Consider the following 48865-nt stretch of genomic DNA (forward strand, 5'->3'; position numbering starts at 1 on the left):
ATTGTCTAAATTATTCGCCTAAACCAGTTGCTCCCCAGAAAATGGATGTGACCCCTAAACTCCTTTGTAATTTGTAGTATGTATACACAATTAAATGTTAAAACTTCAAATACTCCTTCCTCTGAAAGCTTTTGAAATGCATTTAATTGTTTCGTATACAGTAAGGCAATGGTAAAAATATCACCTACGTCTATGTTCTTAGATTCAGATAATACAATGGTGTTTTTTCCATATTCATGATAATAATTCTCTGGCAAATTAGAATCTGTGTACACATACGATTCTACTTCATTATTTATTTGATGGAAAATTTTTTCTTGATTCGCATTTTCAGAATAATACCAGTCACGTGTATGTCTTCTTTGTTTTAGATGTTCTTCTTCCCACTCAATGGATAGCAAACCAAAGGCTTGAATTAAAATAAAAATGGTTGTTCCACCTGCATGTGTCAAGTGCATCTTAAGCTTTTGATTGCTGCAATGTGAACTAATTTTCAAATACTCTTTTTTTGCATGCAACAAGGTAATCAATACTTTAAATTGATCGTGCATCTCTACTTCATGAACATCCTTCTTTTATCTAAAAAAAATATTTTTCAGAGAAAATAAAAAAACAGTTGCTCCCGACAGGATTAATAAAATAGTAACCATAAAATATTTTTGTACGCTACTATTGAATTACTTAGAACGGCGCTGGTATATTTTTCTTTAATTTAACAAAGGTTTGATTCAAATAAGGGAATACTGCAACTAATAAAATGGTAAACACAATCATCCAGCTAATCATCTCATAATAATCCATTGCAAAACGTATATGACTTTGCGATTGAATTGCTTTTACAATAAATCGATTAGGTAGTTTTGCTGCTTGTAATGATGATGCACCATGATGTATAACCGCATTGGCTTGTTTGGCAATAACCTGCTTCACAACCGGGTTAAAAGAAGTGAGTTGTTGTTGAAACGTATTGTAGTGTTTGCTTTTAGAAAACAAATCAAAGTAGTTAATGAGTGCAATACTCAAATAGAAGCCCAAACATCGAAACAGTAAACAGACTCCTGCTGCAGTTGGGCTCACTTCTTCTTTTACAGAAACTATTACATATATGATTGTTGGCGACATTAACAAACCAACTCCCATTCCATGTAATGCCAAAGGGATATAAAAATGATTCTCATTGGCTTGACTATTAAATAGAAAAAACATCCAAGAATGATACACCAAAAGAAATAAAAATCCAAATATCCACAATATACGAATAGGCCTATCTTGAAGTACGTATGCACAAGACAATACGACACCAACAACAATTCCAGCAATATTAAACAATGTTAAATATCCAACGTGAATGGGATCTAATTTAAGAACAGTTTGAAAATAGGTTGTAGCAATTCCTAACGTAAAACGACACAAATAAAATACAAGAATAATGACAAGACCAATTACAAAGTTTGGCGATTTAAAAACTGATAAATTAAAATAAGGAGTCAACATGTTTTTCTGTCTCAAAACAAAAACCAAACCAATAAAGAAAATGGCTATTACAGAGAGATAAATACGTGGATCTTCAAGCCAATAATATTCTTGCCCATACACACATATATAACCTATTAACACTAGAGCAGTTGCATACAATACAAAACTAGCCCAATCCAAATCTTCCAAATGAAATTTATCTGTAAGCCTATTGTTATTCATACTTACAGACAAAATTAACAGACTCGGAGCATATGAAAACATCGCCCACTTATACAACAAATTAAAATCAAAGGAATCAATAAGTTCTGCGGTAGCGAAATTATTAAAGGGAATCATACAAATAAGCATACCAAAAAAAATGGAATATCCGATTGTACGTGCTCTATTGGAATGTAGTCTATTAAATATTAAAGATAAGGATAAATTCACAGTCATGGTAAAAGCCATTCCTTGCATAAATCGACAAATAAATAAAATAGCTACTTCTTGTGTTTGATAACAGACATATGAGGTTGCAATTTGAATCAATGTTATTATTATAAAATATTCTTTGGCTGCTAGAAAACTATAAAATCTTCTTTCTAGAGAAAAGAAACTTGTATACCCCGCATAAAAAAGAACAACGCAAAAATACACATCATACGTTTCTATCCCAAGATTACCTGCGGCAGCATTTACATTTGCTAAAGGAAGAAAAAACAATACCAAGCTAGGTAGTAAAACAATAAATAAAATTATTTTTATCAACCATTCCGGTACCCATCGCTTAAATAATAATCGTCTTTTGCTCATAAACAATTATTGATTTTTTGCGATACTAACATTTACATTCATCCCAGCTTTCAATAAATCAATTTCTTCCTTTGTTCCCGTTACACGTATTCGCACCGGAATACGTTGTACAATTTTGACGTAGTTACCCGTTGAGTTATCGGGTGGTAATAAGGAGAAACTAGAACCTGTAGCTGGAGAAAATGAAATGATTACACCTGAGAATACTTTATTGGAATAGGCATCCGCTGTAAAATGAGCGGTGTCACCTAATTTCATATGTTCAATTTGAGTTTCTTTGTAATTCGCTACAACCCATTTATCGGTTTCTTCATTTACGATATAGGCTAATATTTCGCCCGCATCGATCATTTGTCCGATCTCAATTACTCTTCTACCCATGATGCCGTCATACGAAGCCGTTACGGCCGTATACGTCACATCTAATTTGTGCCTATCTAACAAGGCATCTAAACGCTTTACTTCCGCTCTTAAAACTGCCTCTTGAGCTTTCGCATCGTCCACAGCAGATAAAGAAGCGTCGTAATTATCTTGAGCAGATTGATATCGTGCTTTCGAAATATTAAAAGATGCTTCCACGTTTTCTAATTGTTGTTGTGTGGCAGATTCAACCTTAACTAATTTCTTATACCGTTCAAACTCCAAATCTTGTTTCCACAATTCTGCCTTGGTTACTTCAATTTGAGATTTATTAACTTGTGCACTTTTTTTAAGTGTCGTTATTCTGCTTCCCAATACCAATAATTGTGCTTTAGCATTCATCAAGGCAGCTTCCGTTTGTTCTTGTTGAATCACATATTCACGATTATCAATAAGTAATAACGTATCTCCTTTTTTTACGCGCTGATTTTCTTCAAACTTCATTGCAACAATAAAGCCGCCAGCACGTGATATTACAGGGTTAATGTATTCTTGAACTTGAGCATCATTTGTAAATTCATTTTTATAAATATGCCATAGTGAAATAATTCCCCATACCGTTAAAACAAGTAAAATAATACCTGCAACCCAAGCTGTTATTATGGTTATACGTCTATCAGTAGTGGTGTATGTTTGTATTGTTTTCATTTTACAGAATTCCTATTATGTGTTGTAAGTGATAGTACGTTAATTGTGCCTGAATTTTGGCAGACTCGTAGTCAAATTGCGATTGAATCAATTGAATATTTGCATCCAATAAATCTGTAATCAATGAAGTCTGATTAAAATAATTATTATCAACGATGCGTGCATTTTCTGCTGCTTGCTCTACATTCACTTTAGTTACTTCAATGCGTATGAGTGCTTCTTTAAATCGCAAAAAGCTTTCGTACACTTTTTTTCGTATTTCATCTTCTGTATGATGGTGTTCCAATTCTTCCTTCTCGTAATGCATTAATGCTATTTTACTTTTAGGCCTATTCATATAAAGCTCTGATAACGGCATAGACGCACGAAGTCCAAAAATACCTAAGGTATAATTACTTGGAGAATATGGAAAAAGAAAGATTTGTGGGTTTGCTAAATAATAATCTCCGTACAAGCCAACTTTTGGTCGCACTTTTGCTCGTACATATTTCAATTGCACTTTTTTCAATTCAACCGATTTCTCTGAAATGTTATAATTGTATGCATGCTCCATAGCTTCTTCTATGTATTGATCATACGTTTTCAATTGAAGCATTCCTGGATTCAACGATTCAACTGGATTTGTGCGCAGTGTGTCGGGATAGCCAATGATAATATTTAATTTTTGTGTGGCAATAGCAATATCATTATCAATAGTTACCAATAACATTTTTTGATTCGATAATTTTAATTGCACACGCAATTCATCGCTTTTTAATACAACTCCATTTTTTAATAATTCTTGTATTTCTCTTAATTGCTTTTCTTGATTCGCAATATCTTTTATCATCAACTCTTTGTATATCAAACTGCGTTGCAAACTCAAATAATAAGTAGAAGCCTGCAGTTTAATTTCAGAGGTTGTTAAATCTTTTTGTTCTTTTGCAATCTCATGCAAAATTTTACTTTTATCGATCGTTAAATTTACTTTATTACCATCGTACAAATTTAAATAGGCATCTGTACCAACTCGATACAATACATGGATAATTTCGTGTTGGGTAGGTTTTTCAAGCAAACCATGTTCATACATGGCCATATTAGAAGCATGCTCTATGTTTCCTTTAAAATTCCACTCAGGAAGTCTTTCAAACTGAGCCTCTCGTATTTCTACTTCGCTAATATCTGTTTCATAAGCACTTAATTGTATTTTTTTACTATAAATAAGTGCTCGTTCCCATACATCATCCATCCGTAAGGGAATCAATCCGCCTACATTAATAGAATCAACTTGCTGAGAATAAGTGAATAAAGAATTTAATCCGATAAAGGAAATAAGAATTCCTTTGATAAAATAACGCGTCATCAATTTATATTATTTGATGTAGTAAAATTATTCTTTATTAAATGCTTTTACTTTATTCTAAATAGACTGATATTTGACTAAACCAGCCAAAGTAAATTTAATAAATTTAATAAAAATGAGTTTAATCGCGTCTTTACCTGAAATAAATGAATTGCCAGACTCTGTTTATGTCATGCACGAACGTTCTGAAAAATTTATTCCATACCACAATCATTTAAAAGGTCAATTATCTTATGTGGAAGGTGGGCTGGCATACATTCAAATTGAAGACAAGTATTATGTCATTCCAGCAAAACATTATTTTTGGGTACCACAACAATTAATGCACGTGCTGCGCATTGGGCATTCGGGTACTGTATTACGTTCGTTATTTTTTTATACGTATGATGATGATAAACATCCCTTCTATTCACAAGTAGGTATTTATCCTATCAATAATTTGCTCAATGAAATGATTAAACATACAGAAGGTTGGGATGGTCATATAAAAAATACAGATAAAAGGTTTTCATTTCTATCGGCACTCAAAGATTTATTACCCGAGATTAGTACAAAAAAAGTACCTATTGCATTGCCGTTTACGGAAAACGAACGTATGAAACCAATCTTAGATTATATTGATAAAAATATTTCAGAAGAACATTCCCTACAAAGTATCAGCAAGCAATTTGGATTTAGTGAACGATCCTTATCTCGTTTATTTCAATCCACATTAAATATGTCGTTTTTGCAATACTTAAAGTTATTGCGCATCATTCGTGCGTTTGAGTTGATGTTGATGACAAATAAATCGTTGAGTGAAATCGCTTATTCAATCGGCTACCAAAGCCTATCCTCATTTAGCGCAACCTTCTATAATCTTACTAACTTCAGACCATCCGAATTCAATAGAACAGTTTAATTGAAACAAAAAATTGATTAAAAGAATTTCGATCCTAAAATTTAATAGTACGTGCCCTAAACGCACTAAAATTAAATTCATGAAGAAATAATTATTCCTTCATGAATTTAATTTGCTCTATACCCTTATCTGTTTGCACAGAAATAATATACATGCCTTTTTGCAAACTTGAACCAACCATGCAGCTATTCGTTGCAATACCTGTCTCCATTAATGCACCAGATATAGTAGAAATAGAGTAGGTAAAATCTCCTTGCGATTCGATAGTCATTTGATCCTTTGACGGATTAGGAAATGACTTAACAATAGCACGCAAGGATGCTTTATTATACACTGCTGTAGTCGTCGTGGTTGTACAAGGAAAACTAGATGCTACTGTAGGGTCAATCTCTCGAATGCTCACCATTTTATACTCTGCTCCATCTCCAGCAATATCACTATCGGTGCGTAACAAAAAAGTTCCATGACCAACTAAAATAATTGTCTTTTGATCTGTATAGCTACATCCTGTTATGGCGGATGAAGCAGCTGACCAATTTCCTGCATCAATCACTTCACCTACTTTTACCCAATTGCCCCCATTTGTTGGGTTACCATTGGACGTAGAATCAATATATACTTCCAATTTCACCTTTGTATTGTTTTCAATATTTGTAACAATATACTTCATTCCAATCCATTTATTCTCTGGCAGCGTATTGCCATTCCACAAAGGGTCTTGTTTGTGAAATCCAGAACCCGACCAATAATCGCTCGTTGGGTGTTTTAATTCTTTTTCAAAATCCCACGTACCATCCAATCTAAAACGAGAGTAGTAAGTAGTGGCATCACAATTATCTCCACCTCCAGATGCATGACCTAGCGGACCACTACGTGCACCCACAATCATACCTCCAAAATCTTTTCCAGTAGGTCCAATTCTGCGGTAGTATGCAGTAAATTCTGTATTCAAAAATAGTTGTGCAGAAACTTTTGATGTACGTGTTGAATTGATATGAAATCGAGGGCTAGACCCAGACATATTCATCACTCCTGCACCATCAATATGAAAGCCATTTGTTCCACCACTATGATCTTCTGTCCAATCAGTAGGATCCGATGCATCCGATTGATATTTTATGGTACGATCAATTCCATTATTCCAGTGGACTGAATTCCATTCACGCGTACCTGTTGCAGATGGATAAAATTGAGCAATACCAAAAACATCTGTAGCGCATTGTGCGTGGATTTTTTCTAACGAAATTAGAATACTAAAGATAAAAATAATGAGTACTTTCTTTCTCATACAAAACCAACATTTAAAATTAAACAATATTGAACGTAATTATACATCTATTAAAATACGTATGTGCATTTACAAAGTTATTCGGTATTATGAATTACGAAGAAGAAAAATAACCATTACAACTAATCACAAGCAATACATTTAAAGGTTTCGCTCTGTGTTGAAAAATAATATATATTCGTTCTTTATCATTTGAGAAGAATACATTAATAATGTACAAATGAAAAACCGCTCATTAAAATCTATTTTTAATGAGCGTTTTTTATGGTAGTAGTAGTAGTAGTAGTAGTAGTATCCCTAGAAACTAGTCTTTATCGTGTTTAACCCAAATAAGGTTTTCAATATTGTAACCCAATGATACTGCTTTAGTCAAAAAAGATGTTTTAACATCCTCTGGTATTGTTTTCTCTCTAGACAAGATCCATAGATAGTCTGTATCCTTCCCAACCACTAAAGCATAGGTATAATCATGACTTAACTCTACCACATTATATGCAGCATAAAAAGGTCCGAAAAATGAAACTTCTAACTTACCTTCAGTCGTATCACTTACAGTCCTAGCCTTCCCGATACTTTCTTGCCATTTTCCTTTTTTGAAATTATACCCTTTATTATCAACTTTAATCTTCCCGTCTTCTCTTAGAGAATATGTAGCAGTAACATTATCTAGGTTCTTTTCCCAAACATAATCGAGTCGAGCAATTTCAAACCATTTTCCCAAATACTTCTTCTTGTCAAATGGCTTTACAGCGTCTACAACAATATTCTTATTTGTAAAGGATCCAAAGGCAATTAAAGCGGCAGATGCTGCAATAAGAGACAATACAATTGTTTTATTTTTCATGAATAATTATTTTATAAATCTAATTTTTTTATGAAATATAGATTTTGTAAAACTGATTATACATCTTGAGTTATTGCATTTCTGTATTGTTTCTCAAGAGGTAAAACTCCGTTTTCTACATACTGTTTAAAATTCACAATATCTCTTCGTATCATTTTTTCGAATGTAGAATTGAACAATGAAGCCACTTTTTCTCCAGCCATTCCTAAAGGTGCTCGATAATGAATTTTGACATTTATACATGTTCCTAAAACGCCTAAATCATGAAAGGTTACATAACCACCATTTTGAATAGTGCTATCATCGAGCGATTCCCATGCAATCAGTTCACTTGGTATTTCACTCGTAACGATTGCTTCCCAATGAATGGTGCCAAAGCCACCAGGTATGTAAGCTTCCCAATCTGACTTTCCATTTCCTTTTTGATCAACACTTTTTAAATGCGTCATAAACAAAGGGAGGTTTTCTAATCTTCTCCAGAAAGAATATACCGTATCAACAGGTCTATTAACTATTACAGATGTTTCAATATCAATATTGGGGGTTGAGTCTACTAATGTATTCTTTCCTGTAGCTTCATACGCAGGACAGTGACCTGAAATACCTCTGTATAAAAGCAATCCTGCAGAAGCCATTGCAGCTAAATTTTTCGGATTACGTTTAAAAGTTCGGTACATAAAATAAGATCCTGCCAAAACCGATGCGATACGTTCAGCATTGGATACATTTACCTTGGTGTTACTTTTCATAGCTGTATGTTTTAGGTTTCTTTAATATCTGAATTTAAGAGTACTATTATAGATTTTCAAATTATTGTGGCAATCATATAACGAATACTAAAACACATGTAAAATCTATACATAGTGGTACAAAATCTGTTATTTTATGAAGCACAAACAGAATGATTTTACTGAAAAAATTTTTAACTATTTTCAGTATCTTTATACATAAAATTAGAAGAGAGAAATGCTGAAGTCATACTATTGCGTAACGTACAATTTCAAAACACTGGATGATGGCAGATTGATATTTTTGAGATTAATCCTTCATGTTGAACATTCCAATATTCATACATGCAATTCAAAAATCATAATAGCAATTATGAAAAGTTATTCATTTATTAATTACGACATGCATTATTTATCTTCAGCACACCTTGATAGTTGTAGTGCAGAAGATAAAGTAAATAGATATGGTTATAATTATTCGTTAAAAAGCAATACAATAACTATCCCCCTACAACACGCATTACTAGAATCAAAAACAGAACATCCATACTTTGAATTCATTACTGATACGTTCAATACAATAGAAGAGAATGAAATTGTGAGTAATTTAAATGACGTTCAAATTACTGAATTTAAAGCAATTGAAATCACTCAAAACTTTGCGCCAACCCGTACAATTTTCCCATTAATTGAGTTAACAAATTGCTAAAATATATTTCATCTAAACTTTAGACAAAAGCTCTCTAGCAACTATTTCATCGGTCTCCAATACCTTCAATTGAACCCCTGCTGATGGATTTAATCCCATTATGTTCTCATTTTCGACAAATGATTCTATTCCTTGAAGTGAAAGGACATTCTTAATAATAGTTGCTTCTGCTATATTATTAAATGTTTTTATATTGACCATGTTATTTTTATTCATAGTTGCAGTATTTAAATACTAAATTTATTCTTTAGCAAAATATAATTTTTCTTGCTCTATTTTTTCAAAGGTTGAGGATTCATTCTAAGATTTTGTTCGGCTTGTTCTTCGTATTGTTTTGGATTTCTATCGTTCTTTTCAAATTCTTTTTCTGAATCTTTTCCTTTCAGTTTTCTTTTTAAATCCGACTCTTTCTGACTCATTTTTTTTTCATCACTCATACTACTATTCTGTTATACGTGATACGTTAATCGGATAATCCTGAAATAGGCATTGGAAATATAAAGCTAAGCAAAGTGTTTCTATGTGCCTTGGAAACATGCTCTTTAAACGTCTGCATACTAACGATTAGTGCTTCCGAGTACTTCTCATCTAATTTTAAAAGCACATTGGATAAATACTCTAACTCTTTTTTTATTACTGTATCTCTAATTGTTCTTTCCTTAGGTAATTTGGCATCCATTTCTAATAATCTATATTCAAATTCATCTTCTTCTAACGAATAATAATCTTCTAGAAGAGGATTTGAAACGTTGATTTTAGTTTTATACAATTCTATAGCTGCTTTTTTTTCAACTTCATCCAACTCCCCATCTTTGTTAGCAGCTAACAAGGATATATAAATAGGATAATCTAGCAATAATTTTTTTTCGTATTCTGAAAGGTTTTGAAAGATGCTCATATTGTTAATAAGATAATGGTTGATTTAATACTACATATCTAATTTCGCAAATTTGAATAGACTTTACTTACACAATTATTTGAATTTGTTATATGTTTTGGATAAAATAACATAAAAATTAGTGTCTAAGCCAAAAAGTCACTTTAATGTTATTTATATAACATTAAAGTGACTCGCACTACCCAAATAGGGAGACAATGCTTTAAATAGCAACTTGCAATTTAAACATACAACAAACAACTGGTTACTAACACAATACAAAAATACCCAAATATAAATAAACACCCTAATATTATAATATCCAAAAATCAAATCAATTTGACTCCTAACTGACTTTAAATCATTTTACTTTAAGTATATTCTTTTCTTATTAATTTACATTACCTTTATAGTTATTTAATGATGCAATAATGTCATCATATAGACATATAGAACAATCAGCTATGCATACGAATTTGACATGTTATTCAAATAACATTTTACAGTGTACAAAAATTCTTAATTTGTAATTCCTGTTCTGAAACATGTTACGAAATACTAAAAATAATTTAAGGTTAATAACTCTAAAAACACGTTCTGTTTTTACCGCTTACGGTAGAAATAAAAAAGGTGCATTTTCTTTTTGGTTTTTTTTACGTTTTTGTTTTTCACAAATTGGTTTCCGACTTTTCTTGAAATATATACTTCAAGCATTTTCAATTTTATTTGGTTTTAATTTAACTTTTCTAAAAAGACTTATCGACCCAAATATTCAACATTTAGGTATAAAATTATTTCCAATAAGCTATGATACAAACAAACCACTACCCCCACTTTCAATAATAAAGGTTGATGAACCACTTGTATCCATTATCGTTGCCGTATATAATAATTTTGGTTACACGTATAATTGTATACGAGCAATTATAGAGCATACAAGCACGGACATTAAATTTGAAATAATTATTATAAATGATTGCTCAACAGATAACACACTGGCTTATTACAGTAATATACCCAACCTTAATATAGTTTCTAATGAAAAAAACTTGGGTTTTGTATTATCTTGTAACAAAGGTGCCGCAATTTCCAAAGGCAAATATATTTGTTTCTTAAATAATGATACTATCGTTCAAGAAGGTTGGTTAAAGCCAATGCTTGAACTAATAGAAAATGACAACAGGGTTGGAATAGTAGGCTCCAAACTAATTTTTGGCGATGGAGATCTACAAGAAGCTGGAGGTATTGTTTGGCAAGATGGACAGACATTTCATTATGGAAGAAGAGGGTCCATTAAAAAGAAAAAATACAACTATTTAAGAGAAGTAGATTATTGTTCTGGCGCATGTTTGCTGATTTCCAAATCCGATTTCAACATTCTAAATGGCTTTGACGAAATATACACTCCTGGCTATTATGAGGATACCGACTTATGTTTTAGTGTAAAATACAAGTTGAATAAAAAAGTTGTTTATCAGCCTGCTTCAATTGTGGTTCATTTCGAAGGAGTAACTTCTGGTACAAACTTCAATACTGGAATGCGTAAATTTCAACGTATAAATGCATTAAAATTTAAAACGAAATGGGAAAAAGAATTAAAATCACACTTTCCAAATTCTTTTATGAATATAAATGAAACAATAGTGCATTATGAAAGACCAAGTAGAAAATAATTTTTCTAAGTGTTTAATTATTGTTGGAATGCATCGTTCTGGAACTTCTTTTACAGCCTCTTTACTTCAAAAGGCTGGCCTAAATATTGGAAGTGACTTACTTGGCACAGGCGTTGGAAATGAATTAGGCCATTTCGAAAATGAAGATTTTCTTACGTTTCACAAAAACGTTCTTTTAACTAAAAATCAAAATCCCGATGGTTGGTCTCAAAATAAAATTGAACATTTAAATGATCAAGAACAGACAGACTTACTAAAAATTATCCAATCAAATACTACTTCTCAGTGGGGATGGAAAGAACCTCGAACAACTCTATTCCTAGATATTTATAAAAAAATAATTCCAAATGCCTACTATTTGTTTGTTTATAGAAATCCATGGGAGGTTGTTGATTCCTTATTTAGAAGAAGTACGGACAATGAATTATTAAAATCTCCTTTATCAACTATTAATAATTGGGAGTTTTATAATAAAATTGTGCTGGACTTTTATAAAAATAATATTGAAAATTCACTACTCGTTGATATTGAAACGGTAATGCAAAAATGCAATACTGTTATTGAGTTAATTAATTCTAAATTCAATTTTGAATTAATCGAAATTGCTGACACACTATTTGAAAAGGAGAAATTCAAAAATGAATCAACTAGTATTCAACAATTTTATTGCGAATACGCATTCCCTACTAGTATAGATCTATACAAATTACTCCAAACGCATTCTTCTATAAGTCCATTTAAATTATATTCACCATCTAATTTAAATAAAGAGTCTTTGATTCAATGGTGGAGGGCATCATCCTATTTGAACAAAAGCAATATAGATCAACCTTCTGAAGATATTATTACAAAAATAATTACAGATATAATCGAACCATTAAATAATGTAAATGAAAGATTAACAAAGGAAAATACGTATTTAAAAGAAGATTTAAATTGGATAACAAATAGCAAATGGTGGAAAATAAGGTCATTTTTAAAAAAATTTTTTAGTAATAGTTGAAGTAATAATATCCTTAAAAAGAGCACTTCTATTATACATCATAACTAAATTCCTTTAAAATATTCATTTCAATATAAAACACATTCCATAAAATTTAGCGTATCTATTCGAAAATGCGCACTAAACCATCTCTTAAAAAATTATAAAAATGCGCAGGGCTATTTCGCTACTAAATAGGATAAAAAATAAATTTCATTCAAAGTTTTCAAACCATAAAGGTGAATTAAATATAGGCTTAATCTTTTTGTATATTTTTTCTAAAGACATTTTAAATATCCCTATTCGCATTAAAGGAAAAGTATTTTCATTATTCAAACAAAACAACGTTAAAAGCTCAGCTGGAAATGTTGTCGGTTTATCTTTGCCGCTCCTAAATAAAAAAAAGTATACGTTTATAAATCATAAAACACCTACAGTCTCAATAATAATTCCTATATACAATCAAATAAACTACACAATTGATTGCTTGATTGGTTTACATAAAAACATAAGTAAAAAGTACTCTTTTGAAATTATTATTATAAACGATCAATCAACCGATAATAGTGTAGATGTTTTATATGAAAGATTTTCAGGAATAACAATTATAACAAATGAAAAAAACTTAGGCTTTGTTTTATCTTGTAATAAAGGAGCTTCTGTTGCAGTGGGAAATTATCTTTGCTTTTTAAATAATGATACATTTATACAACCTAATTGGTTAGAAACATTGGTTGACAAAATAGAAAGCGATCATTCAATAGGCTTAGTCGGTTCCATGCTAATTTACCCTAATGGAGCATTACAAGAAGCAGGAAATATTATTTGGAGCAATGGTGAAGGTTGGAATTTTGGAAGAAATGGAAATAGATTTTCCCCGAAATACAATTACTGCCGCCAAGTTGATTACATATCGGGAGCTAGTATACTGCTAAGTAAGGAAGACTTTAATGTATTAAATGGATTCGATACACTATTTGTACCCGCATATTATGAGGACACAGATTTATGTATGCGCATCAGACATACGCTCGGCAAGAAAGTTGTTTATTGTCCTAATTCAAAAATCATACATTTTGAAGGAATTACTTCCGGAAAAGATTTAAATTCAGGCGTAAAAAAACACCAGCTAATTAATAAAGAGGCATTTTTAGATAAATGGAAATCGATATTAAATGAATTCTATTTTACAAATACCCCAGAAAATGTTCTTAAATCAATCCAAAAATATAATCCCAAACATATTTTAATAATAGACTCGTACGTTCCTTGTTACAACAGAGAATCTGGATCAAATAGATTGTTTCAAATTATTAAAATTTTAAAATCATTAGGCTATAAAATTTCTTTTATTCCTGACAATGAAAATGCAGAGCAACCATACACAAATGAATTACAAGAGATGGGTGTACAGGTATTATATAGGCAAAAGTACTACTATCAGAATTTTAACAATCAACTATCTGAACTCACACCTTTTATTGATGTTGCATGGATTTGTAGACCTGAACTCTTTGAAAAGTACTTCCCGAAATTAACTAAAAATAAAAAAATAAAATTTATTTACGACACAATAGATTTACATTTCCTAAGATTGAAGAGAGAGAGCGAACTTTTTTCAAATAAAAAAAATAATTGGGAGGCAATTAAGAATATGGAAATCACATCCGCATCCATTGCCGATGTAACCCTTGCAATTACACCTGTCGACAAAAATATTTTAAAAGATTTGGGTATTGATAACGTTGAAGTTATTCCTAACATTCATTCAATAAAGTATGTGTCCGCTAATTCTGATGATGAATTCAGCAATCGTTCAGGATTATTATTTATAGGTAGCTATACGCATACACCAAACGTCGATGCGGTTATCTGGTTGGTAGAAGAAATAATGCCATTGGTGTGGAACGAAATACCAAACCTTACCCTTACATTATTGGGAAGCAACCCAAAAATTGAAGTATTAAAATATCAATCTGATAAAATTATAATTCCTGGATTTATTGATGATGTATCTTCTTATTTCAATTCAAATAAAGTTTTTGTTGCTCCTCTTCGTTATGGTGCTGGAATGAAAGGGAAAATTGGACAGAGTCTTGAATATGGTTTACCTATTGTATCAACAAGCATTGGAGTAGAAGGTATGAATATGGCACATGAAAAAAATGTGCTTGTAGGCGATTCAGAAATTGAATTTGCTACTCATATTATACGATTATATCAAGACAAAGCACTTTGGAATACGTTAAGAAAAGGTGGAGAAAATGTAATTCACCCATACACATCTGAGTCCATCCAAAATAAAATAAAACATTTAATAGAATGTCTTTAGGAAGTTTTAGATATGTGCTTGCAATATTTGTTCTTACCTCCCATCTTTGGGCAGGAATGCCTCAAGGTTTTGCCGCATATGCTGTGTGGGGATTTTTTTTACTTTCTGGTTTTTTAATGACCCTCGTATTAAATGAAAAGTACACGTTTTCTACTACAGGCATAAAAAAATATTTTTATAATCGTGCACTCCGTATTTATCCCATGTATTGGATTGCAATGATACTGGGTTCCGGAACGATGCTATATTTAAATACGTTACAATATGATTTCAAACAATTAAACCATGAATTTGGCTTTCCGGATACCCTTGTAAATTGGGTTTCAAATATAGTATTACTGCCCACTTATTTTTTGGAGAATCCAGTTCCCGTTGCTAATGCCTTAAGAATTGAGGTCTTTTATTATTTTATAATTATCCTCTTGGCAATTGATAAAAGAATTGCCTGGCTAGGCTTCTTTGTTGGTTTAGTATGGAATATATATTTATTGTTTATCTCCTATTCAGAAAAGGTAGATACATTCGGTTTGAGATATGCCACTTTAGGACCTTGTTCAATAGCTTTTGCAGGTGGAGCCATTCTCTATCATTATAAAAGTTTTTTTGGGAGATTTTCAAATAAAAATTTAAGCTTAATAACGTGGATGTTAAATGGGCTCATTTGGTTTAAATTGCCACAATATCCATGGGGAATCGGCATATATATATCGTTGGCACTTTCCGCTTGGGTGGTAATTTCTCTTTACAAAGAAAAAGCTAATAAAATGGATCTAATATTAGGAGATTTATCTTATCCAGTTTATTTACTCCACTCTACCTTGGGCCTTATTTTAATGCCTTATTTTAAAGAATTCAGATCAATTGAATTTATGTTTTGGGGTTTCATCTTAACAAATGTTATAAGTTTTATCAGTATACAACTTGTTGATCAACCCATCAAGAAATTAAAAATCTAATTCACACCAGATAAAAATATTAATCCAATTTAATTTATTTATAATAATCTTGAATTGTACCAATATCACCTATATGCTTGATTCTACCCTGGTCTAAAATCATTCCTCTTTTACAAATCTTTTGCAACTCCTTAGGGTCTTGAGAAACAAAGAGTATGGTTGCACCCGTTTCAATAATTTCATTAATTCTTTTATAACATTTTTCTCTAAAGAATAAATCGCCAACTGATAATGCTTCATCTATAATGAAAATTTCAGGATCATATGAAACGGCAATTGAAAATCCCAACCTACTAATCATTCCTGAAGAGTAGCGTTTTACTTGCATGTCTAATTGCTCATGCGTTAATTCACTAAATTCTCTTATGGCGTCTATTGTGTTTTTAATCCTTTCTGCAGGGATTCGCATCAACGAACTACATAATTTTATATTTTCATAACCACTTAGTTCTTGCTCTAATCCTACTCCCAATGCCAATAAAGGAGCAACTGAACCATCTACCGTTAATGATCCTGAATCGGGTTTAATAATACCCGAAAGCATCCTAAGAAATGTACTTTTACCTGAGCCATTTCTACCTAGAATACCAAAACATTCTCCACGTTTAATTTGCAGATTTATATCAAACAATACTTGTTTGCGTACAAAAGGTTTTTTTGTTCCCAAGGACAATAAAAACTCTTTAAAGGAACCCATTCCGTGGCCTTGTATATAAAAAGACACATTTAGATCTTTACACTCAATTATATTTTCCTTTTTATTCATATTATAGATTAGAAACAAAGCCTTTTTCTAACTTTTTATATATACTACTACCTACAAATATCGAAACCAATGCCCAAGCCGAAAGTATCGCTAATTCCGTCCAAGTCAACCACAAACCATTATATATAACATGATGTACTGCCTCTAAAAATTGAACCAATGGATTGAGTTTATATAGAAAAAGCCATTTTTCTGGTACAATATCTATAACATATGCTACAGGTGTTGCATAAAAAATAGCAGGACTAAATGATAACCAAATCATATTTACATCTCTATAAAAAACATTTAAAGAAGCTAGCATGAGACCAAAACCGTATGTAAAAATTGAAAACAATAGTATTATTGGTAAGACACAGATTAAACTAAATTGAAATTTTGCGCCTAAAAAAAACATCAAAAATATAAATGGGATTAATGAAAGTAGAAAATTAATTAAAGCACTTATTAATAAGGATAATGTAAAAAAATAACCCGGAATATAAATGGATTTCAAAATACTAGCTCCACTTACAATTGAGCTTGTCATTTGACTTGTACCCGTACTAAAGAACGTCCAAAATAAAATGCCAGAAATGATGTATAAGGCATAATTTTCAACCGAAGGGAATGCGTTGCTAAAGACAACATAAAAAATAGCAATATAAATCACAGGGTGTAGTAATGACCAAAAATACCCTAAAATAGAATTTTTATATTTCAATTTTAAATCCTTAGTTACTAAAGATTTAATTATAATAAAATGATCTTCTTTGAAAAACTTCATCGGGTATTGATGCTATTATTGCTATTATAAGAATTGATGTATTCAATCTTGGTAAAAATAATATAAAAATTTGGGTATACCTTGAAATTTGAACACTATTGATATCTTTCAGTCTATTAAAACTGCTTTTATTATAAAAAACCTTATAAAACAATGCTCATAAATTGTGTGATTTTAGCGCCTAGGGAAAAGCGAAAACGTTTTTTAGGGACTATACGTGTTATCTAATAAATCATTTTAATAAACTAAAAGATTGTATCCTCTATTCTTAAAGAGGATACAATCTTAACTATTACAAGAACATCTGTAAAATAGTCATTACCTCCTCTTGTGTCTTAATTGAAAATTTAGCGTAACTATTTTTAACGCCTACTTTAATTGTTAGTGCATTATCAGGAAGCGCCTTAAACATATCTTCATCTGTTCGGTCATCGCCTATCGATAAAATAAAATCAGGTTGATACAAATCACAAATTTTCTTAGCGGCAATACCTTTGTCCGCATCTGAAGGTTTCATCTCTACAACTTTATCTCCATCAATGATTGTTAAGTTAGACTTAGCACCTATTTTATTTTCTAACTCTTCTATAAATTCTCTGGATCGTATGTGAGCATATTCTTTTTCGGTGTTTCTATAATGCCATGCTAAAGAAGTAGATTTGTTTTCAATGAAAGAACCTGCACAGCGATCTGTGAATTTTTGAAAAATTGGCAATACACTTTTTTTCCATTGATCATCATACTCATACTGCAATTCCCACTCTTGGCCAGGGATCCGCAAAAATGCGCCATGTTCAGCAGATAAAATTGTATTGGGGTCGAAAATATAATTCAAAAACTGTTTATCTCTTCCACTGATAATAGCAACATTTACATTAAAATCACTACTCAATTTTTTAAGTAAATCTACAATACCTACACTCGGTTTTGATTTTGATGGGTCTGCAATTATCGGCGACAAGGTCCCATCGTAATCTAGTAAGAATAACCTTCTGTTAGATTCGTTAAACAATTGTTTAAAATTATCTAACACATTTTTATTAATTATTTTTTGTTCTACTTTCAATTGTTTCGTTTTTATAATGTCTAATTGATCCATATAATCTTCCGTCCATTTAAATATATCATACATACGAATGCGATCTTGCATCATTTGCATACGCTGTGCTTGCTCTTGTTCGTCCATTGTGAGAGCTTGAATAATAGCAGCTGAAAGAGTCCTTTGGTCTGTAGGGTTAATTAAAATTGCACCACTTAATTCAAGTGAAGCTCCAGCCATTTCACTCAATATTAACACCCCTTTTTTATCTGTACGCGTAGCTACAAATTCTTTTGCTACCAAATTCATTCCATCTCTAATAGGTGTAATCAATGCTACATCTGCAAGTGTATACAAAGCGCCTAATTCATCAAAACTTAAAGATCGATATAAGTATACAACAGGACGCCAGCCAAGTGTACCATACTTTCCATTTATCCTTCCAACAGCTTCTTCTAGCTCGTTCTTCATCTCTGCATACTTTAATATAGTTTCACGTGAAGGCACTACAATCATTGTAAAAACTACTCTTCCATGCCATTCTGGATGTTCATCTAAAAAATATTCAAAGCCATTCAATCGATGAATTAATCCCTTAGAATAATCTAATCGATCAACCGAAAATATATTTTTTTCTGCATGCAAATCTTTTAAGAATTCATTTCGTTTTTCAATAACATCTACATTATCGTACAAACTTCTGAATTTTTCATAATCAATACTTATAGGAAATGTATCAACACGAACCATCCTATTCTGAACACTTATATCACGTACTGATGTATCGTATCCCAAAATCCGTTGTACACTTCTTAAAAAATATTGACTGTAATCATTTGTATGAAACCCGATCAAATCTGCACCAACCAATCCCTTTAGCAATTCTGCTTGCCACAAGCGCGGCAATAATCTAAATATTTCGAAAGTAGGAAATGGTATATGATGAAAATATCCAATAGATGCTTCTGGATGAGCTTCTCGTATCATTGCAGGCAACAACATAAGCTGATAATCCTGCACCCAAACAACATCCCCCGGACGAATAAATGCATTTATTTTATCTGCGAATATTTTATTAGCAAGTACATAGGCATCGTAATCTTCTTCTTTAAACGTTGTTAGATATGGGTAATAATGAGAGATAGGCCAAATGGTACTATTGCAAAACCCTTCATAGTACGACTCGTTCATAGCATCGTCCAAAAGAATTGGATGTACAATGAAATTATCATTCTCTACTTGCGCCTCTCCTTCTTGCAATATATCAGGGGTTGAATAACCAAACCAATGAATTTTTTTATTTGAATTTAATGCGTCCTCTTTCTCTGCCAGAGATAATATTGCAGAAACTAAACCGCCTGAATTTTGTTGTAAAGTGCGATTCCCCTCTTCATCAAACGTAGCTTTAAAAGGTATTCTATATGCGACTATAATTAATCTCTTTTCTTCATTCATCTTTCTGTTACTTAAATTAAACGTAAGCTGGTTTATCTAATTTTTTTGCTATTCTGTAAGCAGAATTCATTAAACCAACATGGCTGTATGTTTGAGGAAAATTGCCCCATTGACTACCATCCAAACCAACATCTTCACTCAATAAACCCAAATGATTTGTATACTTAATTAAAGACTCAAATGCTTTAACAGCATCTGCAACTCTACCAACAGATGCTAGTGCATCCACATACCAAAAAGCACAAACCAGAAAGGTTACTTCTGGCTTACCAAAATCGTCTTCGTGTTTGTAACGAAAAAGTAACCCATCTTTCACCATTAAATCTTCTTCGATTGCTTTCAAGTGCAATCGAGCGCGCTCCGAAGCAGGATCTAAATAATGCATACTAATTAATTGTATGCAACTAGCATCTAAATATTTTGAACCTACCGCCTGTGTATAAACCTTACGTTCGGGATCATAACATTTTTCAATCATTTCAGCAGCCTTAATAATTGTTGCCTTCGATTTTTCAATCAATGTTGTATCACTATATAATTCTCCGATTTTCAAAGCTGATTTTGCCCCAACCCAATGAAATAAAAACGTATAACAATGATGCTGCTTCAAATGTCTGAACTCCCATAAGCCCGCATCCTTTTCATCCATTGTCTTATCTATAAAAGCCAATAATTTATAAACAATATCTGTTGATAATTTATTGGCATGAATCAATCGACTATCCGTAAACAATGGTGTTATGCTTGCTAAAATCTGCCCGTACACATCGTTTTGAATATGTGTGTAGGCATCATTTCCAACGCGTACAGGTTTGTTTCCTAGGTACCCTTCTAAATCCAATTCAATCTCTGTAACTGTCTTTGAACAATCAATACCGTAAAGAGGCTGTATTCGATCCACCTCATTTTGAACAATATTTTCGATGTAATGAAAATACTTTTCAGATTCTTCAAAGTGACCAATGTTATTAAATGCTTGAAGTGTATAATAGGTGTCACGCATCCAACAATATCGATAATCCCAATTACGTGTAGAACCATCACTCTCAGGTAAACTCATAGTGCCTGATGCTATAATGCCCCCTGTATCTTCATATTGATGTAATTTTAATGCTAAGGCAGAACGAATGATATGCTCTTGATAAAAACTTGCGATATAGGTTGCTTTCACCCAATTATTCCAATATTGACGCGTTTTTTGTAAAAACTCTTCCGCTGTATAATCAATGGCTGCTTCCAAGGGTGGGCCATAGGTAAAGAACATATACTTCGTTTCTGTCAAAGAAAATTCCTTTTCTTCAATTACATAGGTTATAGGAATATTGGTACTTAAACGTACATCGGCATCTAAATGCAAAAATCGAATGTGATTACTTCCGTAAGAAGTTGCAATTTCATTGTTACCTCTCATACTGCCTGGCTTACATCGAACCTTAACACGAGGCTTCCCCTCTACCACTTCAATTTTACGAACCAACATAAGTGGCATAAAATGTCGATTGTATTGTTGAAAACGTGGGGCAAAATCAGTAACTCTATATGTACCGGTTGGTGTAATACAAGTCGTCACTAAAATATTTGTATTCTCTAAATAATTTTGTTCAAAACATGCACTATCCATATCAGCCGGCTTAATGGAAAATTCTCCACCTTTTTCTTTGTCGAGTAATGCTCCAAACATAAAATCAGAATCGAACCTAGGCAAACACATCCAATCGATATTTGTGTTTTTATTTACATATGCTATAAATGAACAGTTTCCTACGACACCCATGTCGTATTTGTGAGGGGCTTTCATAACGTATTTTTTAGTGATAAAATAATATTTAAAAAAATCAATAATTATAATATACAAAAAAATAATGGCTTATAAAAATTAAAAATATTTAATACGTTATTTATAGTTGTCGAAATAAATAACGTATTAAAATATTAATACTGCATACATATCTACACATCGACTGTAAATAAAGGGCTGTATGATATTATAACAATTTAAATAAATTATTATAATAGTGTGCTTATTTAAATACTACGCTTGCAGTAAAAAAATGGATTGATGCAACAATAAATTATTTTCTTGTAATAATCCCAACAGATAAATCACTTACATACTTATGCTAAAAACAATATTTCTGGTAATTTATACTCGTACATTATAAAAATTATGTAGCTTTATAAATGAATTACTTAATTCTAAGCCACTTAATACCTATTAATGCGCTATTTAACAAATAAATCAATGTCGACAATAATTCGTTTTCTGCCCATTTTATTAATCCAATTTTTATCCCTCTTTTCATTTGCTCAAACAGATAGCATCGCATTAAAAAACGATTCGCTAAATACTTCGTTGTTGAATGCATTCAATAAAAAAATAAAACTGATTGAAATAAATAGAATTGAAGATTCCATAAAAAAAGAAAAACTTGAAAATCAATTAAACTCTTTACAAACTACCGATAATTTAAAAAAAGAAGAACTGCAAAAACAACTAGCAGAACTTAAAGAAAAAGATACGCAACGTTTAAAAGAAAAGATAAATCGAATAGATTCGTTACGAAATACAGCAAAAAAATATCCTGTTTTTGGTTTTTTCAATGATACATTATTTAATGTGTATACAAAATCAGGAAGTTTTTCAGCCGAAATGCGCGCATCAACTATATCAGAAAGAATCAAACAGCTTGAGGCAGGATTCATACCAAATAAAGATTCTATCTTCCTTATACCTTTTGAATCTAGTATTGATATCATGCACGATGAGGTTATTATCATGAGCATAACAGATAATGATGCGATATGGAATAATACAACACCCATTGAACTTGCAAACACATATAAAGTACTCATTACAAATACCCTTTTAGATTATAAAAAACAAACAAGCATCCTAAATCTTTTAAAAGAAGTAGGGTTAGCGCTTTTAGTAATTCTACTATTCGCTCTTTTAATTCATTATTTAAAAAGATTGTTCACTTGGTCGGCTAAGAAAATAATAAGTTATGAAAATACACTTTTATCGGGCTTCAAAATTAAAAACTATGTATTACTTGATTCCAAAAGCCAAGTAAATGGATTGCTAACTATCAATACATTTATTAAATGGATCTTAATATTAATAAGTATTTATATTGCCCTTCCTATATTATTTGGCATTTTCCCTTGGACAAAAGATTTCGCTGGTGAATTATTTGGATACATTTTAACGCCCATAAAAAAAATAGCTTTAGGTCTATGGCATTATCTTCCCAATCTTATTACTATAATCGTTATCATAACTGTTTTTAGATATGTATTAAAAGGGATAAATTATTTAAGATTAGAAATAGCTTCTGGAAAACTCAGTATACCTGGTTTCTTTCCGGACTGGGCAAACCCTACGTATCAGATCGTTCGGGTGTTGCTTGTAGCATTCTTAATCGTGGTGATATTTCCGTATTTACCTGGAAGCGATTCTCCCGTATTTAGAGGTGTTTCCGTATTTCTTGGTTTCTTATTTACGTTTGGTTCGGCTGGTTCTTTATCAAATGTTGTCGCTGGACTAGTACTCACTTACATGCGATTATTTAAAATTGGAGATCGAGTAAAGATTGGAGAAGTTGTTGGCGATGTGATTGAAAAATCACTGTTAGTAACCCGACTACGTACAATTAAAAATGAAATCATTTCTATACCCAATTCTACAATCATGAATAATCATACAGTAAATTATAGTAGTGATGCGCCCACCCATGGGTTAATAATTCATACGACTGTTACTATTGGTTATGATGTACCTTGGAGAGATATGCATCAAGCACTAATTGATGCAGCCTTAAAAACTAAGCTTATTTTACAGGAACCAACCCCTTTTGTATTGCAGACAGGTTTAGAGGATTTTTATGTTGCGTATCAAATAAATGCCTACACCCATGATTCAAACGTACAACAAATAATTTATTCAGATTTACACCAAAACATACAGGATGTATGCTTTGAGCGCGGAATAGAAATACTTTCTCCCCATTACAGAGCTGCTAGAGATGGAAACAGCACAACCATACCTGCAAGTTATTTGCCAAAAGATTATAAAGCTCCAAATTTCAATATCAATATTACCAAACCAAATCCTGAAGAAAATAACTAATGAAGAATATCGTTCACAAAAAAATTAAATGAATTACAATCAACTGCAATCTGTGGAAACGATATTAGCTCTTCTTGCTTGTACGTTTCAGCACTAACAATTATGTATGCGGGCCAATTTGCATGGATATCCTTGTTAATTGTTGGATTGGTATTGTTTCTATTTAGAAAAATCTACGGTGAAGTTGTTGGTGCAATTCCCTTAAATGGTGGAGCATACAATGTACTATTAAATACATCTACCAAAAGATTGGCTTCTTTAGCTGCAGCTCTTACTATATTGTCTTACATGGCTACTGCAGTTATTTCTGCATCAGAAGCAATGCATTATTTAGCTAGTATTTATAAAGCGCTACCAGTAGATTATTCTACCACTGTTGTCTTGTTATGTTTTACAGGCTTAGCAATCCTTGGCATAGGCGAATCTGCAATCGTTGCTGTGATAATCTTCATCATTCATTTATCTACATTATCTATACTCGTGGTTACTTCAGCATGGTTTATAATGATGCATGGCTTAGAAATATTTCATTTAAATTGGAGTCTCCCTATTCAATCAGGCAATTTTACGACAGCTTTGTTTTTAGGGTTTGCCACAGCCATGCTCGGCATATCCGGATTTGAGAGTTCCGCCAATTTTGTAGAAGAACAAGAGCATGGCGTTTTCCCTAAAACATTACGGAATATGTGGGCCGTTGTAAGTTTCTTCAATCCAGTAATTGCACTCATACTTATTTGTGTCATTCCATTAGCTCTTGTAGGTGAACATCAAGAATCATTATTGGCATTCCTAGGACACACAACAGGAGGTAAATGGCTGGCATATTTAGTTTCAATAGATGCAGTTCTTGTTTTATGTGGTGCGGTTTTGACTTCTTTTGTTGGCGTTTCAGGCTTACTAGAACGCATCACATTGGATCGCATTCTCCCTAATTATTTTTTAAAGAAAAATAAAAGAGGTTCAAATTACAGAATTGTCATTGCCTTCTTTATTTTATGTGTCTCTGTGCTTGTTGTTACTAAAGGACACGTTGCTGCTCTAGCTGGTGTTTATACGTTTTCTTTCTTAGCAGTAATGGCTTTGTTTGGCTTTGGTAATTTATTGTTGAAATTCAAAAGAAGTAGATTGCCTCGGCCAGAAAGAGCAAATGGATTGATTGTCCTAATTGCAATTGCACTAATTATAGTTGCATTTATTGGGAATATAATTTTACACTTGGATTATTTTTATACTTTTTTAAATTATTTAATACCAACGCTTTTATTTATTGCCATTATGCTTAACAGAGCATTTATAGTAAAAATGTGTATTGAACTTCTTGAATATATATCTAAACCCTTTCAAAAGATTGTCATCAAAAGCAATAAATATTTGCAAAAATTGCACACTAAAATCAATGCACAAGAATTCGTTTTCTTTACAAAAGGTGACAATGTTGCTGTACTAAACTTGGTGATGCAATATGTGCAGTCAAATGAAACGACAAAAAAATTAAAGATTGTAAATATTAAATCAGAAAATCATTCGAATGAATTACTGCGCAAGGATTTGGAAGTATTAGATAGAGCATATCCAGAAATAGATATTGACTTCATTGAAATACCTGGAGTATTTGGACCAGATATCATCGATGAATTGTCTAAGAAATGGAGTATTCCAAAAAACTTTATGTTTATCGGTGCGCCAGGAAATAAATTCCCCTATAGAGTTTCTGAATTAGGTGGTGTACGTTTGATTATGTAATAGGATCTCGTTTACGTATCATTCTCTTTCTATATATATAATGGAACTGTTTCATCTATTTTCGATTCTAATCGTATTGTCTGCACTCTTCGCATATATTAATTTTAAATTCTTAAAATTACCAAATGCGATTGGACTCATGTTGGTATCCCTATTATTTTCGGTAGCCATTATTTTAACCAGTAATTTTGTTCCAAACTTTAAAATTGCCATCATTGGTATTTTAAAAGGTTTAGATTTTAGTGAGTTGTTATTAGAAGTAATGCTTAGCTTCATGCTCTTTGCTGGTGCAATCCATATTAAATACAAAGATTTAAAAAATGAAAAATTAGCTATTTTATTATTCTCAACAATTAGTGTCATTATAAGTACGATTCTTATTGGATTAATAACGTACTATATATTAAATGTATTTGGAATACAAGTTGCACTCATTCATGCTTTTTTGTTTGGGGCATTAATTTCTCCGACAGATCCTATTGCAGTATTAAGCATTTTAAAAAGTGCAGGGATTCCAAAATCGTTAGAAACCAAAATTGCTGGAGAATCACTATTCAATGATGGTGTAGCCGTTGTTATTTTTATAACCATACTTCAACTTGCTAAACCATCTATAGAATTAAGTATTGGTGATATAGTATTGTTATTTGGACAAGAAGCTATTGGCGGTATTGTACTTGGTATAACCATTGGATATTTTGGATACAAACTCATCTCTAGTATTGATAATTATAAAGTTGAAGTACTCATAACGTTAGCTATTGTAATGGGTGGGTATACCCTCGCGCATTACACCCATGTTTCTGGCCCTTTAGCAATGGTAGCCGCAGGACTTATAACAGGGAATAGAAGTAAAGAATATGGCATGTCTGATTTGACAGCTCAATACGTAGATAAATTTTGGGAATTGTTAGATGATATACTAAATGCCGTTTTATTTGTGTTGATTGGCTTGGAATTATTGCTTGTTGAAACGAGCAACTTAGTTGTATTTATTTCTTTTATTCTCATTTTTTTCATTCTCATAATTCGATACATTTCCGTATTCATCCCTTCAATGTTGATTCGTTTAAAGGAAGAAGTAAATCAAAAAACACTTGTTATTTTAACTTGGGGAGGACTACGTGGAGGAATATCCATTGCATTGGCACTATCTATACAACTAGAAAATCACCGGGATATTTGGGTGACGATTACCTATGTCATTGTATGCTTTTCTATTTTAATTCAAGGATTGACAATTGGAAAACTCGCAACAAAACTAAACTAAATAACTATGAATAGTATACTAATCTTCTATGGCTTATTCTTAATAAGCTGTGGTCTCGTTTCTCTCATTTTCATTGGCAAGACAGCTAAGACAGCTTTGCTATCCGGAGGATCAACAGGAGTAATAAGTTTAATTGTTGGCTATAATTATTCACTAAACAATATCCCCCTTGTTATCATTGCGATTGTTATTCCTCTTTTTTTATTTTTCATTTTTGCTTGGAGAACGTCAAAAACACTATTCAAACTTATTGAACTCATCACTATTAATAGCGCAGAAACAAAACCCAAAGCGATTGCATTCTTAATTATTAGTTTAATGGCTATTGTTTCTATTTTCACCTTTGCAATTCAGATAATAGCTTATATTAAAATAGTTTATAGCAATGAAGATTTTTTTTAAATCACTAAACATTTTAAACGAAGAGGAATTAAACCAAGTGGAGAACTTGTGTTCAATTCGTTTTGTTAAAAAAGGAGGATACTTGATAAAAGAGGGTTCAATTTCAAAAGAAATTTTCCTCATCAAGAAAGGTGCATTAAGACTATTTTATACTAATTCCGCTGGCAATGAAATTACTAGCTGTTTAGCATTTGACAATGAAATGATTTCAGCATACGCCAGCTTTATAACTGAATCACAAACAGAAGAAAATATTCAAGCGGTAAGTGACAGTGAAATTGTTTTGTTAAAAAAACATGATTTAGATTTTTTATATAAGCAAGGTACTGTTTGGCAAAAAGTAGGGCGAATCATTGCAGAAATGCATTATATAGAACTGACAAAAAAAATCGTATCCTTTCAAAAGGATACAGCAAAGGAAAGATACAATCAACTTCTACAAAAACATCCTGAATACATTCAAGTAATTCCACAACACCAATTAGCTTCATTGTTAGGAATTACACCTAGACACCTCAGTAGATTAAAAAAAGAGGTTTGTAAATAGACAAATGTCCTAGCCCCTATTCTTTTAAATTATTTATTTTTGGTTTACATTAATATTGCTAAACATGAAAAAGATACTTATTATCAATGGGCATCCAAATAAAAACAGCTTCAACTCCTCTATTGCAAATGCATATAAGAAAGGCGCAATTCAATCGACCGATTATTTACAAGAAATTGAAATTTCAGATTTGAATTTCAACCTAAATTTAGAATTTGGCTATACAAAAAGAATAGAACTTGAACCTGATTTGCAAGAAGCTTGGGGAAAGATTATTTGGGCAGACCACATTATATGGATCCACCCCGTATGGTGGGGCGGACTACCAGCCAAATTAAAAGGATTTATTGACAGAGTATTCTTACCAGGAAGAGCATTCGCATACAAAGAAAATTCTGTTTGGTGGGATAAATTACTTAAGGGGAAGTCTGCGCATATAATCACAACACTAGATCAACCTAGTTGGTATTATAAGTTAATGTTTGGAAACCCAAGTGTAAATCAATTGAAGAAATCAACATTGCAATTTTGTGGAATCAATCCTGTCAAAGTAACCTATATTGGTATTGTTAAAAATGCTACAGTCGATAAACGTAATAAATGGCTTAAACAAATTGAAAAGCTCGGAAAAAAATTACGATAATCGAATTTGCTATTGCTTGTATTTATTGCGATATTTTATACCCCCGATACTTATCTATAATTCTTTTTCTTAAGAAGAATATGACCAGACCAGATACCATCACAATGGTTGCACCAGCTTGCAAAGCAAAGGAAGTTCCAAAATATTCAGACACCCAACCAATCTGCAAATTACCAAATGGCGTTAATCCAATAAACATCAGCACATAAATACTCATCACTCTTCCTCTAAATTCACTTTTTACAAGCATTTGAATCGTAGTATTGGCTTGAGATGCAAAAGATAATAATCCAAATCCGCTGAAAAATAACAATATAGATGCTGTATGAATATTATCCGTAAAACTAAATAAGAAGATACTTATTGAAAAAATTAGCGTTCCGCCAACAATAAAATAAAGAGGTGAAAATTTCTTAGAATACAATGCAATTGTTATTGTAGCTAACAACGAACCTAATCCTGATGCTGCATATAAATACCCCAAGCCAGCGGCATCTACATGGAAAACTTTTTTTGCTATTACAGGCAAGACAGTAGTATAAGACCAACCAAAGATTGAAACAATTCCAATTACTAAAAACAAGGTTCGAATGATGGGATGTTTAAAAGAATAATCCAAACCTTCTTTAATTGCAACAATGGGATTTGGTAAATGTGTTTTAATGACAGAATCGATTTTTATCTTTTTCAATGCAAATAATACAGCTATATAACTTAAGGCGTTTAAAATAAAAGCACCGCCCGTACCAATAATTGCAATCATAATACCAGCAACCGTAGGTCCGATTACTCGAGCGCTATTAAACACGCCAGAATTTAATGCAATTGCAGAAGCAAGTTGTTCTTTATTTACTAACTCAGAAACAAACGCTTGCCTAGCTGGCGCATCAATTGCATTTACAGTGCCTAACAAAAATGAGATTGTACAAATTTCCCAAATAGTGATCCAACCAAATATAGTTAATACCCCCAATAAAAAAGCCAATATCATGGACGCAATTTGAGTTGCAAATAAAATATCTTTTTTAGGAAATCGATCAACAATAACGCCTCCAAATAAAGTAAAAAGTAATGTGGGCAAAGTGGACAATGCCATTACTAGGCCAATTAAAAATACAGAGTCTGTTAATTGCAATACCAGCCAACTTTGAGCAACGATTTGCATCCAAGTACCAATCATTGAAATTAGTTGTCCTAAAAAATATTTCTTATAATTTTCACTTTGGAATGCAGGGAACCCATTGTAAATTTTATTAACCCAATAGGAGTTTTGTCCAATGGGCACCTCGGGATTGGGGTTTACAATAAATTTCTCTTCGGAATCGTCCTTAACACGCATAATAAATTAGACACATCAATCTACTATTAAAGATAGAGATTGCAACAAACAAATCATCTAAATGCATCCGTTTATTAACACGTTGAATCTAAAATAATTATTTTAGCAAATCCTTCCATTTCTAATTAAACATAGCCAATATTAAAAATCAAGATAAATTTCATCGGCATTTTATTTATCAACACTCAAATTATTTGCCCATTACTTGATAATACGTAATTAAATATCAATATTTATAGTCGACACATGAAGTCTTTATTTAAAATATGAATAAATTCTACAGCAATGAGTTATTTCGTAGAGAGAATCGCATTGAAAAATATATTTTTATAACTGTTATTATTACCTTATTGGGATTGATTCCAGATGCAGCTTTTAAAATGTATTCTGCGATGATTTATATTGCGATCGTTTCTCCAATTCTAATAGCCGCATATTATTTTAATAGAAAACAAACCGATATTGCAGGTACATTATTATTATTGTTTATTACGGAAGCCATTTTTGTTTCTAATTTGTATTATGGGGCAAAGTCTAATAACAGTTACTTTTATATTGCAGAATATATCACCATGCTTCTTGTTATCGATACACGGAATAAATTTTATTTAATCCTAAACCATTTACACATAGGTATTTCTATTGTAACTACCCAATTTTTATTTTTTTACAATTATAAAGTCACTCCCATTGAAGCAAATTCATACTTAATCATGGGAAATGTCAATATCCTATTGTCAATTTTGGCTAGTTTATATCTCTTTTACACATTTGTTGAAGAAAGCACTGAAAAAGAAAACTACTTAATATCAATACATAAGCGCATTAATACTAAAAATAAAATCATTGGAAATGCTCAGATAAATTTAGAAACATTTATTTATCGTGCCTCTCATAATTTACAAGGTCCCATACGTTCAATAATGGGAATATATAATATCAGTACACTTGAAGATGATCCAAAAAAATTAAAGGAGCTGTTTCACTTAATAAATACAAGCGCTATTCAATTAGATAAAGAATTGAGCATAACGTCTCAAATTTTCAAAATAAATCAACATGTAATAAATATACAACCTATTGATTTATTAGACTTTACAAAAGATTATTATAATACCTCCGAAATCGACCTCTCAGAAAGTGATACTCTAGATTTTAATACCCTAGCGGATATAACAATGCTTACTGAAGGAATGAATAACTTATTCGTTATTTATGAAAAGTTAAGATTGTCACCTAATTCTACGCCAATATTAGCACTATATAGGAAAGGTACCATTTTCTATTTTACACTTACGTTTGAGTCTATTAACCTAGATGACAAATACTTAAATGTATTTTTTGCTCCTTATCAAAAAGACTTGGCCTATTTATATAATTTAACAAGTGAACCATACATTTGCAGAAGAATTATGGATAAACTCCATGGCGACCTCTCTATTCGAAAAATAAATAATAACACCCTGTCATTCACTGTTACCTCACATCTTATATAGGGGAAACACAAAAATAAGAACAAAAGTAACTAACATTTGAAAAATTTACGTTCTATAATATTTTTTGTAGTTGTAGAACCTAGTAGGATTCTTTATCTTTGATATTGAATTTTATAAAACATGGCATTATTATCAATTTTCTTATCTCTTTTCATAATCAATCCCTCTTCAAATGAGCTGATTACGATAGGTTATGATAGTTTCGATAAGAAAGCATATTATGCAACTTTTGCATCTAATGATATTAATACCGTAAATGCTGAGTTGAAAATTTTAAAATCGAACCCTTCACTTCTAGCCTATGAAGGGGCATTATTGATGAAAAAAGCGGACTTAGTGGGCAACCCAAAAGATAAATTGTCTTTCATGAAAGAAGGGAAAAATAAATTAGAAACTACCATTTCTAAAAATCCTTCTAATATTGAATACCGCTTCTTACGCTATATGATTCAAGATAATGCTCCAAGTTTTTTAGGATATAATTCAAATCTTGAAGATGATAGAAAAAAAATAATTTCTGAATATAAAAATTTCGATCAAGTAGTTAAAGATGCCATCCTGAATTATAGTAAAATATCAAAAACACTTTCTACAGATCAATTTTAATATTTGACACCCCTATAAAATGTCAAAAAAAATATTAATCCTATATTACTCACAGAGCGGGCAATTGACAGAAATTGTTGATTCTATTTCTATCCCATTGATAGAAGCGGGGGCTACTATAGAAAAAATAACCATCAAACCTAAAAACGACTTTCCTTTCCCTTGGACTTCAGACACTTTTTTTGATGCCATGCCTGAATGTGTATTAGGAGAGACTATTGAATTAGAAGCATTTACTTTTAAGCAAGAACGATATGATTTAATCATATTTGCTTATCAACCCTGGTTCTTATCACCAAGCATTCCGGCAACGAGTGCCTTAAAGGATACTGCAGTGAAAAAAATCATGGAAAATACTCCAGTGATTACATTGATTGGTGCACGTAATATGTGGCTAAACAGTCAAGATAAAGTTAAAGTATTATTGAAGGAAGCCAACGCAATTCTTGTTGGAAATATAGCATTAGTAGATAAACACAACAACCATTTAAGTGCAGTAAGTATTTTATACTGGATGTTATCAGGAAAGAAAGAAAAATATCTCTCTATATTTCCGATACCTGGCGTTTCAGATAGCGACATAAAAGGTTCGACTGCGTTTGGAAGAACAATTTCTTATTTTTTAAATAAAGAAAGTTGGTCTGGAATGCAGGATACACTAATAGCGCAAAATGCCGTAGTCGTAAAAGCGAACTTAATGTTTATTGAACAAAGAGCGCGCAAGTTATTTTCAATTTGGGCAAATTTGATTAAAAATAAATCAAATCGTAAGCCTTGGGTAACCGCTTATAAATATTATTTATTAATTGCATTATTTATAGTTGCACCTATTGTAATAGCTATTAATGAAGTGCTTTTCAAGCCGTTTTTGAAAAAGCAGATTAATGAAAAAAGAAAAAAATATCAAACATTGAATTAACCGTGTTGGGGATGTCAGCAAAGCAAGTATATATTATAAAAACAGCAAGTTTTTTTCCTAATGAACCCGTTTCAAACGATGAAATAGAAGAATATCTTGGTTATATAAATAATCAAACGTCTAAATCAAAACGCATCGTTCTTAGAAACAATGGTATTAAGCGACGTTTTTATGCACTTAAAAAAGATGGAACGGCTACGCATACAAATGCACAAATGGCATCGCTAGCTATTCGGAAATTATTTAACAATAATCCCGAAGAGCTAAAGAAGATAGAATTATTGAGCTGTGGTACTTCAAGCCCAGATCAAATGATGCCATCTCATTCAGTAATGGTACATGGCTGGTTACCTGAATCGAATGCGATTGACGTTGTATCGCCATCGGGAAATTGCTGTGCGGGTCTACACGCATTAAAATATGCATACATGGCGGTTCGGGCTGGCGATGTTTCAACAGCAGTTGTTGCTGGTTCAGAACGCACATCTAGAATACTTCGCTCAGATGTTTTTGAAGATGAAGTTCAAAAATTAACTGAATTAGAAGAAAATCCTTCCATCAGTTTTGAAAAAGAATTTCTACGTTGGATGTTATCAGACGGAGCAGGTGCATTTTTGCTTTCAGATAAACCAAATGAAAACGAAATTAGTTTACGAATCGATTGGATTGAAGCAGTATCCTATGCACACAAGGTTGAAACATGTATGTATATGGGTGGCGACAAATTAGAAGACGGCTCGCTAAAGGGATACATGGATTATACGCCTGAGGAAATTGTTTCTCAGTCTATTTTAAGCATGAAGCAAGACGTAAAAATACTACGTGAAAACATCATCGAATTAGGATTTGATAAATTGAAAGTAGTATTTGATAAACGTGGACATTCGGTTGATGAAATTCAATATTTCCTACCACACATGTCTAGTGCGTTTTTTAAAGATAAAATATCAAACAAACTTACTGAAAATGGAATGACCATTCCTGAAGAGAAATGGTTTACAAACTTAACATCCGTAGGTAACGTTGGTGCAGGTTCAATCTACTTAATGATAGACGAATTATTGCACAGTGGGAAGTTAAAAAAAGGAGAGAAGATTCTTATTGTTGTTCCAGAAAGTGCTCGTTTCTCTTATGTTTATAGCATGCTAACTGTTTGTTAATTTTTAAACCCTAACGAAACTTCCTACTATGAAAAAAGACGAAACACCTCAAGATCCAAGTGGGTTGAATAATTTTACAAAAGAAGTTTGTTATGCGGTAGATGAATCTGGAAAGTATGTCACTCAACTCAGCAGTGGTTGGGAGGTAAAATCTGATGCACTTGGTATTACGTGGGATGATATCAATAAGAAAGTTGAAGCAGCAAAGAATGCAGTTTTAAAAGGAGAATTAAGTCCAATCGCTTATTACATTGAATTACGTGTAATGGATTTAACAATTGTTTCTGCTTATACTGGTTTTTGGAAATGGACGATTAAAAGACATTTAAAGCCAAGTATTTTTAATAAATTATCGAATTCAACACTTCAAAAATACACTGACTTATTTGAGGTTAGTATCGAACAACTAAAAAACATTTCCCTTAATGCCTAACACATTTGAACACCTACAGGCGGCTCATTGCGAAAATGGAGTTACGACAAACTTATTACGCAGTGTTGGGGTTTCTAAAATGACCGAACCGCTTGCCTTTGGCATTGGTTCTGGATTGTTTTATATATACATCCCTTTAATGAAAATTAATGGCGGTCCGGCAATTGCATTTCGTACCATGCCAGGCTTGATTTTTAAAAGAACGGCACAATCTTTAGGGATTGATGTTATTCGTAAAACATTTAACTCAAAAGAAAAAGCACAACAATTTTTAGACGAATGCATACAATCAGGACAACCCGTAGGTTGTCAAGTGGGTGTATACTTTCTAAGCTATTTCCCCAAAGAATATCGTTTCCATTTTAACGCGCATAATCTAATTGTCTATGGTAAAGAGGGCGACAATTATTTAGTGAGTGACCCTGTTATGGAAACAACGACCACCTTGACGAGTTATGAACTAGAACGCGTTCGCTTTGCAAAAGGCGCCTTAGCTCCAAAAGGACAAGTGTATTTTCCAAAACCTTCAACAACACTTGTTACTGACGACCAAATACGCAAAGCAATTGTAAGCGGGGTAAAAAGAAATGTTCGAGATATGTTGCACATCCCTGGTGGGATTGCTGGCGTTAGTGGCATAAAATATACTGGCAATAAAATTAAAAAGTGGAGAGATAAATTAGGCGTTGAAAAAGCGGGTCTTTATTTAGCTCAGTTGGTACGCATGCAAGAAGAAATCGGCACCGGTGGCGGTGGCTTCCGATTTATTTATGGCGCTTTTTTACAGCAAGCCCATGCGTTTCATAACGACGACAATCTTTTAGAAATATCAAAAACATTCACCCAGTCTGGTGACATGTGGCGTAATGCCGCAATTCAAGCAGCAGGTATTTACAAAGGAAGAATCACATCGCAAGCTGATTTTGATGTAATGGGAGATTACCTACTTGAAATTTCAGAAGTAGAGAAAAAAGCATTTAAAGAATTAAGTACCATAAAATGGCAGAAATAATTAAGCCTGCTATACATATATCAAACCTATCTTTTCAATACAACGAAAATTCAGGTGTTTATTTCAATGATTTCAATTTGACAATTTTTGAAGGTGAACGCTTTGGTCTTTTCGGACCAAACGGTGCAGGTAAGTCTACGTTGATGAGCTTAATGACAGGTTTAATAAAACCTCAAACAGGCTCAGTAGATTTATTCAATCAACATATAACCAACAAACAATCACGCACATTATTTGGTTATGTACCTCAAGATTTTTCACTTTATGAAGAATTAAGTCCAATAGAGAACTTAACCTTCTTTGGTGCATGGGCAGGATTATCAAAAAAAGAAATTCAAGTTCGCATCCATGAATTGCTAGAAATTCTAGGCTTGATGGATGTTAAAAATAAAGCTGTCAAAACTTTTTCTGGAGGTATGAAACGACGTGTAAATCTTGCGATAGGCGTTATTCATAAACCTAAAATATTATTTTTGGATGAACCAACAGTTGGTGTAGATATACAAACGCGACATGCAATCATTGAATATCTAAAACAATTGAATGAAGCAGGTATGACACTGGTATATACTTCACATCAATTAACGGAAGCAGAAGATTTGTGTAATAGAATTGCATTAATGGACCATGGTAAAATTCTTACCTGTGGTGAAATAGCGACATTACTTCAAACACATAACGAAGAGAATTTGGAATCCCTATTTCTTCACTTAACTGGCAAGGAGTACAGAAACTAAGATGTTTAAACTTTGGACAACCATACGAAAGGATACCTTACTCTTATTACGCGATAAGGTTGGCTTGCTATTAATGTTTGTAATGCCCATACTATTGGTATTGGTTATTACTACGATTCAAAATAGCACCTTTGAATTAGTAAACGAAAATAAAATCCCTCTCCTAGTTTGCAATAAAGATACCGCACAAACAAGCACAGAGTTTATAGATGCCTTAAACCAAATTGGAATGTTTAAAATGGAATTGGTATCAAGCGATTTGTCTGCCAATTCACTAAACACATTGATGCACGATAAAGATGCACTCATTGCAATCATTATCCCAACAACCTTCTCCTCCTCTATTCAGCAAAAAACAACGCAAGTAACAACAAATGCTTTGCAACAATTTGGATTGAATGACAGTACAAAAGTGCACAAAACTCCACTTGAGAAATCAGAGTCCTTGTTATTTTTCTACAATCCTGTATTACAACAATCCTTCCTTCAGTCTATAAACGGTGCCCTTACAAGCGCCATTCAAATCATAGAAGGTAAAAAATTAGTGCAGCAATTATACGTTACACTAAATGAGAAGCCAATGCCTCAAAACTTGCAGATGGAAATTCTCCAAAAAAATATTTCAATCGAAGAAATTGCTGCAGCTAAAGATGGCAGCAAAACCATACCGAATGCTACGCAACACAATGTGCCGGCATGGACCATCTTTGCAATGTTCTTTATAGTTATTTCGCTAGGAGGCAGCATTGTTCAAGAAAAACGCAGTGGTAGTTTTGTTCGCCTCAAAACACTTCCAACTAATTATTTAGTAGCTTTATTTTCTAAACAAATAACCTACCTAGCTGTTACCTTATCGCAAGTTGTTGTTATATTCTCTTTAGGCATTTGGATTTTCCCATTCATTGGACTGCCAGCCCTAAACATGCCGAGTGATTTGTTAGGTTTATTTATTGTATCTGTATTGTGTGGTGGCGCAGCAATAAGCTATGCAATATGTATTGGCACCTTTGCTCAAACTCAAGAGCAAGCAAATGGATTTGGTGCTGTATCAATTGTGATACTTGCTGCTGTAAGTGGTATATTAGTTCCATCCTTTGCAATGCCGCAATCATTTGCAGTTGTAATGAAAATGTCACCCTTATATTGGTGCTTGGAATCGTATTACGGTTTATTTTTGGAACGTGGAAATTTCTGGGATGTGTTAGAAACAACACTTCCGCTTGTTGGGTTTATCATCATCATACAAGGAATAACCATTATTGGTCTTAAAAAGAAAAATTTGATTTAAATTTATATATGGAAACTGCTGAATTAAAACACCAAGTAAAAGAACAAATAATCAAGTTCTTAAATTTAATCTCTGTAACACCTGCTGACATTAAAGACGATGAGCCATTATTTGGTGAAGGCTTAGGTCTTGACTCAATCGATTCATTAGAATTAATTGTTTTAATGGATAGAGAATATGGAATTAAAATTACGGATCCTAAAGATGGTCGTAAAGTATTGACAGATATCAATACAATGGTTGCTTACATTGAACAACACAGAACAAAATAATTTTTTTGTGGATAGAATTGTTGTAACAGGGATTGGTATCATTAGCGCTATAGGTGAGTCCGTTGAATCAAACAGATTGGCTTTAAAAAATAGTACAACTGGTATTGGTACCTTAGAATTGTTTGAGACAAATTATGCAAGCACACTTCCATTTGCAGAAATCAAGCGCACAAACAATTCTTTAAAGCAACAATTAAACGTTGATGCATTAAATATCACCAGAACAAGTTTGCTTGCACAGCATGCATGTAATCAAGCAATCCTTGATAGCAATCTAACAAAAGCAGAATTAGAGTCTGCAGACACAGCTTTAATTAACGGTACTACAGTAGGTGGCATGTGTCTTACAGATGAATTGTATCAAGATGCAAATCGCAATTCAACTACATCACCGTATGTTGAAAGTTACGATCTAGCATCCGTTGCTATTTACTTACAAGAATTGTACAACATACAAGGTATCTGTAACACGATCAATACAGCTTGTTCTTCCTCTGCAAATGCAATCATGTACGGTGCACGACTTATTCATCAAGGAAAAGCAAAACGTGTCATTGTGGGTGGCGTAGATAGCTTAGCAAAATTTACGATTAATGGCTTTAATGCCTTACATATTTTATCTTCAGAAAAATGTAAACCATTCGATCAAAATAGATCTGGTTTAAATTTAGGTGAAGCTGCAGCTTTTTTAGTCTTAGAAAAAGAATCGGATTGCAAAAATAAAAAACCGTATGCTATATTGAGCGGCTACGCAAATGCAAATGATGCCTACCACGCATCTGCGCTCTCCGAAACAGGTGATGGTCCGTATGAAGCAATGAGCACAGCACTTGCAGTTGCCCGGTTGAATCCAAACGACATCAGCTATATCAACGCACATGGTACAGGTACTGAGAATAACGACTTGGCAGAAAGTGCGGCTATGATTCGTTTGTTTAATAATGTACCTCCTTTTGTCTCTACAAAATCATTAACAGGACATACGCTTGGCGCTTCTGCTGCAATTGAAGCTGTCTTCAGTATTTTAGCCTTACAACATCAAGAATTATATCCATCTGCGAATAGCGTTCAGCCAATTGAAGGGACGGGATTAAAACCCTTAGCAACATTTCAAAAAGCACCTGTTAAACACGTTATGTCTAACTCCTTTGGTTTTGCAGGAAATTGTAGTTCGCTCATCTTCTCAATCGTGTAATCTATATGTTTTACATTCATCAAACATCTTGCATTACCGCACAACAATCTTTCGTTGAGCCAACATTACGTTCTATTACAGAATCAGTTGAAAATAAATTATACGCAACAGAAAATAATTACGACAGCATTCCTCCAAATGTGTTAAGGCGTCTTGGAAAAGCCGTAAAAATGGGTATTGCAACAGGTAATGAGGTGCTTGCAAAACAAGAAGTGGATGGTATCATATTAGGCACTGCAAACGGCGGACTAGAAGATTGTATTAAATTTTTAAATCAAATTATTCAATATCAAGAAGGCCGATTAACACCGACTAACTTTGTACAAAGTACTACCAATGCAATAGCAGGACAGCTTGGTATTATGTATAAAAATAAAGGATACAACATCACTCATGTTCATAGAGGTTTGGCATTTGAAAATGCATTGATTGATGTTGAAATGCTTTTAAGTGACCATCCCACAAATACCTATTTGGTTGGCGGTGTGGATGAAATTTCAGAATACAATTATACCATAGAAGATTTAGCAGGCTCTTACAAAAAGGAAATACTATCAAATACAGAGCTCCTCAATTCTACCACAGACGGCTCAATTGCTGGTGAAGGCGCTGCAATGTTCGTTGTAAATACTGTAAAGTCAAATGCAACAGCTGAAGTCAAAGCAATTAAAACATTCGTTACAAAAAAAACAGAGACGCTTGAGAAAGAATTGTCTCAGTTCATAAATACGGCTTTACCAAAAGGAGAAAAGGTTGACTTAATCGTTTCTGGAAAAAATGGAGATGCGCGCTTAAACAATTATTATGCACTAGTTGAAAATCAACTTAAAGAAACCCCAACTACTTATTACAAACATTTAACGGGAGAGTTTCCAACTTCAAGCGCTGTTGCTTTATGGCTTGCATCAATGGTATTAAGTCGAACAGAACCTTTGGCATTATTAAAAATAGAAGTTGCTAATCCCATTAAAAATATCTTATTATATAATACCTACAAAGGCAATCAACACAGCTTCATCTTAGTATCAGCAGTATAAAATTATTTATTATTTCATTTTTGGTCTATTGTTCTATTCATAGATTAAAAAAAATATTTTTATTTATTTTAAAATTACCACTTTTAGCATAATCGCAACATCATCGCTCATTGTAATACTGCTCCCACCAACATTATAATCGCGTCTATTCAATGAAAGTGTACCTTGAAAAGTATTATCTATATACGTAAAGGGAATTTTTATTTCTTTCCTAACGCCCTTAATTGTTAAATTTCCTTCTACAATAAAACTTCCAGTTGTTGTTTTCAATACTTTTGTACTTACAAACGTTATCGTTGGATACGTTTCAACATTAAAATATTCTTCTTTTTTCAAGTGTTTATCCCTTCCTTCAATTCCCGTATCAATGGTACCCACTTGAATGGTTGCTTTAATTGAACTTGGAGCCTTAGCAGATTCATTGAATTCTATAGATGTTTCGAATTTTTTAAATGAACCCGTAACACTAATACCTGCATTTTTAATTTTGAAATCTATCGTACTATTTGCATAATCAGGTTTCAATAAAAATGACATGCTCATAACAGCAAAAAAAATCAGCCCTATTTGTATTTTGTTGGGTGCAATTGATTTTATATTCATAAGACCAAATAATTATATGATATATGTTTTCCTTTCGAAAAGAAGTTAGGTGTCCAAAAATAAAATATTACCAAGGTTATTCATAGTATATTACCTATTTTAGTACTCATATAATATAATCCAAATTATCTTCTCAAACCAATATGAAACTATATTTATTCCTAACATTGACTCTTGTGCTATTTTTTGCATGTAATTCATCCAATACGCCACTCAATACACACATTTCTAAGCATAATTATCATGTCTCAACAGATAGTATAGAACAAACGCTTGAACTATTCTCTATGGGTGATTCTTCCACACAATTCACCTTGCGTGTAGAAAATAAAAACTTAGACAGTATGGATAGTTATATGAGCCATGCATTTTCAAAAGATGGAATCCATTTTACACACACTAGAAAAGATTGTAACATTGCATTTGAAATTATAGATTCTAAAAAAGACACTCTAAAACTTACTACGTGCGAATGTAAAGAATTAACGCTTTCGCCCCTATTTATAAATATGGCAACCGATACTTCAGACATTATCGTTTTTAGATAACATAGTACCAAACAACCATTTGTAAAACAACACGTATAGTTTATTACATCTTATTATGTGGTTCATTATTAAGAGTTCACCAATATTAAACCTTTAATTTATACCTATCATGAAAAAACAGTTATCCTTAATTGCATTCATCCTTTTTGCATTTATTTTACAATCACAATCGCCAGTACAACCCGATCCAACAAAGACTAAATACATGATTTTAAAAACAAATCGTTTGTTAGGGATGAATCATATGGCTGTAAAAAATGGAAAAATATTTACAGGAGACTTTGGGAAAGGAATTCAATATGAGCGTTATGCAAAACAATTGTATCTTGCCAAAGAATATAAAAAAGCAGCACAGTTTACGTATCGTGCTAGAGAATTTTCTATTGCATCCTTAGTAGCAAATAAAGCAAAACCTACTAGTGATGGCTCATTTACATCAGAAGAAAAAATGATGACTTCTCCATTGCCCGAAGTTGCGGATATGGATAAAGAATTATCTGAAAAAAATATTGCAAAACCTACAGACGAAGAACTACTCGTTGGAAATTTAGATATCGCTATATAACTAATTTATTCGTTCAAGTTAGAATATTAAAAATCCCGCATAAAGCGGGATTTTTAATATCTGAACGATGATTCTGAAGCTTCTATTTCCTGGCTAACCCCTTGGCTAAACTGTTGGCTGCCCCCACGGCAATCAAAGTCAAGTTGCCCTCTTTTTGAAATTCCATATTTTAAAATACATTAGATATTTTTTTTATACATGCGCTGAACAGCTTTCATTGCCTTCGTATTTAATATAACGGAAAACGAGTTAAGTTTTCCGTTCTAATAAGTTATTTTAGTGAATTTCCATCTCAACAATCAACTGTTGCTATGTGTTAAAATACTATGATTGCCCACTCCATATTCTTATATTTAATACATCAATCCTAACTACTATGCCAAAACCATTCCTTACAGCCCAATGGAGAAAAATCATTTTAGCAAACTATGCTGTAGATCCTGAAATTCTGAAACCGTATCTTCCGGCTCATACAGAATTAGATTATTGGAATGACACCTGTTATGTTTCTATCGTAGGTTTTTTATTTGATGCTGTTAAAGTCAAAGGTTTTAAAATTCCCAATCATCATTCTTTCCCGGAAGTAAATTTGCGTTTTTATGTACGCTATAAAGACGGCGAAGAATGGAAACGCGGCGTAGTTTTTATTAAAGAGATTGTTCCTAAAACAATGGTAACATTTATAGCAAATACGATTTATAAAGAGAAATACCACACCTTACCCATGCGCCATCAATGGGACTTGGTAGACAATGAGCAGCGTGTTGAATATGAATGGAAAGTAAATAACAAATGGAATTTCATACGTGTTAAAGCAGGTATTGAACCTATAGATATTAAAGTTGGCAGCGAAGCTGAATTTATAACCGAACACTATTGGGGCTATACCAAGTTGTCTGATACTAAAACGTCAGCCTACGAAGTGGTACACCCACGTTGGAAAGTTTACCGAATGCACAACTTAAATTTCTCTTTCAGCACAAAAGAATTATTTGGTGAAGCATTTGTACCGTATTTGGAAACCAAACCCACTTCTATCTTTTTAGCCGAAGGTTCTGAAGTGCAGGTTTTGGGAGGAGGGAAAATTTAAACACTGAGCAACCGAATTTAAAAAATTTGGCTATTCAATCAAATTCGAGTATTGTAAAATATTTATTTAATCCCCTATCCTTTAAATATTTAAATACGTATATTTAGTAACATTTTTAGCACTACTTTTAGAACCGAACTGATTTGTCAAATCATATGTCACAGTTTAAAAAAATTTTAAACCTAGGAACTGCTTTTGAAAGCAATCCTTTAAAACAAGAATACATTCGCATTACAAATAGCATAAACGTGCTTTACATTTTAGGACTTTCTTTTCCGTTAATTGTTGCGACTCTTTTTGTTACACATGATGGTATAAATAGCTACAGTCGATACATCGTATTAATTGCCTTCAGTAGCTTCAGCTGTTACTAACCAAATTCAATCACATCCGTTATGCTAAAATAATTACGTCCATTTTACCCGTATTTATTGTAATTGTCTACCCCATTTTCATAAACCATTTTGTACATGCAGGTATGTTTTTATGGATGCCATATGCAATCATTACCATAGGTGTGGTACCTTTTTTTATTTTCTCTTTTGAAAATGAAAAAACAATTATGTTTGGAGTAATTGCATTATACATCATTCTTATTGTTGGCCTTGACGAACTAATACTTTATCGCTTCAATCACATACCTGATATTGAATTTATAAAAAAATATTATGTGTATAATTTCTTTGCCAAAATAGCAATTGCGGTTCTTCTATACACAAGTTTTTTCACTTTTAAATTAATGTATCATAAAAACAGAGTGACCTTATTAAAACTAACGGAAGAGCTAGATGAAAAAAATCAAGCACTCAACATTCTAAATATTTCTCTTGAACATAAAGTAGCTGAACGTACTGTTAAATTGTCTTTACAAAACAAACGTATTGAAAATTTGGCGCACACCAATGCCCATGAAATACGCGCCAACATTGCTCGAATAATGGGTTTGTCAGATATAATGAAACATGATGTGTCTCAGGAAGAAAAAAAATATTGCGAATCTAAAATTTTAGAAAACATTTCAGATTTGGAAAAGATCACTAAAAACCTTTCGAAAGAATTGATTGAAGAGGAGTAAGGAGTTGCACCCCTTGCTTCTCCTCTATCAATTTAGATTTATCTTATACCACAGCTAAACATCAGCTATAAAAACAATCAAAAAGCATACCCAATATTTATATAAAGAGGAATATCTAATGTCCTGCTTTTACTTTTTACCCACCCATAATTATTTGAACTAGAATTAATCTGTTGCCAAATACTGAATGCTGTTGTAAAACCAGCATCAACAACGAAACGCTTTTTAATTAACAATTGATACCCCAAACCTCCTCCAACAATAGGGGCTCTATTTTCAACGTAAATGTCATTATCTTTTACGTTGTATTCTTTAGAATACTTATAACCTACATCGCCAGCAAGATAAAATCCATTATTAAATGTTGATTTCTTAGTAAAATAATACCTAGCTTGGGCATGAATAAAATAATTCTTTTTATAGAAATTACTTGGTGTTGGATCTGATGTTAATCGTGCAAAGGGGAAAAAATAATCTCCAATTAAGCTTATAGACACGTGTTTACTTAAAGCCCGTTCATATTGTAAGCCAAAATATCCAGCAAATCCTAAAAGATTTAGTTGGACATTATTTTTATATGTTGCAACACCTTTTTCTGAGAGTGAATCAGATTGAGCGAACACATTTGAAAATATTGAAGTGAAAAATATCACTATTAAGAGGTTCTTCATAATTATTAAATTATTTGTTTTATATTACTTGCAATTTGCAAAAAAAAAAAATGAGTATTGCAAGAAAAATAAACATTTAACTCATTTTACTTTTAACTATGAAAAAAAACAATTTTAGATTTTTCATTAAACTGTTCTTCATTGCCAGTTTAATAATTACAACACATCTCAATGCGTATTCAGTGAGTCTGGGGTGTAAAGACGTTGCAATTGATGGTCCGGACAGGGTGTGTTCCCCAAGTAATAATTATAGCTTGAACTATGATAATGTCCGATGTATTACTTGGAAAATAACTGGTGGTGAAATAACAGAAATTGGTGGTAAAAACATACAGGATTTTATTATTGCTCATGGATATTTACAACCGTTTGATTTCAGTAACGGTGCATTAGCAATCACTGAATTCGAATACTGTAAGGGTGGCTGGGGAAGAATTGGCGTAACTCCAGCAGGACAACCTGAGTTTTTTCTAGACGTGGGTCCTACTATTGCAGCATGGTTTATATCTTTTACAGGAAATCCTGCTACTGATATCAAAGTTAAATGGAATTCTCAAAGTTATTATCATTCATTAACTGCAAAGGGAGAAGGGCTTTCTGCTTTTGGAAGATGTGGTAAAGGCGAAGCAACTAAAAACATAACATTTGCGTCATCAATCCCGAACTTTACGTTAACTGCTCCAAAGATAGACTTCCAATGTAACGAAGGTGTACAAATCTCAGGTGCTCCCAATGGAGGAACAAGTTATGCTTGGTATGCTCCTGGCGCAACAGTTCAAAATAATTGGAATACTGGAATTTACATAAGTGGCTTTACGCAAGTTGGTAATGTACCTATTGCAGTAGTAGTTACTGGCCAATGTAACACGGTTACTAAATACATTACACTTAATATTATCCAGCCAGATTTTGGGCATGTACAACAAAATGGCGCAAATGTAGACGATCCAGGCACACTGGTCAGTTTAGATTGTCAAGGTAGTTTTAATCTAGGCATGTCAAAGTGGGTTAGTAATAATGCTATATATACGTGGGAATTACCAGGCAACCAATACGATGACCAAACAAACACATACAACAAAACAATAATAAGCGGAATTAACAAACAAAATGTGCAAGGTAAATTACCTACAGGTGGCTTAACAGATTTTGTAGGCAAAGTTACTATTACGGGTGTTTGCGGCGCACCCGTTGTAAGAACATTTATCATTCGTCCAACATTACGACCAACTGTAGATGCAGATATTTATTCATGTTCTAATAGTGTATTAATAAATGTAAATAATCCAACAGCCAATGGCAATATCAATGCATGGGTAGCACCTACTTATCCTACCGTTGGTTATGGCACTTTTGTAAATCCAACACCTAATTCTGTACAATTTACGGCTTCTAATCCTGGAGCTTATCTTATTAACATAGGAGTAAATGGTGCCGGTGGTTGTTATACACAATTGCAAACAACTGTTCACGCAGTATCAGCAAGTGGCAATACCAATGCAGGTACTTCAGGCTGGCAGTCTGGTGTATTGAGCGATAACCGCAAAGCACCAGGTAGTAATTTAGCACCTTACGGTGGCAATATTTATTTTGCTGGCAGAGATGGTAAAATTTATTTCTACAGCTACAGTGCTGCACTTCAAAAATGGGTAATCAATCAACTGCCTGGTATTAGCAATGCAGCTATTCCTGCAGCTGGAGCATTTACAAAGATTGGTGTTGCAACATTAAGTGGTCTTTCGTATCTATATTATACAGAAAATAGCACAGGCAAATTATGGAAAATTGATTTGGCTACAAATAGCGTTACTCCTGGTTTATCTCTTAGTATAAATGTATCTGATTTCATGACTATGGGAAATGATGTATATGCTATTGAAAAAGGAACAAATGCATTATACTCTAATAATGTTTCAATAAGTAACGTAGGAAATGTTAGTTTAAAAGCAATAATGACAGGCAATGGAGTTGTGTATCTACAAAACAATAATTTGTATTCAACAACACTTGGGCAATTAACATTCACCAATGATGTGTATGCAAGTTCGGATGTAGTGGTATTGGGAAGTAATTTATACTATGCACGTGGACAAAAAGGGACAGCTAATTTATTCCGCCTGCCATTAAGTAGCAATCCAAATCCAATTGAACAAATAACGACTACATCAAATTTATCAGGCGTATTTACAATCAATCTGGCGACAGGTGTAATTTACTATGGTGTATTAAACTCGGGTGCAATAAATACGACCACTACGGTTGCATCTGGCGTTTATAAATCTGCTAACATTTATCAGGCATCTCTATCAGGCACAACATGGACATTTAATGCTGCAACGACTGTTAAACCATGGGAAGGTCTTGATATGTATATTCAAAGCCCAATTTATTCAGGCAACCATGTTTATTACATAGGTGCAGGACATAATAATGTCATTAAAACTGCGTATGAATTGGAAGTTTGGAATTTGTATTACGAAAATGCCTGCGCACCTGTATTGCAACGTGTTGCAGCAGACGATACGAATGTAGAAACCGAAAAAGAAGTACTGTTATATCCTAATCCATTTAATACCCAATTATCGGTTGACCTATCTGCCTATACGGAAGATGGCAAACAAACATCTGTAGCTATTGAAGTAATAGATGCAACAGGTAAGACGATTTATAAGTCAACGGTTTTATCTGAGTTGAATACTATTTCTACCACTGATTGGGCGCAAGGAATGTATGTTGTAAAAATCAGACATAACAATAGTCTAATTAATAAAAAAGTAGTTAAATATTAAGTATAAAATTAAACAAAAGGCAGTGCGTATTCTTATCTTGTATAAGGATACGTACTGCCTTTTATACATATATGAGCATTAGATTATCACTAGCTATTACATTCAATCTTCTTTCAAGTATACTTTTTGCCCAACACGAAACCGATCAACGAGTTATTGGTTTTAAATACATTTTGAAATTCAATTCTACTACCCCCAACGTAACTGTTACAAATACCAACTTATACAATCCTTATAATTCCAACTACAAAGGAGATTTACAGACTCCTCATGCAAATTCTATTTGCGACACCTTAGGCAACATACTTTTTTATTACGATGGCACAAACGTGTATGAACCCAATGGACAGGTTATGTCCAATGGGAAATTACATGCCTATAATTTTAGCTCCCTATATGCAACAAGCCTAATTGTACCTATTGAAGAAAGTAATCGCAGATATTACTATTTGTTCGAAACAATACCACACGAAGAGAATTGGAATTATGTTACGAACAGGCCAATTAATGATGTGACAAGTTGTTACTATCCGAATAAATGTGGAAAATTTTGGGATTTATGCAAACTCGAATACCACATCATAGACATGCATGGCAATGGAGGAAAAGGCAAGGTAATAAGTAAAAATATTTTCTTGAAGGACTCTGTAGCACCTTCCATTAGCGGTATCAAACATCAAAACAATATTGACACCTGGGTTTCGGTATTGGAATATCGCAGCAATAAAATTTTAAATTATCAAGTAAATTCCTGTAAAATCCAAGGGCCAGTTGTGAATGTAATTCCTAATTTTGAATACAAAGAAAATCCATTTTATATACCTTATTCCCCATTATCATATAACGGCTACCAACTTGTGTATTCTACTAAAGGAGATTTTGGTTCATTTCCGGGAAATAAAATTTCAGACAATGCTTCAACATCTTCTATCCCATTTTATTTATTTGTTGCCCCATTTGATAACCAAACAGGATTGTTTGATTTTAATACGCTACAAATAATAGATATAAAAAGTGGTATACATGCCAATTTATTTTCGCACGATTCAAAATATTTATATTATCAGAATAGCTATTGGTTTTCACCTGTATGGATGTATCAGTATGAACTTAGTACAGGCATTTCTACTCCTGTATATTATAATAATATTCCACCTGATAATACGTATTCAGGCACAGATTATGGAAAAGATAATACCATCCTTATATATAAATACAAAGTAAGGACACAAAGGGGAGTAAATAAATTTGTTAGCTACTTAGGTGAAATTAAAAATATTCACCAGCCCTTTATAC

The 48865-nt window shown here is 32.6% G+C and carries 45 protein-coding genes and 1 pseudogene; 29 read left to right on the top strand and 17 right to left on the bottom strand.

Going from position 1 to position 48865, the window contains the following annotated elements; all coding sequences use genetic code 11:
- Nucleotides 1-5 precede the first annotated feature (5 nt).
- The 4 genes from Q0543_RS15715 to Q0543_RS15730 form a co-directional block, all read right to left on the bottom strand.
- Entirely contained in the window at nt 6-551 is a 546-nt protein-coding gene (locus tag Q0543_RS15715; protein WP_299255288.1) for a hypothetical protein, read from the bottom strand.
- Nucleotides 552-681: 130 nt separating this feature from the next.
- On the bottom strand, nt 682-2271 hold the full coding sequence (locus Q0543_RS15720) for a hypothetical protein (RefSeq protein ID WP_299255290.1): 1590 nt from the start codon (nt 2269-2271) through the stop codon (nt 682-684).
- 6 nt (nt 2272-2277) lie between these two features.
- Nucleotides 2278-3339, bottom strand: coding sequence for an HlyD family secretion protein (locus Q0543_RS15725; protein ID WP_299255293.1), 1062 nt, complete (start codon nt 3337-3339; stop codon nt 2278-2280).
- 1 nt (nt 3340) lies between these two features.
- The gene (locus Q0543_RS15730) at nt 3341-4684 is read right to left on the bottom strand and encodes a TolC family protein (protein WP_299255296.1); all 1344 of its coding nucleotides are present in this window, start codon (nt 4682-4684) and stop codon (nt 3341-3343) included.
- A 115-nt stretch (nt 4685-4799) separates the two neighbouring features.
- On the opposite strand from Q0543_RS15730, the gene Q0543_RS15735 reads away from it, so the two are divergent.
- Nucleotides 4800-5585, top strand: coding sequence for an AraC family transcriptional regulator (locus tag Q0543_RS15735; RefSeq protein WP_299255300.1), 786 nt, complete (start codon nt 4800-4802; stop codon nt 5583-5585).
- Between the two features lie 91 nt (nt 5586-5676).
- Here the strand turns inward: Q0543_RS15735 and Q0543_RS15740 are convergent, their stop codons facing one another.
- From Q0543_RS15740 to Q0543_RS15750, 3 genes are all read right to left on the bottom strand, one after another.
- Nucleotides 5677-6873, bottom strand: a complete 1197-nt coding sequence (locus Q0543_RS15740; protein ID WP_299255303.1) for a T9SS type A sorting domain-containing protein — start codon at nt 6871-6873, stop codon at nt 5677-5679.
- Between the two features lie 304 nt (nt 6874-7177).
- Nucleotides 7178-7717: a lipocalin family protein gene (locus Q0543_RS15745; RefSeq protein ID WP_299255306.1), complete on the bottom strand. Its 540-nt coding sequence runs from the start codon at nt 7715-7717 to the stop codon at nt 7178-7180.
- 56 nt (nt 7718-7773) lie between these two features.
- A complete protein-coding gene (locus Q0543_RS15750; RefSeq protein WP_299255309.1) occupies nt 7774-8466 on the bottom strand; it encodes a YgaP-like transmembrane domain in 693 nt (230 codons plus the stop codon).
- Nucleotides 8467-8818: 352 nt separating this feature from the next.
- Here Q0543_RS15750 and Q0543_RS15755 point away from each other — a divergent pair, with 352 nt between their 5' ends.
- Nucleotides 8819-9154, top strand: coding sequence for a hypothetical protein (locus Q0543_RS15755; RefSeq protein WP_299255312.1), 336 nt, complete (start codon nt 8819-8821; stop codon nt 9152-9154).
- Between the two features lie 12 nt (nt 9155-9166).
- Here Q0543_RS15755 and Q0543_RS15760 read toward each other — a convergent pair whose 3' ends face one another.
- From Q0543_RS15760 to Q0543_RS15770, 3 genes are read right to left on the bottom strand one after another with little or no spacing between them, the layout of a single operon-like run.
- Complete coding sequence (locus Q0543_RS15760; protein WP_299255315.1) at nt 9167-9370, bottom strand: DUF2007 domain-containing protein; 204 nt, start codon at nt 9368-9370, stop codon at nt 9167-9169.
- 56 nt (nt 9371-9426) lie between these two features.
- A complete protein-coding gene (locus Q0543_RS15765) occupies nt 9427-9591 on the bottom strand; it encodes a hypothetical protein (RefSeq protein ID WP_299255318.1) in 165 nt (54 codons plus the stop codon).
- Nucleotides 9592-9617: 26 nt separating this feature from the next.
- Nucleotides 9618-10052, bottom strand: coding sequence for a hypothetical protein (locus Q0543_RS15770; RefSeq protein WP_299255321.1), 435 nt, complete (start codon nt 10050-10052; stop codon nt 9618-9620).
- A gap of 671 nt (nt 10053-10723) precedes the next feature.
- Between Q0543_RS15770 and Q0543_RS15775 the strand changes: the two genes are divergently transcribed.
- From Q0543_RS15775 to Q0543_RS15790, 4 genes are all read left to right on the top strand, one after another.
- Entirely contained in the window at nt 10724-11704 is a 981-nt protein-coding gene (locus tag Q0543_RS15775) for a glycosyltransferase family 2 protein (protein WP_299255323.1), read from the top strand.
- Nucleotides 11682-12707: a hypothetical protein gene (locus Q0543_RS15780; RefSeq protein WP_299255325.1), complete on the top strand. Its 1026-nt coding sequence runs from the start codon at nt 11682-11684 to the stop codon at nt 12705-12707. Before Q0543_RS15775 ends, Q0543_RS15780 begins: the two co-directional genes overlap by 23 nt.
- A gap of 148 nt (nt 12708-12855) precedes the next feature.
- Entirely contained in the window at nt 12856-15018 is a 2163-nt protein-coding gene (locus Q0543_RS15785) for a glycosyltransferase (protein WP_299255327.1), read from the top strand.
- Entirely contained in the window at nt 15009-15974 is a 966-nt protein-coding gene (locus Q0543_RS15790) for an acyltransferase (RefSeq protein WP_299255330.1), read from the top strand. Before Q0543_RS15785 ends, Q0543_RS15790 begins: the two co-directional genes overlap by 10 nt.
- Nucleotides 15975-16008: 34 nt before the next feature.
- On the opposite strand, the gene Q0543_RS15795 is transcribed toward Q0543_RS15790, so the two are convergent.
- From Q0543_RS15795 to Q0543_RS15810, 4 genes are all read right to left on the bottom strand, one after another.
- Entirely contained in the window at nt 16009-16740 is a 732-nt protein-coding gene (locus Q0543_RS15795; protein ID WP_299255333.1) for an ABC transporter ATP-binding protein, read from the bottom strand.
- Between the two features lies 1 nt (nt 16741).
- The gene (locus tag Q0543_RS15800) at nt 16742-17506 is read right to left on the bottom strand and encodes an ABC transporter permease (RefSeq protein ID WP_299255336.1); all 765 of its coding nucleotides are present in this window, start codon (nt 17504-17506) and stop codon (nt 16742-16744) included.
- A gap of 292 nt (nt 17507-17798) precedes the next feature.
- On the bottom strand, nt 17799-20000 hold the full coding sequence (locus tag Q0543_RS15805) for a bifunctional alpha,alpha-trehalose-phosphate synthase (UDP-forming)/trehalose-phosphatase (RefSeq protein ID WP_299255338.1): 2202 nt from the start codon (nt 19998-20000) through the stop codon (nt 17799-17801).
- 16 nt (nt 20001-20016) lie between these two features.
- Complete coding sequence (locus Q0543_RS15810; protein ID WP_299255340.1) at nt 20017-21798, bottom strand: glycoside hydrolase family 15 protein; 1782 nt, start codon at nt 21796-21798, stop codon at nt 20017-20019.
- Between the two features lie 444 nt (nt 21799-22242).
- Between Q0543_RS15810 and Q0543_RS15815 the strand changes: the two genes are divergently transcribed.
- The 6 genes from Q0543_RS15815 (at nt 22243) to Q0543_RS15840 (ending at nt 28734) form a co-directional block, all read left to right on the top strand.
- Nucleotides 22243-24129: a mechanosensitive ion channel domain-containing protein gene (locus Q0543_RS15815; RefSeq protein WP_299255343.1), complete on the top strand. Its 1887-nt coding sequence runs from the start codon at nt 22243-22245 to the stop codon at nt 24127-24129.
- Nucleotides 24130-24135: 6 nt separating this feature from the next.
- A complete protein-coding gene (locus Q0543_RS15820) occupies nt 24136-25872 on the top strand; it encodes an APC family permease (protein WP_299255413.1) in 1737 nt (578 codons plus the stop codon).
- Between the two features lie 40 nt (nt 25873-25912).
- A complete protein-coding gene (locus tag Q0543_RS15825) occupies nt 25913-27142 on the top strand; it encodes a sodium:proton antiporter (RefSeq protein ID WP_299255346.1) in 1230 nt (409 codons plus the stop codon).
- 6 nt (nt 27143-27148) lie between these two features.
- Nucleotides 27149-27544 (top strand): hypothetical protein, encoded by a 396-nt coding sequence (locus Q0543_RS15830; protein WP_299255349.1) that lies wholly within the window; start codon nt 27149-27151, stop codon nt 27542-27544.
- Nucleotides 27528-28091, top strand: coding sequence for a Crp/Fnr family transcriptional regulator (locus Q0543_RS15835; RefSeq protein ID WP_299255352.1), 564 nt, complete (start codon nt 27528-27530; stop codon nt 28089-28091). The genes Q0543_RS15830 and Q0543_RS15835 overlap by 17 nt, the downstream gene beginning before the upstream one ends.
- Nucleotides 28092-28155: 64 nt before the next feature.
- Nucleotides 28156-28734 carry an NAD(P)H-dependent oxidoreductase gene (locus Q0543_RS15840; RefSeq protein WP_299255355.1) on the top strand — a complete coding sequence of 193 codons (579 nt, stop codon included), beginning with the start codon at nt 28156-28158 and terminating at the stop codon, nt 28732-28734.
- A gap of 22 nt (nt 28735-28756) precedes the next feature.
- Here the strand turns inward: Q0543_RS15840 and Q0543_RS15845 are convergent, their stop codons facing one another.
- Nucleotides 28757-30073: an MFS transporter gene (locus Q0543_RS15845; RefSeq protein ID WP_299255358.1), complete on the bottom strand. Its 1317-nt coding sequence runs from the start codon at nt 30071-30073 to the stop codon at nt 28757-28759.
- A 266-nt stretch (nt 30074-30339) separates the two neighbouring features.
- On the opposite strand from Q0543_RS15845, the gene Q0543_RS15850 reads away from it, so the two are divergent.
- The 11 genes from Q0543_RS15850 to Q0543_RS15900 all read left to right on the top strand — a co-directional run bounded on the left by Q0543_RS15850 (nt 30340) and on the right by Q0543_RS15900 (nt 40228).
- Complete coding sequence (locus Q0543_RS15850) at nt 30340-31569, top strand: histidine kinase (protein WP_299255361.1); 1230 nt, start codon at nt 30340-30342, stop codon at nt 31567-31569.
- A gap of 120 nt (nt 31570-31689) precedes the next feature.
- Nucleotides 31690-32175, top strand: coding sequence for a hypothetical protein (locus Q0543_RS15855; protein WP_299255363.1), 486 nt, complete (start codon nt 31690-31692; stop codon nt 32173-32175).
- 19 nt (nt 32176-32194) lie between these two features.
- Nucleotides 32195-33094 carry a hypothetical protein gene (locus Q0543_RS15860; RefSeq protein WP_299255365.1) on the top strand — a complete coding sequence of 300 codons (900 nt, stop codon included), beginning with the start codon at nt 32195-32197 and terminating at the stop codon, nt 33092-33094.
- A gap of 11 nt (nt 33095-33105) precedes the next feature.
- Nucleotides 33106-34254 carry a beta-ketoacyl-ACP synthase III gene (locus Q0543_RS15865; RefSeq protein WP_299255368.1) on the top strand — a complete coding sequence of 383 codons (1149 nt, stop codon included), beginning with the start codon at nt 33106-33108 and terminating at the stop codon, nt 34252-34254.
- Between the two features lie 28 nt (nt 34255-34282).
- Nucleotides 34283-34687, top strand: coding sequence for a hypothetical protein (locus Q0543_RS15870; protein WP_299255371.1), 405 nt, complete (start codon nt 34283-34285; stop codon nt 34685-34687).
- Nucleotides 34680-35699 carry a BtrH N-terminal domain-containing protein gene (locus Q0543_RS15875; protein ID WP_299255374.1) on the top strand — a complete coding sequence of 340 codons (1020 nt, stop codon included), beginning with the start codon at nt 34680-34682 and terminating at the stop codon, nt 35697-35699. Before Q0543_RS15870 ends, Q0543_RS15875 begins: the two co-directional genes overlap by 8 nt.
- Complete coding sequence (locus tag Q0543_RS15880) at nt 35687-36436, top strand: ABC transporter ATP-binding protein (protein WP_299255377.1); 750 nt, start codon at nt 35687-35689, stop codon at nt 36434-36436. Before Q0543_RS15875 ends, Q0543_RS15880 begins: the two co-directional genes overlap by 13 nt.
- A gap of 1 nt (nt 36437) precedes the next feature.
- Nucleotides 36438-37724, top strand: a complete 1287-nt coding sequence (locus tag Q0543_RS15885) for an ABC transporter permease (protein WP_299255380.1) — start codon at nt 36438-36440, stop codon at nt 37722-37724.
- A gap of 8 nt (nt 37725-37732) precedes the next feature.
- Nucleotides 37733-37996, top strand: coding sequence for a phosphopantetheine-binding protein (locus Q0543_RS15890; RefSeq protein WP_299255383.1), 264 nt, complete (start codon nt 37733-37735; stop codon nt 37994-37996).
- A gap of 7 nt (nt 37997-38003) precedes the next feature.
- Complete coding sequence (locus Q0543_RS15895) at nt 38004-39191, top strand: beta-ketoacyl-[acyl-carrier-protein] synthase family protein (RefSeq protein WP_299255387.1); 1188 nt, start codon at nt 38004-38006, stop codon at nt 39189-39191.
- Between the two features lie 5 nt (nt 39192-39196).
- The gene (locus Q0543_RS15900) at nt 39197-40228 is read left to right on the top strand and encodes a beta-ketoacyl synthase chain length factor (RefSeq protein ID WP_299255390.1); all 1032 of its coding nucleotides are present in this window, start codon (nt 39197-39199) and stop codon (nt 40226-40228) included.
- A gap of 63 nt (nt 40229-40291) precedes the next feature.
- On the opposite strand, the gene Q0543_RS15905 is transcribed toward Q0543_RS15900, so the two are convergent.
- Nucleotides 40292-40831, bottom strand: a complete 540-nt coding sequence (locus Q0543_RS15905; protein WP_299255393.1) for a YceI family protein — start codon at nt 40829-40831, stop codon at nt 40292-40294.
- 143 nt (nt 40832-40974) lie between these two features.
- On the opposite strand from Q0543_RS15905, the gene Q0543_RS15910 reads away from it, so the two are divergent.
- The 4 genes from Q0543_RS15910 to Q0543_RS15925 all read left to right on the top strand — a co-directional run bounded on the left by Q0543_RS15910 (nt 40975) and on the right by Q0543_RS15925 (nt 44109).
- On the top strand, nt 40975-41379 hold the full coding sequence (locus Q0543_RS15910; RefSeq protein WP_299255396.1) for a hypothetical protein: 405 nt from the start codon (nt 40975-40977) through the stop codon (nt 41377-41379).
- 109 nt (nt 41380-41488) lie between these two features.
- Nucleotides 41489-41944 carry a hypothetical protein gene (locus Q0543_RS15915; protein WP_299255399.1) on the top strand — a complete coding sequence of 152 codons (456 nt, stop codon included), beginning with the start codon at nt 41489-41491 and terminating at the stop codon, nt 41942-41944.
- Nucleotides 41945-42320: 376 nt separating this feature from the next.
- The gene (locus tag Q0543_RS15920) at nt 42321-43034 is read left to right on the top strand and encodes a DUF2071 domain-containing protein (protein WP_299255402.1); all 714 of its coding nucleotides are present in this window, start codon (nt 42321-42323) and stop codon (nt 43032-43034) included.
- 562 nt (nt 43035-43596) lie between these two features.
- The gene (locus Q0543_RS15925) at nt 43597-44109 is read left to right on the top strand and encodes a hypothetical protein (RefSeq protein ID WP_299255405.1); all 513 of its coding nucleotides are present in this window, start codon (nt 43597-43599) and stop codon (nt 44107-44109) included.
- 77 nt (nt 44110-44186) lie between these two features.
- On the opposite strand, the gene Q0543_RS15930 is transcribed toward Q0543_RS15925, so the two are convergent.
- The gene (locus Q0543_RS15930) at nt 44187-44780 is read right to left on the bottom strand and encodes a hypothetical protein (protein ID WP_299255408.1); all 594 of its coding nucleotides are present in this window, start codon (nt 44778-44780) and stop codon (nt 44187-44189) included.
- Nucleotides 44781-44878: 98 nt separating this feature from the next.
- On the opposite strand from Q0543_RS15930, the gene Q0543_RS15935 reads away from it, so the two are divergent.
- Entirely contained in the window at nt 44879-47569 is a 2691-nt protein-coding gene (locus Q0543_RS15935) for a T9SS type A sorting domain-containing protein (protein ID WP_299255411.1), read from the top strand.
- A 71-nt stretch (nt 47570-47640) separates the two neighbouring features.
- Nucleotides 47641-48865: pseudogene (locus Q0543_RS15940) on the top strand (hypothetical protein); the annotation flags it as partial.

Source organism: uncultured Cytophaga sp. (assembly GCF_937863595.1).
In the GTDB taxonomy this organism is placed as follows: Bacteria; Bacteroidota; Bacteroidia; order Cytophagales; family Cytophagaceae; genus Cytophaga.

Coding starts and splice junctions, on each gene's coding strand:
- Q0543_RS15930 (WP_299255408.1), bottom strand. CDS start 44,780: ATGAAGAACCTCTTAATAGTGATATTTTTCACTTCAATATTTTCAAAT.
- Q0543_RS15845 (WP_299255358.1), bottom strand. CDS start 30,073: ATGCGTGTTAAGGACGATTCCGAAGAGAAATTTATTGTAAACCCCAAT.
- Q0543_RS15850 (WP_299255361.1), top strand. CDS start 30,340: ATGAATAAATTCTACAGCAATGAGTTATTTCGTAGAGAGAATCGCATT.
- Q0543_RS15910 (WP_299255396.1), top strand. CDS start 40,975: ATGAAACTATATTTATTCCTAACATTGACTCTTGTGCTATTTTTTGCA.
- Q0543_RS15750 (WP_299255309.1), bottom strand. CDS start 8,466: ATGAAAAGTAACACCAAGGTAAATGTATCCAATGCTGAACGTATCGCA.
- Q0543_RS15915 (WP_299255399.1), top strand. CDS start 41,489: ATGAAAAAACAGTTATCCTTAATTGCATTCATCCTTTTTGCATTTATT.
- Q0543_RS15825 (WP_299255346.1), top strand. CDS start 25,913: ATGGAACTGTTTCATCTATTTTCGATTCTAATCGTATTGTCTGCACTC.
- Q0543_RS15715 (WP_299255288.1), bottom strand. CDS start 551: ATGCACGATCAATTTAAAGTATTGATTACCTTGTTGCATGCAAAAAAA.
- Q0543_RS15810 (WP_299255340.1), bottom strand. CDS start 21,798: ATGAAAGCCCCTCACAAATACGACATGGGTGTCGTAGGAAACTGTTCA.
- Q0543_RS15725 (WP_299255293.1), bottom strand. CDS start 3,339: ATGAAAACAATACAAACATACACCACTACTGATAGACGTATAACCATA.
- Q0543_RS15890 (WP_299255383.1), top strand. CDS start 37,733: ATGGAAACTGCTGAATTAAAACACCAAGTAAAAGAACAAATAATCAAG.
- Q0543_RS15900 (WP_299255390.1), top strand. CDS start 39,197: ATGTTTTACATTCATCAAACATCTTGCATTACCGCACAACAATCTTTC.
- Q0543_RS15815 (WP_299255343.1), top strand. CDS start 22,243: ATGTCGACAATAATTCGTTTTCTGCCCATTTTATTAATCCAATTTTTA.
- Q0543_RS15860 (WP_299255365.1), top strand. CDS start 32,195: ATGTCAAAAAAAATATTAATCCTATATTACTCACAGAGCGGGCAATTG.
- Q0543_RS15795 (WP_299255333.1), bottom strand. CDS start 16,740: ATGAATAAAAAGGAAAATATAATTGAGTGTAAAGATCTAAATGTGTCT.
- Q0543_RS15720 (WP_299255290.1), bottom strand. CDS start 2,271: ATGAGCAAAAGACGATTATTATTTAAGCGATGGGTACCGGAATGGTTG.
- Q0543_RS15840 (WP_299255355.1), top strand. CDS start 28,156: ATGAAAAAGATACTTATTATCAATGGGCATCCAAATAAAAACAGCTTC.
- Q0543_RS15805 (WP_299255338.1), bottom strand. CDS start 20,000: ATGAATGAAGAAAAGAGATTAATTATAGTCGCATATAGAATACCTTTT.
- Q0543_RS15790 (WP_299255330.1), top strand. CDS start 15,009: ATGTCTTTAGGAAGTTTTAGATATGTGCTTGCAATATTTGTTCTTACC.
- Q0543_RS15905 (WP_299255393.1), bottom strand. CDS start 40,831: ATGAATATAAAATCAATTGCACCCAACAAAATACAAATAGGGCTGATT.
- Q0543_RS15780 (WP_299255325.1), top strand. CDS start 11,682: ATGAAAGACCAAGTAGAAAATAATTTTTCTAAGTGTTTAATTATTGTT.
- Q0543_RS15835 (WP_299255352.1), top strand. CDS start 27,528: ATGAAGATTTTTTTTAAATCACTAAACATTTTAAACGAAGAGGAATTA.
- Q0543_RS15875 (WP_299255374.1), top strand. CDS start 34,680: ATGCCTAACACATTTGAACACCTACAGGCGGCTCATTGCGAAAATGGA.
- Q0543_RS15885 (WP_299255380.1), top strand. CDS start 36,438: ATGTTTAAACTTTGGACAACCATACGAAAGGATACCTTACTCTTATTA.
- Q0543_RS15730 (WP_299255296.1), bottom strand. CDS start 4,684: ATGACGCGTTATTTTATCAAAGGAATTCTTATTTCCTTTATCGGATTA.
- Q0543_RS15760 (WP_299255315.1), bottom strand. CDS start 9,370: ATGAATAAAAATAACATGGTCAATATAAAAACATTTAATAATATAGCA.
- Q0543_RS15870 (WP_299255371.1), top strand. CDS start 34,283: ATGAAAAAAGACGAAACACCTCAAGATCCAAGTGGGTTGAATAATTTT.
- Q0543_RS15880 (WP_299255377.1), top strand. CDS start 35,687: ATGGCAGAAATAATTAAGCCTGCTATACATATATCAAACCTATCTTTT.
- Q0543_RS15925 (WP_299255405.1), top strand. CDS start 43,597: ATGTTTGGAGTAATTGCATTATACATCATTCTTATTGTTGGCCTTGAC.
- Q0543_RS15770 (WP_299255321.1), bottom strand. CDS start 10,052: ATGAGCATCTTTCAAAACCTTTCAGAATACGAAAAAAAATTATTGCTA.
- Q0543_RS15865 (WP_299255368.1), top strand. CDS start 33,106: ATGTCAGCAAAGCAAGTATATATTATAAAAACAGCAAGTTTTTTTCCT.
- Q0543_RS15935 (WP_299255411.1), top strand. CDS start 44,879: ATGAAAAAAAACAATTTTAGATTTTTCATTAAACTGTTCTTCATTGCC.
- Q0543_RS15800 (WP_299255336.1), bottom strand. CDS start 17,506: ATGAAGTTTTTCAAAGAAGATCATTTTATTATAATTAAATCTTTAGTA.
- Q0543_RS15785 (WP_299255327.1), top strand. CDS start 12,856: ATGCGCAGGGCTATTTCGCTACTAAATAGGATAAAAAATAAATTTCAT.
- Q0543_RS15920 (WP_299255402.1), top strand. CDS start 42,321: ATGCCAAAACCATTCCTTACAGCCCAATGGAGAAAAATCATTTTAGCA.
- Q0543_RS15740 (WP_299255303.1), bottom strand. CDS start 6,873: ATGAGAAAGAAAGTACTCATTATTTTTATCTTTAGTATTCTAATTTCG.
- Q0543_RS15745 (WP_299255306.1), bottom strand. CDS start 7,717: ATGAAAAATAAAACAATTGTATTGTCTCTTATTGCAGCATCTGCCGCT.
- Q0543_RS15755 (WP_299255312.1), top strand. CDS start 8,819: ATGAAAAGTTATTCATTTATTAATTACGACATGCATTATTTATCTTCA.
- Q0543_RS15830 (WP_299255349.1), top strand. CDS start 27,149: ATGAATAGTATACTAATCTTCTATGGCTTATTCTTAATAAGCTGTGGT.
- Q0543_RS15855 (WP_299255363.1), top strand. CDS start 31,690: ATGGCATTATTATCAATTTTCTTATCTCTTTTCATAATCAATCCCTCT.
- Q0543_RS15735 (WP_299255300.1), top strand. CDS start 4,800: ATGAGTTTAATCGCGTCTTTACCTGAAATAAATGAATTGCCAGACTCT.
- Q0543_RS15765 (WP_299255318.1), bottom strand. CDS start 9,591: ATGAGTGATGAAAAAAAAATGAGTCAGAAAGAGTCGGATTTAAAAAGA.